48 protein-coding genes (2 of these 48 running past the window's edge) are annotated in these 57671 nt (G+C 72.2%); 23 read left to right on the top strand and 25 right to left on the bottom strand.

Features of this window, described 5'->3' with window-relative positions; genetic code table 11:
- Positions 1–682, top strand: the 3' portion of a protein-coding gene (locus tag KUM49_RS11770; RefSeq protein WP_217236811.1) for a DMT family transporter. 296 nt of this gene lie to the left of the window's left edge; only the last 682 of its 978 coding nucleotides appear in the window; the start codon falls outside the window, past its left edge; its stop codon occupies positions 680–682.
- Positions 652–1149: a YbaK/EbsC family protein gene (locus KUM49_RS11765; RefSeq protein WP_217236710.1), complete on the top strand. Its 498-nt coding sequence runs from the start codon at positions 652–654 to the stop codon at positions 1147–1149. Before KUM49_RS11770 ends, KUM49_RS11765 begins: the two co-directional genes overlap by 31 nt.
- Before the next feature lie 8 nt (positions 1150–1157).
- On the opposite strand, the gene KUM49_RS11760 is transcribed toward KUM49_RS11765, so the two are convergent.
- The 4 genes from KUM49_RS11760 to KUM49_RS11745 form a co-directional block, all read right to left on the bottom strand.
- Positions 1158–1880, bottom strand: a complete 723-nt coding sequence (locus KUM49_RS11760; protein ID WP_217236709.1) for a 3'-5' exonuclease — start codon at positions 1878–1880, stop codon at positions 1158–1160.
- 111 nt (positions 1881–1991) lie between these two features.
- Positions 1992–3233: an SAV2148 family HEPN domain-containing protein gene (locus tag KUM49_RS11755; protein ID WP_217236810.1), complete on the bottom strand. Its 1242-nt coding sequence runs from the start codon at positions 3231–3233 to the stop codon at positions 1992–1994.
- Positions 3234–3335: 102 nt separating this feature from the next.
- A complete protein-coding gene (locus KUM49_RS11750) occupies positions 3336–4652 on the bottom strand; it encodes a copper amine oxidase (protein ID WP_217236708.1) in 1317 nt (438 codons plus the stop codon).
- A gap of 117 nt (positions 4653–4769) precedes the next feature.
- Entirely contained in the window at positions 4770–5600 is an 831-nt protein-coding gene (locus KUM49_RS11745; RefSeq protein ID WP_217236707.1) for a Tat pathway signal sequence domain protein, read from the bottom strand.
- A gap of 193 nt (positions 5601–5793) precedes the next feature.
- On the opposite strand from KUM49_RS11745, the gene glgX reads away from it, so the two are divergent.
- From glgX to KUM49_RS11730, 3 genes are all read left to right on the top strand, one after another.
- Complete coding sequence (gene glgX, locus KUM49_RS11740) at positions 5794–7911, top strand: glycogen debranching protein GlgX (protein WP_217236706.1); 2118 nt, start codon at positions 5794–5796, stop codon at positions 7909–7911.
- A gap of 70 nt (positions 7912–7981) precedes the next feature.
- Positions 7982–10330: a malto-oligosyltrehalose synthase gene (gene treY / locus KUM49_RS11735; RefSeq protein ID WP_217236705.1), complete on the top strand. Its 2349-nt coding sequence runs from the start codon at positions 7982–7984 to the stop codon at positions 10328–10330.
- Between the two features lie 426 nt (positions 10331–10756).
- Complete coding sequence (locus KUM49_RS11730; RefSeq protein ID WP_217236704.1) at positions 10757–12007, top strand: M14 family zinc carboxypeptidase; 1251 nt, start codon at positions 10757–10759, stop codon at positions 12005–12007.
- Positions 12008–12036: 29 nt separating this feature from the next.
- Here KUM49_RS11730 and KUM49_RS11725 read toward each other — a convergent pair whose 3' ends face one another.
- The 3 genes from KUM49_RS11725 to KUM49_RS11715 form a co-directional block, all read right to left on the bottom strand.
- A complete protein-coding gene (locus KUM49_RS11725; protein WP_217236703.1) occupies positions 12037–12456 on the bottom strand; it encodes an SSI family serine proteinase inhibitor in 420 nt (139 codons plus the stop codon).
- Positions 12453–13817: a M14 family zinc carboxypeptidase gene (locus tag KUM49_RS11720; RefSeq protein ID WP_217236702.1), complete on the bottom strand. Its 1365-nt coding sequence runs from the start codon at positions 13815–13817 to the stop codon at positions 12453–12455. The genes KUM49_RS11725 and KUM49_RS11720 overlap by 4 nt, the downstream gene beginning before the upstream one ends.
- A 165-nt stretch (positions 13818–13982) precedes the next feature.
- Positions 13983–14534 (bottom strand): DUF1707 and FHA domain-containing protein, encoded by a 552-nt coding sequence (locus KUM49_RS11715; RefSeq protein ID WP_217236701.1) that lies wholly within the window; start codon positions 14532–14534, stop codon positions 13983–13985.
- 172 nt (positions 14535–14706) lie between these two features.
- On the opposite strand from KUM49_RS11715, the gene treZ reads away from it, so the two are divergent.
- Positions 14707–16452, top strand: a complete 1746-nt coding sequence (treZ, locus tag KUM49_RS11710; protein WP_217236700.1) for a malto-oligosyltrehalose trehalohydrolase — start codon at positions 14707–14709, stop codon at positions 16450–16452.
- Positions 16453–16527: 75 nt separating this feature from the next.
- Here treZ and KUM49_RS11705 read toward each other — a convergent pair whose 3' ends face one another.
- The 4 genes from KUM49_RS11705 to cyc2 all read right to left on the bottom strand — a co-directional run bounded on the left by KUM49_RS11705 (position 16528) and on the right by cyc2 (position 22816).
- Positions 16528–17466, bottom strand: coding sequence for an aminoglycoside phosphotransferase family protein (locus KUM49_RS11705; RefSeq protein ID WP_217236699.1), 939 nt, complete (start codon positions 17464–17466; stop codon positions 16528–16530).
- 72 nt (positions 17467–17538) lie between these two features.
- On the bottom strand, positions 17539–18666 hold the full coding sequence (locus KUM49_RS11700) for an aminopeptidase P family protein (RefSeq protein ID WP_217236698.1): 1128 nt from the start codon (positions 18664–18666) through the stop codon (positions 17539–17541).
- 523 nt (positions 18667–19189) lie between these two features.
- Positions 19190–19804 carry a PDZ domain-containing protein gene (locus KUM49_RS11695; protein WP_217236697.1) on the bottom strand — a complete coding sequence of 205 codons (615 nt, stop codon included), beginning with the start codon at positions 19802–19804 and terminating at the stop codon, positions 19190–19192.
- Between the two features lie 855 nt (positions 19805–20659).
- Entirely contained in the window at positions 20660–22816 is a 2157-nt protein-coding gene (cyc2, locus tag KUM49_RS11690; RefSeq protein WP_217236696.1) for a germacradienol/geosmin synthase Cyc2, read from the bottom strand.
- Positions 22817–23240: 424 nt separating this feature from the next.
- Here cyc2 and fxsT point away from each other — a divergent pair, with 424 nt between their 5' ends.
- Positions 23241–26507, top strand: a complete 3267-nt coding sequence (gene fxsT / locus KUM49_RS11685; protein WP_217236695.1) for an FxSxx-COOH system tetratricopeptide repeat protein — start codon at positions 23241–23243, stop codon at positions 26505–26507.
- Here the strand turns inward: fxsT and KUM49_RS11680 are convergent.
- The 5 genes from KUM49_RS11680 to KUM49_RS11660 form a co-directional block, all read right to left on the bottom strand.
- Entirely contained in the window at positions 26465–27217 is a 753-nt protein-coding gene (locus KUM49_RS11680; protein ID WP_217236694.1) for a class I SAM-dependent methyltransferase, read from the bottom strand. The two genes, fxsT and KUM49_RS11680, sit on opposite strands and share 43 nt — an antisense overlap.
- 73 nt (positions 27218–27290) lie before the next feature.
- Positions 27291–28463: a damage-control phosphatase ARMT1 family protein gene (locus tag KUM49_RS11675; protein ID WP_217236693.1), complete on the bottom strand. Its 1173-nt coding sequence runs from the start codon at positions 28461–28463 to the stop codon at positions 27291–27293.
- Positions 28464–28499: 36 nt separating this feature from the next.
- Positions 28500–29147 carry a ScbR family autoregulator-binding transcription factor gene (locus KUM49_RS11670; RefSeq protein WP_217236692.1) on the bottom strand — a complete coding sequence of 216 codons (648 nt, stop codon included), beginning with the start codon at positions 29145–29147 and terminating at the stop codon, positions 28500–28502.
- Between the two features lie 402 nt (positions 29148–29549).
- Positions 29550–30227 carry a ScbR family autoregulator-binding transcription factor gene (locus KUM49_RS11665; protein ID WP_217236691.1) on the bottom strand — a complete coding sequence of 226 codons (678 nt, stop codon included), beginning with the start codon at positions 30225–30227 and terminating at the stop codon, positions 29550–29552.
- Between the two features lie 300 nt (positions 30228–30527).
- Positions 30528–32327 carry a S8 family serine peptidase gene (locus KUM49_RS11660; protein WP_217236690.1) on the bottom strand — a complete coding sequence of 600 codons (1800 nt, stop codon included), beginning with the start codon at positions 32325–32327 and terminating at the stop codon, positions 30528–30530.
- Positions 32328–32808: 481 nt separating this feature from the next.
- Here KUM49_RS11660 and KUM49_RS11655 point away from each other — a divergent pair, with 481 nt between their 5' ends.
- Positions 32809–33771 (top strand): lytic polysaccharide monooxygenase, encoded by a 963-nt coding sequence (locus KUM49_RS11655; protein ID WP_217236689.1) that lies wholly within the window; start codon positions 32809–32811, stop codon positions 33769–33771.
- A 60-nt stretch (positions 33772–33831) separates the two neighbouring features.
- Here the strand turns inward: KUM49_RS11655 and KUM49_RS11650 are convergent, their stop codons facing one another.
- Entirely contained in the window at positions 33832–34485 is a 654-nt protein-coding gene (locus KUM49_RS11650) for a Tat pathway signal sequence domain protein (RefSeq protein WP_217236688.1), read from the bottom strand.
- 511 nt (positions 34486–34996) lie between these two features.
- On the opposite strand from KUM49_RS11650, the gene KUM49_RS11645 reads away from it, so the two are divergent.
- The 8 genes from KUM49_RS11645 to KUM49_RS11610 all read left to right on the top strand — a co-directional run bounded on the left by KUM49_RS11645 (position 34997) and on the right by KUM49_RS11610 (position 42136).
- Complete coding sequence (locus tag KUM49_RS11645; protein WP_217236687.1) at positions 34997–35656, top strand: DUF6230 family protein; 660 nt, start codon at positions 34997–34999, stop codon at positions 35654–35656.
- Positions 35656–36090, top strand: a complete 435-nt coding sequence (locus KUM49_RS11640; protein WP_217236686.1) for a DUF6114 domain-containing protein — start codon at positions 35656–35658, stop codon at positions 36088–36090. Before KUM49_RS11645 ends, KUM49_RS11640 begins: the two co-directional genes overlap by 1 nt.
- A gap of 78 nt (positions 36091–36168) precedes the next feature.
- Entirely contained in the window at positions 36169–36990 is an 822-nt protein-coding gene (locus KUM49_RS11635) for an SAM-dependent methyltransferase (RefSeq protein WP_217236685.1), read from the top strand.
- 270 nt (positions 36991–37260) lie between these two features.
- Complete coding sequence (locus KUM49_RS11630) at positions 37261–38274, top strand: substrate-binding domain-containing protein (RefSeq protein WP_217236684.1); 1014 nt, start codon at positions 37261–37263, stop codon at positions 38272–38274.
- A 78-nt stretch (positions 38275–38352) separates the two neighbouring features.
- A complete protein-coding gene (locus KUM49_RS11625) occupies positions 38353–40701 on the top strand; it encodes a nitrate- and nitrite sensing domain-containing protein (RefSeq protein ID WP_217236683.1) in 2349 nt (782 codons plus the stop codon).
- A gap of 11 nt (positions 40702–40712) precedes the next feature.
- The gene (locus tag KUM49_RS11620) at positions 40713–41144 is read left to right on the top strand and encodes a roadblock/LC7 domain-containing protein (RefSeq protein ID WP_217236682.1); all 432 of its coding nucleotides are present in this window, start codon (positions 40713–40715) and stop codon (positions 41142–41144) included.
- Between the two features lies 1 nt (position 41145).
- Entirely contained in the window at positions 41146–41508 is a 363-nt protein-coding gene (locus tag KUM49_RS11615) for a DUF742 domain-containing protein (RefSeq protein ID WP_217236681.1), read from the top strand.
- Positions 41495–42136 (top strand): ATP/GTP-binding protein, encoded by a 642-nt coding sequence (locus KUM49_RS11610; RefSeq protein WP_217236680.1) that lies wholly within the window; start codon positions 41495–41497, stop codon positions 42134–42136. Before KUM49_RS11615 ends, KUM49_RS11610 begins: the two co-directional genes overlap by 14 nt.
- Here KUM49_RS11610 and KUM49_RS11605 read toward each other — a convergent pair.
- Both KUM49_RS11605 and KUM49_RS11600 read right to left on the bottom strand, forming a co-directional pair.
- Complete coding sequence (locus KUM49_RS11605) at positions 42117–43625, bottom strand: M81 family metallopeptidase (RefSeq protein WP_217236679.1); 1509 nt, start codon at positions 43623–43625, stop codon at positions 42117–42119. The genes KUM49_RS11610 and KUM49_RS11605 overlap by 20 nt on opposite strands.
- Before the next feature lie 271 nt (positions 43626–43896).
- Positions 43897–44853: an ABC transporter substrate-binding protein gene (locus KUM49_RS11600; RefSeq protein WP_217236678.1), complete on the bottom strand. Its 957-nt coding sequence runs from the start codon at positions 44851–44853 to the stop codon at positions 43897–43899.
- Positions 44854–45235: 382 nt separating this feature from the next.
- On the opposite strand from KUM49_RS11600, the gene KUM49_RS11595 reads away from it, so the two are divergent.
- The 4 genes from KUM49_RS11595 to KUM49_RS11580 are packed head-to-tail and all read left to right on the top strand — an operon-like array spanning position 45236 to position 49573.
- Entirely contained in the window at positions 45236–48028 is a 2793-nt protein-coding gene (locus KUM49_RS11595) for an ATP-binding protein (RefSeq protein ID WP_308406602.1), read from the top strand.
- Positions 48025–48501, top strand: a complete 477-nt coding sequence (locus tag KUM49_RS11590; RefSeq protein WP_053752455.1) for a roadblock/LC7 domain-containing protein — start codon at positions 48025–48027, stop codon at positions 48499–48501. The genes KUM49_RS11595 and KUM49_RS11590 overlap by 4 nt, the downstream gene beginning before the upstream one ends.
- Positions 48502–48537: 36 nt before the next feature.
- Positions 48538–48984, top strand: coding sequence for a DUF742 domain-containing protein (locus KUM49_RS11585; protein WP_217236677.1), 447 nt, complete (start codon positions 48538–48540; stop codon positions 48982–48984).
- On the top strand, positions 48971–49573 hold the full coding sequence (locus tag KUM49_RS11580; protein ID WP_217236676.1) for an ATP/GTP-binding protein: 603 nt from the start codon (positions 48971–48973) through the stop codon (positions 49571–49573). The genes KUM49_RS11585 and KUM49_RS11580 overlap by 14 nt, the downstream gene beginning before the upstream one ends.
- A 63-nt stretch (positions 49574–49636) precedes the next feature.
- Here the strand turns inward: KUM49_RS11580 and KUM49_RS11575 are convergent, their stop codons facing one another.
- The 6 genes from KUM49_RS11575 to KUM49_RS11550 form a co-directional block, all read right to left on the bottom strand.
- Positions 49637–50305 (bottom strand): ABC transporter permease, encoded by a 669-nt coding sequence (locus KUM49_RS11575; RefSeq protein ID WP_217236675.1) that lies wholly within the window; start codon positions 50303–50305, stop codon positions 49637–49639.
- Positions 50302–51009 carry an ABC transporter permease gene (locus KUM49_RS11570; protein WP_217236674.1) on the bottom strand — a complete coding sequence of 236 codons (708 nt, stop codon included), beginning with the start codon at positions 51007–51009 and terminating at the stop codon, positions 50302–50304. Before KUM49_RS11570 ends, KUM49_RS11575 begins: the two co-directional genes overlap by 4 nt.
- On the bottom strand, positions 51006–52172 hold the full coding sequence (locus KUM49_RS11565; RefSeq protein WP_217236673.1) for an ABC transporter ATP-binding protein: 1167 nt from the start codon (positions 52170–52172) through the stop codon (positions 51006–51008). The genes KUM49_RS11570 and KUM49_RS11565 overlap by 4 nt, the downstream gene beginning before the upstream one ends.
- 210 nt (positions 52173–52382) lie before the next feature.
- A complete protein-coding gene (locus tag KUM49_RS11560; protein WP_217236672.1) occupies positions 52383–53123 on the bottom strand; it encodes an FAD:protein FMN transferase in 741 nt (246 codons plus the stop codon).
- A 5-nt stretch (positions 53124–53128) separates the two neighbouring features.
- Positions 53129–53533: an FMN-binding protein gene (locus tag KUM49_RS11555; protein WP_217236671.1), complete on the bottom strand. Its 405-nt coding sequence runs from the start codon at positions 53531–53533 to the stop codon at positions 53129–53131.
- A gap of 10 nt (positions 53534–53543) precedes the next feature.
- Positions 53544–54884 (bottom strand): ferredoxin reductase family protein, encoded by a 1341-nt coding sequence (locus KUM49_RS11550; RefSeq protein WP_308406601.1) that lies wholly within the window; start codon positions 54882–54884, stop codon positions 53544–53546.
- Between the two features lie 149 nt (positions 54885–55033).
- Between KUM49_RS11550 and KUM49_RS11545 the strand changes: the two genes are divergently transcribed.
- The 3 genes in view from KUM49_RS11545 to KUM49_RS11535 are tightly spaced (at most 53 nt apart) and all read left to right on the top strand, a layout consistent with a single transcriptional unit that may run on beyond the window.
- Positions 55034–55723, top strand: a complete 690-nt coding sequence (locus tag KUM49_RS11545) for a response regulator transcription factor (RefSeq protein WP_217236670.1) — start codon at positions 55034–55036, stop codon at positions 55721–55723.
- On the top strand, positions 55720–57177 hold the full coding sequence (locus KUM49_RS11540; RefSeq protein WP_217236669.1) for a cell wall metabolism sensor histidine kinase WalK: 1458 nt from the start codon (positions 55720–55722) through the stop codon (positions 57175–57177). Before KUM49_RS11545 ends, KUM49_RS11540 begins: the two co-directional genes overlap by 4 nt.
- A gap of 53 nt (positions 57178–57230) precedes the next feature.
- A protein-coding gene (locus KUM49_RS11535; RefSeq protein ID WP_217236668.1) for an NAD(P)-dependent oxidoreductase crosses the window boundary here: on the top strand, positions 57231–57671 show its 5' end (the start). Its footprint extends 570 nt past the window's final position; the window shows 441 of its 1011 coding nt (coding positions 1–441); its start codon is at positions 57231–57233; its stop codon lies beyond the right edge, outside the window.

Here is a 57671-nt window from a genome sequence, read left to right as displayed (position 1 = left end):
CGCGGGGCTGATCATCAGCCTGACCATCGTCCTCACCCCTTTCCTCGACCGCACGGGCCACCGGGGCGGTCTGCCTCCCGCCTTCTACGTCGCGGCCGGCGTGTGCGTCCTGGCCGTCGGGCTCCTCATGTCCGGCAACGGCTTCCACGCGCCCCGCCTCGGCGACCTGCTGATGCTGGCCGCGGCGTTCGTCCGGGCGGCGCACGTGGCGCTCGTGGGCCGGCTCACCGCGGGCCGCGCGATACGTCCCCTGCACCTGACCACGGTGCAGACCCTCGTCGGCTCGGCCCTGTTCCTGGCACCGGCCGCGCGCGAACTGCCGGCACTGGCCCGCACCGACGCCGCGACCTGGACGCAGCTGGTCTATCTCGCCCTGTTCTGCAGTGTGTTCGCCTTCCTCGCCCAGACCTGGGCGGTCCAGCGCACCTCCGCCAGCCGGGCCAGCCTTCTGCTGGGCACCGAGCCGATCTGGGCCGCCGCGGTGGGCATCGCCCTCGCGGGGGAGCACTTCACGCCGGTGACCGGCCTCGGTGCGGCCCTGATGGTCGCCGGCACCTACTGGGGGCAGGCCGTGGAACGCCACCACCGGACGACGACACAGAAGGCCTCCGCGCCCGCGGCCACCTCCTCCCCGACCGCAAAGGAACCCCCATGTCCGGCCACGACACTTACGAGCACCTGATCTCCCTGCTCGACACCGCCTCCGTCGACCACCACGTCATCGACCACGAGCCCGAGGGCACCACCGACAAGGTCTGCGCGCTGCGCGGACACCCCGCCTCCCAGGCCGCGAAGTGCATCGTGTTGCGGGTCAAGGTGGACCGGCGCACCACCCGCCACGTCCTCGCGGTCGTCCCCGGAGACCGCCGGGTGGATCTGGGCGCCGTCCGCGTGCTGTTCGACGCCCGGTATGTCGGTTTCAGCGATGCGGAGACGGCCGAGCGGCTGGCCCGCGCGGTGCCCGGCACGGTCCTCCCCTTCAGCTTCGATCCCGACCTCGAAGTCATCGCCGACCCGGACGTGGTGGCACAGCCCAGGCTGTACTTCAACGCGGCCCGGCTGGACCGGTCCCTGGTCGTCTCGGGTGCCGACTACGAGCGGGTCGCCCGGCCCCGGGTGGAGCGCATCGCGGGCCCCGTCGAGGCGTGACGCCCGGGTCAGACCGGCTCGTCCGCGAGTTCCCGCAGCGGCCAGGTGCCGTCCACCACCGCGTCCGTCTCGCCCTTGCGGCGCAGGAAACTCTGGAAGTCCGCCGCCCACTCGGCGTACCACTCGATCTGGCGGCGGTGCAGTTCCGCCGGACCGAGGCCCGCGACCTTGGGGTGGCGGCCGGCTATCGCGCATGCCAGCCGGGCCGCGGCGAGGGCGTCGGCCGAGGCGTCGTGGGCGGCGTCGAGCCGGACGCCGTACTCCGTGCAGACCGCTTCGAGGTTGCGTTTGCCTCGGCGGTAGCGGTCGGCCCAGCGGTCGATGGTGTACGGGTCGACGACCGGGGCCGGGTCGACGCCGCCGAGGCGGTCCCGCAGGGACGGCAGGCCGTGCCTGCGCAGTTCCGCGGAGAGCAGGGTCAGGTCGAAGGCCGCGTTGTAGGCGACGACCGGTACGCCCGTCTTCCAGTACGCCACGAGGACGTCGGCGACCGTGTCCGCGACCTGGTCGGCCGGGCGGCCCTCGGCACTCGCGCGCTCATTGCTGATGCCGTGCACGGCCACCGCGTCCGCCGGGATCTCCACGCCCGGATCCGCCAGCCACTCCCGGCGCCCGAGGGGCTGCCCGTCCCTGACCTCGATCACGGCCGCCGTGACGATGCGCGCCTCGCGCGGATCGGTTCCCGTGGTCTCCAGGTCGAAGCCGATCAGCAGCTCCCGGTGCCAGCCCATGGGTGGTCCCCCCTTCTTGGTGGTGCTTTCCCCCAGTGGTCTCCACGATCCCATGGGCCACTGACAATCCGAGGACCGCATTCCGCTTACGGGCTTGCGCGGGGGGACAGTTCAGGACACCGGCCGTGAATCCGCCCAGGCCACCTCGAACTCCTCGCGATAGGTCGGGAAGAGACCGGCCTCGTCGGCTTCGCCCGACCTGACCAGCTTGCTCCCGCCGCGCAGGACCAGCACCGGCGCCTCCATGCCCCGCGAGCGCCGCAGATAGGACTGCACCACGGCGATGCCGTCCGCGCCGTCACCGTCGACGAGGTACGCCGTGAAGCGGGGCGTCTCGTCGTAGACCTGGATCTCGAAGGCCCCGGGGTCGCGCAGTTTGGAGCGCACCCGGCGCATGTGCAGGATGTTCATCTCGACCGCGCGGCTCATCTCGCCCCGTTTGATGCCGAGTTCGCGCTCGCGCCGCTTGACCGCGCTGGAGGCCGGGTTGAGGAACAGCAGCCGTACCCGGCAGCCGGACTCGGCCAGGCGCACCAGGCGGCGGCCGGAGAAGTTCTGCACGAGCAGGTTGAGGCCGATGCCGACGGCGTCGAGCCGGCGGGCGCTGCCGAAGATGTCCTCGGCGGGGAACTGGCGCATCAGCCGCACCCGGTCGGAGTGCACGGCGACCACGTCCCCGTACCGGTCGCCGACGAGGTCCTCGACCGCGTCGACGGGGAGCCGGCGGGCGGAGGGCACGTCGCCGGCCGTGCCGAGTATCTCCAGGAGCCGGGCGGAGGCCCGCTCGGCCTGGCCCAGGACGGCCTCGGACAGGGCTCTGTTGCGTGAGACGACGTTCCGGGTGACCTCGAGCTCGTCCAGGGCGAGTTCGACGTCCCGGCGCTCGTCGAAGTACGGCTCGAAGCACGGCCAGTGCTGCACCATCAGCTCCCGCAGCTGCGGGAGGGTGAGGAAGCTGAGGACGTTGTCGTCGGCCGGGTCGAGCAGGTAGCCCTTGCGGCGGCTGACTTCGCGTACGGCGACCGCGCGCTGCACCCACTCCTGGCCGGCGGGTCCGGCCGCGGCGACCACCCACTCGTCGCCGTGGACGGGTTCGTAGATGGGGCGCAGCACGGCGGCCACGACGGCCCGCAGCCGCTGTTCGACGAGGTTCAGCCAGATGTAGGCCCGACCGGCACGCTGGGCGCGGGTACGGACCTCGCGCCAGGCGTCGGCGTCCCAGTCCAGCTCCGGCCCGATGGTGGCACCCGCGTCCATCGGCCGTGCCAGGGACACCGTGCCGGGCGGGGCGTCTGCGGAGTTCCCCTCGTGACCCTCGTCACCAGGGGGCAACTCCAGCCCTCCCGAGCCCACCCGCGCACCGCCTTCCGCTCCCCCGAGCACTCCCCGTGCCAACGATCAAGGAAGGGTACTCCGGGAGCGGTCGGCGGTGCAGCCGGATGGACAGGTCGTTTCTCAACTACCGTCCGTCGGAGCCCCGTTCTCCCCGGCGAGGGCGGGCGGAGTGAGCGGATTCATAGCGGTGACGTCACGTGGGGCGATGGAGAAGCCCTGCCAGTGGACCGGCATGGGCTGCTGGTCCTCGTCCCGGGCTATGTGGTGGAAGCCGACGTTCACCCAGGTCACGGGGTGGGTGAGGGTCTGCCCGCTCACCCACTTGTCGACGGACTTGGGATGGGTCCGGGGGCAGCGCGGGTTGTTGCTGGCGAACAGCTCGCACTTGTTGTACTGGGTGAAGTAGACGTCGTGCTGGGTGAAACCGCGGCCCGGGTAGCGGGTGGTGGGGCCGGGGACGATCTCGTACGACCGCGCGTGCCCGTCCTTGTTCTTTCCGGTCGCGCTGACCATGCGCCACCAGCGATAGGCCTTGGCGTCGCCGGCGCGTTCCTTGGTGACCTTGGTGCGGGTGGTCTTGGTCGTCGGGGTCAGCCGGCCGCGGGTGGTGACGGCCGAGTCGAACTGCTCGACCCGGTTCTTGGTGGAGCCGTCGAGGGCGAAGTCGAGCCGCCAGAACGCGTTGTGGCTGTGGCTGGTGGCCTTGCCCTTGGCACCCTTGCCGATGGGCCAGCCGCGCCCGTCGCCCGCGTCGTAGTCGACCGGGGAGAGGCTGCCGGTCGCGCCGACGTTCATGTTGACGGTGCCGTCGTCCTGGAAGCGCCACTCGGTCATGTACTCGTACCAGCCGACCTGGTTGACCGTGTAGACGAGCAGGTCCTTGCCCTGGGCCTGGTAGACCTTGTTCCCGGTGTCGCCCTGCATGCGGTAGGCGTGGCCGCGGGAGCGCGTGGTGGTGCACAGGCCCTTGACGTTCGGGTTCTCGCCCGGGTACTGGTCCGGGATCTTGACGGTCTTGATGGTGCCGCCGGGACACTCGGCCGCCGCCAGCGGCATCAGGTCCTTGGCGAAGTCCTGGCCCGTGAGGTCGTCGTACTCCTCCTTCCCGTCGTCGTACGGGACGTGGATCTGGCCGAGCCGGGCACTGTTGAGGACCTTGATCGGCTTGGGCTCGCCCTTGGGCTGGTAGGAGACGTCGTCCAGGATGAGGCCGGCCATGCCGTCGTAGCGCCAGCACATCCGCCAGGTCGTTCCGGTGGAGAGCTTCCGCTCGATGCGGTAGGCGGCGCTGCAGTCGGCGGCCGCCGCCGCGGCGGCCGCTCCCGGCTGGGCGGCGGCCGGTCCCGCACCGGTGGTCAGGCCGGCGGCCAGCGCGGCCACGGCGAGGCCGAGGGCGGCCGGCCGCTTGCGGGCACGGCTGATGGTGTTCACGCGCATGAAGGAAGTGACTCCCTTGCAGGAGATGCAGGTACGGAAGGTGGACGAAGGCCGGACAAAACCGGTCGAAGGCCGGATGGCGGTCGAAGACCGGTCGAAGACCGGTCGAAGACCGGCTCAGCGGTCGAGCTCGGCGACCTTGCGGGCGCTCAGGTCGATCACCAGGGACCTGGTGTCGATCCACGGCCCGTTCTTGACCTTCAGGAACAACCGCACGCAGCGGTGCTCACCGCACGTGTCCAGTGCGGCGGGCTGGGCACCCGGCGTGGCCCGGTAGACGCCACCGCTCAGCTTCAGCTGGTCGGGGGAGGTGAGCTCCTTGCCGGTGGCGTCCTGGTAGTCGGCCTTGAGACCGGCGCCCAGCGGGTCGCCGATCAGGAGGTTCGCCGCCTCGATGCTCTCGGCCCGGCTCGGCGGCGGCTGCACACCCTGCTGCTCGGTGGTCCGGACGACCTTGCCGGCATCGAGGTCGACGGTGCGGGTGACGAGGGTGTCGTCCCGGTAGTCGTAGAACGTCACGTCGGCGCGCCGGGGCGCGTTCGTGGCGTCGGTCTCGTCCGCTTCCGGTTCGGCGAGGTCGACGGTGAGGCGCTGCGGGCCGCGCTCGCCCCCGACGTCCTCGCTCGCGTTGAACATCTGCCGGCTCACGGCTATCTGCTCGACCCGCTCGATCTCGTCGCCCGTCAGCGGATCACTTCCCCTGCCCTTCTCGCCCTCGGCCGGGGCCTGCTCGACCACGCCGGGCGCGACGGCCGCGCCCTGCTCCTGGCCCTCGTCCCGGCCCTGTCCCGCTTGCTGTGTGGACTGGCTGCCCGCCCGTCCACCACCCGTTTCGTCCGCCCCCGCCGATCCCGGCAGGGTGATGGCGACCATCGCGGCGGTCGAGGCCACCGCGATGGCCGTACCGGCCACCACCTTGCCGAGATGACGATGCACTGCGTCGCGCACGTCTTCCCCCTGCTCCCCCAAGATCCCGGGAGTGCGAATTTGCCCCACTGGTTCGGCATACCGGCCGCATGAGGCGGGGTATGCACTGGTCGCTCGGTAAGAGGGAGCCACGTCATAGGTGGTTCCACTAGTTTCGTGGACACTCGGGGCCAAGGCGCCCCAGCGGCGCAGGACACCTGGAAGAGTCGTATCCATGCAGGTCTGGCCTGGAGAGGCATATCCGCTCGGCGCCACGTACGACGGCGCCGGCACCAACTTCGCGGTCTTCTCGGAGGCCGCGGACCGAGTAGAGCTGTGTCTGCTGCACGACGACGGCTCGGAGACGGCGGTGGAACTGCGGGAGAGCGACGCGTTCGTCCGGCACGCCTACCTGCCCGGCATCATGCCGGGACAGCGGTACGGCTTCCGTGCGCACGGGCCGTACTCCCCCGAGCGCGGTCTGCGCTGCAACTCGTCGAAGCTGCTGCTCGACCCGTACGCGCGGGCGATCAGCGGCTCGATCCACTGGGGCGAGGAGGTGTACGGCTACCACTTCGACGCGCCCGAGCGGCGCAACGACCTGGACTCGGCGCCGCACACGATGACGTCCGTCGTGGTCAACCCGTACTTCGACTGGGGCGACGACCGGCGGCCGCGCACCGAGTACCACCACACGGTGATCTACGAGGCCCACGTCAAGGGCCTCACGATGCGGCACCCGGGGCTCCCGGAGGAGCTGCGCGGCACCTACGCCGCCCTCGCGCACCCGGCGATCATCGAGCACCTCACCGAGCTGGGCGTCACCGCACTGGAGCTGATGCCCGTACACCAGTTCGTGAACGACCACCGGCTGGTCGACATGGGCCTGAACAATTACTGGGGCTACAACACCATCGGCTTCTTCGCCCCGCACAACGCGTACGCCTCCTGGGGCGACCGCGGCCAGCAGGTCCTGGAGTTCAAATCGGCCGTGCGGGCGCTGCACGAGGCCGGCATCGAGGTCATCCTGGACGTGGTCTACAACCACACCGCCGAGGGCAACCACCTGGGTCCGACGCTGTCCTTCAAGGGCCTCGACAACCCGCAGTACTACCGGCTGACGGACGACCCGCGCTACTACATGGACACCACGGGCACCGGGAACTCGCTGCTCATGCGGTCCCCGCACGTCCTGCAGCTGATCATGGACTCGCTGCGGTACTGGGTGACCGAGATGCACGTCGACGGATTCCGCTTCGACCTCGCGGCCACCCTGGCTCGGCAGTTCCACGAGGTGGACCGGCTGTCGTCGTTCTTCGACCTGGTGCAGCAGGACCCGGTGGTCTCCCAGGTGAAGTTGATCGCCGAGCCCTGGGACGTCGGCGAGGGCGGCTACCAGGTGGGCAACTTCCCGCCGCTGTGGACCGAGTGGAACGGCATGTACCGCGACACCGTACGGGACCTGTGGCGCGGCGAGCCGCGCACCCTCGCGGAGTTCGCGTCCCGGCTCACCGGCTCCTCCGACCTGTACCAGGACGACGGGCGGCGCCCGCTCGCCTCGATCAACTTCGTGACCTGCCACGACGGCTTCACCCTGAACGACCTGGTCTCGTACAACGAGAAACGCAACCACGCCAACGGCGAGGACAACCGGGACGGCGAGAGCCACAACCGGTCCTGGAACTGCGGGGCGGAGGGCGAGAGCGACGACCCGGCCGTGCTGGAGCTGCGGGCGAGGCAGAGGCGGAACTTCATCGCCACGCTGATGCTGTCCCAGGGCGTCCCGATGATCAGCCACGGCGACGAGGTCGCGCGCACCCAGCGCGGCAACAACAACGCGTACTGCCAGGACAGCGAGCTGGCCTGGGTCCGGTGGCCGGAAGCCGGGGGGCCCGAGAGTGAGCTGCTGGACTTCACGCGCGCGATCGTGCGGCTGCGCAAGGAGCATCCCGTCTTCCGCCGACGGCGCTTCTTCCACGGGCGGCCCGTGGAGGGCACGCACGACGAGCTGTCGGACATCGCCTGGTTCACCCCCGAGGGCAAGGAGATGACCCAGCGGGACTGGGACCGCTCGCAGGCGTCGGCGCTCACGGTGTTCCTGAACGGCAACGCGATCTCGGAGCCCGGCGCGCGCGGGGAGCGGATCACCGACGACTCGTTCCTGCTGATGTTCAACGCCTCGCCGAAGACCCTCGACTTCGTGGTGCCGGTCAACCACGGCCGGCAGTGGCAGGTACTCGTCGACACCGCCCGCACGGACGGGGTACCGCCCGGCACGGTGGCGAAGGTGCAGGCCGGCGACCGGCTCACCCTGGTGGACCGGAGCATGACGGTGCTGCAGCGGCCGGTCTAGCCGGTCGCGCGCGACGGCATATGGAGGGAGTGATGACACGAACGGCCGCCAGGCGGGTACGTAGCTCTGCATGACACCTGAGCGATCTGACCCGGCGGTGCCGTCGGCCACCTACCGGCTGCAGCTGCAGCCCGCCTTCCCGTTCTCGGCCGCGGCGGCGGCCGTGCCGTACCTGGCATCGCTCGGCGTCTCGCACCTGCACCTGTCGCCGGTCCTGGAGGCCGTCCCCGGCTCGGCGCACGGCTACGACGTCGTGGACCACGCGCGCGTACGCGAGGAACTGGGCGGCGAGGCGGGGCTGCGGGCACTGGCGCGCACCGCGCGGGAGCACGGGCTCGGCCTGGTGGTGGACCTGGTGCCCAACCACATGGCCATGGCACCCCGGCACAACCACGCCCTGTGGGAGGTCCTCAAGGAGGGCCCCAAGTCGCCGTACGCGCGCTGGTTCGACATCGACTGGGAGGCGCAGGACGGGCAGGTGCTGCTGCCGGTGCTCGGGCACCCGCTCGGCACGGAGATCGAACACCTGCGGGTCGACGGGAGCCTGCTGCGCTACTACGACCACGTGTTCCCGCTGCGCGAGGGCACCGAGGAACTGCCGCTGCCGCAGCTGCTGGACGCGCAGTGGTACCGGCCGGTGTGGTGGCGCCTGGCCCGTACGGAGCTCAATTACCGTCGGTTCTTCAGCATTTCGGAGCTCATCGGGGTGCGGGTCGAGGACCCGGAGGTGTTCGAGGCCACGCATGCCAAGATCCTTGAGCTGCTCCACGAGGGCGTGATCGACGGCCTGCGCATCGACCACCCCGACGGCCTGGCCGACCCCGAGGCCTACCTCCTGCGGCTGCACGAGGCGACCGGCGGCCGCTGGACGGTCGTGGAGAAGATCCTCGCGGACGGGGAGCCCTTGCCGGCCTCCTGGCCCGTAGCGGGCACCACGGGCTACGACGCCCTGCGGCACGTCGACGGTCTCTTCGCGGACCCGGCGGGGGCCGGGGAACTCCTCGGGCAGTACCGGCGGTTCGCGGCCCCGCAGACGGACCGGGGCGGGGACTGGGACGCGACCGTGCGGCGGGCGGCGTACAAGGTGCTCACGCACGAGCTGGCGGCGGAGACGGACCGGCTGACCCGGGCGGCGAGCCGCCTGTGCGCCCTGTCGCCCGAGCCGGCGCTGCGTGACCGGGCACCCTGGGCGCTGCGCACCGCGCTCCAGGAGCTCCTGGTCCGACTGGAGGTCTACCGGCCGTACGCCTCCGGGGACGCGGCCCGGGTCGTCACCGAGGAGGCCGCGGCCGAGGCCCGGCTCGCCTTCGTCGTCCCCGAGGAGGCCGCCGCGGTCGACGTCGTACGCGACCTGGTGCTCGGGCGTTACGGCGACGGTCCCGGGCACGTGGAGTTCCGGACCCGGTTCGCGCAGACCTCGTCGGCGCTGCGCGCCAAGTCCGTGGAGGACACGGCGTTCTACCGCTACGTGCCGCTGCTGTCGGCGACCGAGGTGGGCGGGAATCCGGGGAGCCCGGCCGTGTCCCCGGAGGACTTCCACGCCTACTGCGCGCGCGTGCAGCGCGACTGGCCGGCGTCCGGGACGGTCGTGTCGACCCACGACACCAAGCGCAGCGCCGACGTGCGGGCGGCGCTGGCGGTGCTCACCGAGTGCCCGCAGCGCTGGGCCGACGTGCTGGCCGAGGTCACCCGCACCGGGGAGGGCGTGCCGGACGCGCAGCTGGCCTGGGCGGCCTGGGAGACGGTGTTCGGGCTGGGCCCCGCGGCCCCGGAGCGGGTCCAGGAGGCCCTGCTGAAGCACGTGCGCGAGGCCGGTCTGTACACGAGCTGGACAGAGCAGGAGCCCCCGTACGAGGAGGCGGTGGCGGCGTTCGTCGCGGCGGGGCCCTGCGGGACGCCGGGCGAGCACGTGAACGCCTTCCGGAGCCTGCTGGAGCCCCACATCCTGGCCAACCTGCTCGGCACCGCCCTGGTCCACCTGACGATGCCGGGTGTGCCGGACATCTACCAGGGCACGGAGAGCGAGTACCGCGCCCTGGTCGACCCGGACAACCGCCGGCCCGTGCGGTTCCCCCCGGAGCATCCCGGTGCCAAGGACGCGCTGACGCGCGCGGCGCTGGGTCTGCGCGCCCGACGGCCCGACGTGTTCGGCGACGCGGCGACATACACGCCCCTGACCGCCGAGGGCCCGGCGGCGGCCCACTGCGTGGCGTTCACGCGCTCGGGAGAGGTCCTCACGGCCGTGACCCGGTTGTCGCTGCGGCTGGCGGAGGCGGGCGGCTGGCGGGACACCGTGCTGCCGCTTCCGGCGGGCCGGTGGGCCGACGTCCTGACACCGGGACGGGAGTTCACGGGGCACGCGCGCGTGGCGGAGCTTGTGGAGGGTCTGCCGGTGGCGCTGCTGGAGCGGGTGGGCTGAGGCGGACCGGCGGTGTGCCGCGGTGGCCTCTCGCCCGGCGTGCGCCACTCGCCGCGCGCCGCGGCCCCCGTCCTCGCGACCGGCGTGCACCCGCGCGCGCTCCCGGGGCGCGTGCCGGGGGGCCGGCGCGTGGTGGTGGCCGCGGGGTGCTGGAGCCGAGGGGGCTCGACGAGGGCGTACGCGTGCGTGGGCACGCGGCGGCCGGTGGGTGCTGCCGGCGTCGGCCGGTGTGTGGACCGTGACGGCGGTGCGTGCGTGGCCCGCCGCCCCGGCGGGCCGGGTGTGCGTAAGGCTCCGGCACGTACGGCTCTGCCCGTCTGCGGGCAATGCTTCCGGGCGCCCCCTGGAGCCTCCCCCCAGGCCTACTTGACACGTCAATGACAGCGTGGGCTACTGCGATGGCGAAGCCGGGCGGATGTGACGGGGGTGAGTCTCCTGCCGGAGCTGCGCTACCCCACGGTGACCGAAGTGGTCGCGTCCGCTCGGGCGCTGGCCGCCCACCGGCCCGGCGTGTGCGCCCTGAGGCAGGTGGGCGTCTCCCGGGCGGGCAGACCCCTGCTACTGCTCTCCGTAGGGCACGCCCGCCGTGCCGTGCTGGTGGTCGCGGGCGCCCACGCCAACGAACCGACCGGCGGCGCCACGCTCCTCGCGGTCGCCGAACGGGTGCTGGGGGAACGGGGGTTGCGCGACGGCACGTCCTGGCACTTCCTGCTGTGCGCCGATCCCGACGGGGCGAGCCTCCATGTCACCCCGGCGCCGCGCAGCCTGCTCGACTACCACCTCGGGTTCTTCCGGCCCGCTGGACCGGAACAGCCGGAGTGGTCACCCTCGGTGCTGCCTCCCGACCGGCTGCCGCCGGAGACGCGCGCTCTGACCGGAGTCATCGACGAGCTGCGTCCCTATCTCCAGGTGACCCTGCACGGGACGGATCTGGGCGGCAGCTGGGTGCAGTTGACGAAGGACGTCCCGGGCCTGGCCGAGCCGTTCGCCAAGTCCGCGGCGGAGCTGCACATCCCGGTGGAGACGGGTGCCTCGGACGCGGCGGGCTGGCCCGCCTCGGGTCCCGGCGTGCACGTCATGCCCGCGCCGGGCGCGGGCGCCGCCTACCCGAGCATGCCGGACGACGCCCGGCACAGCACCTGGTACCACACCCACCGGTACGGCGGTCTGACCGCGATCGTCGAGGTGCCGATGTGGGCGAGCGACCTGGTGGACGACCCGGCGCCGCACCCGGCACCGGCCGCGGCGATGCGGCAGCTGGCGGGACGGCTGCTGCGGGACTCGCTGGAGGTGGAGCGGGTGCTCGCCGACGCGCTGCCGCGGCTGCGGGGCGCCGACGGGCCCCTGCTGCGGGCCGCCAGGTGGGGGCTGGAGCTGGTACCGGGGCTGGCCGCGGACCTGATCCACACTCCGCCCGCGGACAACACCAGGGCGTACGTGGGCAGTGTGGACGCCTTCGCGCGCCGGGTGCCGCTGCGGGCCGCGGCCATGCTGCTGCGGGTCCTGCGGGAGACCGACGACCGTGCGGCACCGCGTCTCGAACCACTGGTGGCGACCTGGAGCCATGCCTTCGCAGAACGCTTCCGGGCTCGCTGGGTGCCCCTGGAGCATCAGATCGAGCACCAGTCCCGCACGGTCGTCGCGGCGGCGCTGCACGCCCGCGACCGGGTGGCGTGAGACTGCCGTCATGCGTCAGGCGTCAACCGTCAGCCGTCAAGCGCGAAGATCGCCCCCGTGCGCGCCTGCAACACACAGGTGTTCGAGAAGGTCTCCCGGTACTCGACGGGCCGTCCGTGCCACTCCCCGCGCGCGTGGGCGGTCACCGGCGCGTAGATCATGGAGCAGTACGTCTCCCGGGTGGGGACGGCGCCGATGTCGCCGTCGGCGGCCGCGAGTTGCGCGCAGGCCTCGGCGGCGCGCCCGTGGCCCTGCGGCGGGTCGCAGAGCAGGAGGGTGCCGCGGGTGTCGCTGGAGCGGGTGTCGCCCGTGGTGAGCGTGACGAAGAGCCAGTCGCCCCCCGCGGACTGCCGGGGCGCTGCCTGCGCCGGGGCCGCGGTGGCGAGGAGGAGGGTGGCCGCCGCGAGCAGGCCGCCCCGTACCGCTGTCGCTGTGGTGGTGTACGTCATTCCTGGTGCATCGGCACGGCGGCCTCGGAACCCCAGCCCGACTCACCCGAACGGGAGCGGGCGGGCGCGTACCGTCCGGCGAGCTCGAAGGCGGCGAGGACGACCCGCGACTGGTACTCCACCTGGCGTGCGACGGGGATCCAGCGCGCCCCGCAGTCGTCGCGATAGTCGGCACACCACTCGTCGACCAGCCGGTCCAGCTCCGGCAGCGCACCGGCCGGGTCGATGCCGGAGCGTCTCACGAGCTGGTGCAGCAGCCCCGCCGTCCGCAGAGCGAGGCGTCGTCCGGCGATGCGCAGGGCCGTCAGGTGGGCGGTGCTGAGGGGCGGCAGCGGGCGCTCGCCCACGGCGACGTCCGGGTCCCAAGCGTCGGCGAGGCCGGGGCAGACCAGTAAATAGTCCTCGACCGGGGCGAGCAGGTGGGCCGCGTCCGGTGCGGCGGCCAGGTGGGGCCGGATCCGGGCGAGGATCCGCTCCAGAAGGTCAGCGTCGTGGCGCAGGGTGTGACTCACGGTGCGCAGCACCGCAGCGGCGTCGGCGGGCGTCGCGTCGTCCGCCACGGCGGCCACGCCCCACATGGGCGCCTCCACGACGGCGGTCACGGTGCCGTGCCGGTGCGGGTGGAACCAGGTGGACTCGACGGCGGCCTCGGTGATCGCCGCGGCCAGGTCGGTCGGTCTGGGCGGCGGTATCCGGTAGACGGCGGGCCCGAGGTTCGGCCAGTACAGGGTGTCGTACGGGCCCAGCTCGCGCGGTATGCCGAGGCGGGCCGCGGTGTGCGCGACGCGCTGCGCGAGGCCGGGCAGGTCGCGGGTGAGCTCGACGAAGCCGCCGCCGACGTCGACGCCGTGCAGGGAGCACTGGAAGAAGGGCCGCAGTTCGTCCTGGAGGTCGAGCAGGGCCCGGGTTTCGGGCAGTACGGCGCCGGCCGCGCCGTCGGGCAGCCATTCGGGCTGTTCCAGGAAGCCGGGCCGGAAGAAGTTCCGGAAGTAGTGGCCGAGCGTGTATGGGCCGCGCAGCCAGCGTTCGTTGCGGCGCAGGCCGTCCGGGTCGAGGCAGAGCAGCAGGTTCCAGGTGGCGTCGGCGCCCACGGTGAGCGTGGGATCGGCGAGGGCACGCTCGGCCAGCCGCAGGACGGTGGCGCCGCCCACGGGCTCGTTGGCGTGCGGGCCCGCCACGACGAGGGCCTGGCGGCTGCCGTGACCGACGGAGAGCAGCCACATGGGGGTGCCCGCGCGCGAGGTGCCCGCCCGGCGCAGTCGGGCGTCCTCGGGGTGGCGGGCGACGAGGGCGGCCGCCCGGGCGCCGAGTTCGTCGACGGTCGGGTAGCGGAGGAGTGGCGGCAGGGCGCACCTCCACAAGGTGGTGCCGTCGGTTCACCTGATGTACATGGTGTACGCACAGTCAGTCACGAGTTGACGGGTACGTCAACACCACGAAGGGCAAAGGGACTTGAGACAACACAGTGGGTAAAGCGTGGGCCAGAACCAAGCCTTGATTCCGTGGACTCCGTGGAATCAGTGGACTCAGTGGGTCGAGAGGCGGAACGCCATCCGTCCGAACCCGACCTGGTCGCCCTCGCGGACCACGGCGGCGCCGATGACCCGTCGCCCGTTCACGGTCGTGCCGTTGGTCGAGCCGAGGTCGCGCAGCACCCACATGCCGCCCTGCCGGCCGAGTTCGGCGTGCACCCGGGACACCGTCTCGTGGGTCAGACGCAGCCCGTTCGCCGGGTCGCGGCCGATCCGCAGCGCGTGGCCGTTGCCGGGATGGGGCAGCAGCAGCTTGGGCAGCCGCTCGGCCTGCCAGGCCCTGCGCAGCCGTACGGTGAATCCCGAGACCGCCTCGACGGTGCCGAACACCATGCGGGAGAGGCGGCTCTCGGTGGGCAGGTCGGCGGTGAGCACCGCGAGCTCGTCGGAGCGGCGGGCCGAGAGCGCCAGTTCCATCCGCCGGACGAACGTGTCGTGCGAGAGCCGTCCCATCGCGACGCCGTCACGGAGCACCTGCAGCGCCTTGTCGCGCTCCGCGTCGGACAACCGCGCGGGGTACGTGTTGAACTCGAAGGACGACGTCACGTTCGTGATTGTCGGCCAGTGAACGCCGGGTGTCCAGAAAACCCGGAAACGGCCGCCACTCCACGCCCACCTGGCGACACCTGCCGCAATGGGACGGATTCACCGGCACATTGATCGCGTTTGAAGCACGATGGACGGGCTACATCACTGAGCAGACGAAGGGGAACCGTCCGTGCAGTTCGAGGTGTGGGCACCGCAGGCCGATCGTGTGACGCTCCATTGCGACGGCGCCACGCGCGCGATGGAGCGCGATCCGGCGCGCGCCGGCTGGTGGCGGGGAGATACGGAAGCGCGGGACGGCACGCGGTACGGCTTCGCCGTGGACGACGGCCCCGTGCTGCCCGATCCGCGGTCGCGCCGGCAGCCCGACGGTCCGGACGGGCTGAGCGCGGTCGTCGAGCACGACCGGTACACGTGGCGCGCCCGGTGGCCGGGCCGGCCGCTGCCGGGCGCGGCGCTGTACGAGCTGCACGTGGGCACGTACACGCGCGAGGGCACCCTGGACGCGGCGGCCGAGCGGCTCGGGCACCTCGTCGAACTGGGCGTCACGCACGTCGAGTTGATGCCCCTGTGTCCCTTCCCCGGGCGGCACGGGTGGGGGTACGAGGGGGTCTCGCTGTGGGCCGTGCACGAGCCGTACGGCGGCCCCGAGGCGCTGAAACGCTTCGTCGACCGGGCGCACGAGCTCGGTCTGGGCGTCGTCCTGGACGTGGTGCACAACCACCTGGGGCCCTCCGGCAACTACCTCCCCGCCTTCGGCCCGTACTTCACGGACACCCACCACACGCCCTGGGGTTCCGCGGTGAACCTGGACGCGCCCGGTTCGGACGAGGTGCGGACGTACCTGCTGGACAGCGCGCTGGCGTGGCTGCGTGACTACCGGATCGACGGGCTGCGCCTGGACGCGGTGCACGCGCTGGCCGACACGCGCGCGTGCCACTTCCTGGAGGAACTGTCGACGGCCGTGGACGGCCTCGCCGACGACCTGGGCCGGCCCCTGTTCCTGATCGCGGAGTCCGACCTGAACGATCCGCGGCTCGTCACCCCCCGCGCGGCGGGCGGGCTCGGGCTGCACGCGCAGTGGAACGACGACTTCCACCACGCTCTGCACGCCGCGCTGACCGGCGAGTCCCAGGGCTACTACGCCGACTTCGCGCGCGCCCCGCTCGCGGCGGTGGCCAAGACCCTCACCGGCGGCTACTTCCACGACGGCACGTACTCGAGTTTCCGGGACCGCCGCCACGGGCGCCCCCTGGACCGCAACCGTGTGCCGGCGCACCGGCTCCTCGGCTACACCCAGACCCACGACCAGGTGGGCAACCGCGCCCAGGGCGACCGCCTGGCCGCCTCCCTCTCCCCCGGCCTGCTGGCCTGCGCGGCGACGCTGACGCTCACCTCCCCCTTCACGCCGATGCTGTTCATGGGCGAGGAGTGGGCGGCGGGCACGCCCTGGCAGTTCTTCACCGACCACACCGATCCCGAGCTCGCCGAGGCCGTACGCAAGGGGAGGCGGCGGGAGTTCGCCCCGCACGGCTGGGCCGAGGAGGACGTCCCCGACCCGCAGGACCCCGCGACCCGTGACCGCTCCTGCCTCGACTGGTCCGAGCCCGAAAGCGAGCCCCACGCGCGCGTGCTGGCCTGGTACCGCCGGCTCATCGCCCTGCGGCACGAGCAGGCGGACCTCACGGATCCGGATCTGGCCGACACGAAGGTGGCGTACGACGAGGAGAGCCGCTGGCTCGCCTTCCGGCGCGGTGACATCCGGGTGGCCGTGAACCTGGCCCAGGAGCCGGCGGCGATCCCCCTGGGCTCCCGCCCCGCGCAGGTCCTCGCCGCCTGGGAGCCCGTCGAGGCGCCGGGCCCGGACGGGGCGCTGCGTGTGCCCGGCGAGTCCTGCGTGGTGCTCCTGCAGGACTGAGTCCGTCCGGCTCGTCGCCCCTCGGCGGCGGCCCGGAAGGCGTCACCGGCCCGGAACCCGGACATCCCGGTACCGCTACTCGTCCGTCTCCTCGTCCCGCAGTTCCGTCACCCGTTCCAGCAGGATCGCCTCCCAGGCCCGCCGCAGCCGGGTCCTCAGGAGGGGCAGGGGGGTGTCGTCGCGGCCCTGGAGGCGGGCGGCGAGGTGGACGACCGTGTCGCAGCGGGCCAGCCAGAGGCCGCGCAGACAGGGGCGGGCGCCGTAGCCGGCGAGGGTGGCGGCGCGGACGGCGGCCGGGGAGCCGACGGCGCGGGCGAGGCCGGCGATGTCCTCGGCGGGGTCCCCGATGACCGCGTCGGTCCAGTCCAGGACCCCGCGCACCCGGCCGTCGGCGCTGACCACCAGGCGGTCGCCGGTGAGGCCGTGGTGGACGAGGACCGCGCTGCCGGACTGGGCGGCGAGCTGGACCGCGGCCGGGGCCGTGAGCTGCTGGAGGCTGGCGGGGTCGAACTCGTCGGCGGCGGCGAGACGCGCGGCGGCGCGCTCGGCCTCCCGGCGCAGGCCCTCCAGGGACCGCGGGCCCGTGCGCGGCACCCCGAGCGCTTCCGCCTGGCGGACCGGCACCTCGCGCAGGCCGGTGAGCAGCCCGGCCAGGTCGGCCTCGCCCACGGCGGACACGTCGTGCTCCTCCCCCGAGCCGCCGGGCACCTTGGTGTCCAGCGTGTACGTCAGCCCGGGCGCCCACTCGCCGTGCGCCACGCTCACCGGCACCGCTACCGGCAGGTGGGGGCGGACGAGGTCGCGCAGGCGCAGTTCGCGGCGGCGGCGGACCGCGGCCTCGCGGTCGGGGGCCAGGCGCAGCACATGGCGTGTGCCGACCCACCAGGTGGCGGGCTCGCCGCCCTCGGCGACGGGCCGGACGTCGGGGCCGGCGGCGTTGGCCGCGCTCTCCTTGAGGAGCGTACGGACCAGCCGGCGGACGGTGTCCGCGGTGGGTGTCGGTGCCTGGGTCATGGTCGCGCCGTTGTCGTTCCTGAGGACGTAGGGGCTCCTGCTCCTGCCGGTGTCACCGCTGCTGCGTCTGCGTCAGTCCACTGTCACCATCTCGCGGGTCGTGTCGTTGAGGCGGCGGCCGCCGTCCCCGGTGACCGTGACGATGTCCTCGATGCGTACCCCGAACCGGCCCGGCAGATAGATCCCGGGTTCCACGGAGAAGCACATTCCTGGCACGAGGGGCTGTTCCTCGCCCTCGATCATGTACGGCGGCTCGTGCGTGGTGACGCCGATGCCGTGGCCGGTGCGGTGGATGAAGTACTCGCCGTACCCGGCGTCGGCGATGACCGCGCGGGCGGCCCGGTCGACCTCCTGGCAGGCGATGCCGGGCCGTACCGCCGCGAAGCCCGCCTCCTGGGCCTCGCGCACGAGGTCGTGCACCCGTCGCTCCTCGTCGGTGGGTTCGCCGACGTGGACCGTGCGGGAGGTGTCGGATCCGTAGCCGTCCTTGAGGCCGCCGAAGTCCAGGACGACCATGTCGCCGTGCTCGACGACCCGGTCGCCCACCTCGTGGTGCGGGTTGGCGCCGTTCGGGCCGGAGGCGACGATGGTGAAGTCGACCTGCTCGTGCCCGTGTGCCCGCAGCAGCCGGGCGAGGTCCGCGGCGATCTCGGACTCCCTTCGGCCCGCGAAGGGAACGTTCCGGATCTCCTCGAACGTGGCGTCCGCGGCCGCGCCCGCGGCCGCCATCAGCTCCAGCTCCGCCGCGTCCTTGACGGCGCGCAGCATCGGCAGGGCCTCGGTGAGGGACGCGTAGGACGTGCCGGGCAGGGCCCTCTGCAGTCCCAGGAGGTGCATCGCCCAGGCGTTGTCGCTGACGCCGAAGCGGCCGGAGGCGTCGAGGAGGGCGGCGGTGACGGCGTAGGGGTCCTTGCCGTCGGTCCAGTCCCGCAGGGTCATGGCGGACGCGCCCGCCGCCTTCGCCGCGTCCGGGGCCTCCAGGGCGGGGACGACGAGGACGGGGTCCTGTTCCGGGGCGAGGACCAGGAGGGTGAGCCGTTCGGTGGTCGCGGGGGGCGCGTAGCCGGTGAGCCACACCAGGTCCGGTCCCGGTGCCACCAGCAGCGCGGCCAGCCCGGCGTCGGCGGCCGCCCTCGCCGCCCGCTCCATACGGGCCCTGTAGTCGTCGGCGGTGAAGGGCGCGGCCGTACTGCCGGTCATCCGGGCCTCCCGGGGCAGGTGAAGGGACTACGGGCAGCATCCTGCCCGGACAGCGGGGGCAGCGCGAGCCGGTTGCCAGGTCTTTCGGTCGCGCCGCCGCACACCTCGGCTGACGTCAGGGCGTTGCGCCACCAGGAAAGCCAACGCTCGGACCCCTCATTCCATCAAGCGCACATCAGGCGTACTCGCCCACATCAGCGCTCTGCACCTGGACGACCCTGCTCGCCCTCCACCACCCGCCGGTCGCGCTGCACCACCCTGCCCACTGCCTGAAGGGCGGGGGGAGGTGCCCCCCAGCCCGACGCCTACCGGCTGCCCCGGCCCGGCCGGGCCGGGCCGGCGGCGCTGCTGGAGCCTCGGCCCGAGATCGACGGACTGATCACCCCTCGCGCGCACATACCCGCCGCCGCGTTCGCCGGGCGGCCGCTGGTCGTCGGAGGGCGAGCAGGTCGCGGACCGGGACGCGCGCCGGCCTTTCCTGTGCGGGACGGCGAGCGGCGGCTGACGAGTCACTCGCGGGGGGTCACGTGACCACGCCGGGGCGGACCGTCAACTGCTGGTAGCCGCCACTGCGGTGCCGCACCGTCAGCACGACCGCCTTGCCGGGACGCGCTTGGGCGACCGCTCGGGCGAGGTCGGCCGCCGAGTCGACCCGGGTGCGGCCGAACACGAGGAGCAGGTCGCCGCGGACCAGGCCCGCCGTGTACCCCGGGCCGGGGACATGGACGCCGACGACCAGGGCGCCCGCCTTCTCGGCGTCCACGACCTCCAGGCCGAGGGTCGCGCGGACCGGCGCCGGAGAGGCGGTCGTGGGCGGCGCGGAAGAGCCGGGGTGCGCGGAGGCCGACATGCTCCCCCGGACGCCCGGCGCTCCGGCTCCCGGTCCCGCCTGCCCCTGTTGCCCGGCCTGCCGCTGGAGGTCGGCGAGCTTGCTCATGCCGATCACGGTGGCGCCGACCGTGCCGAGGCCGATCCCGGACAGCACCAGGACCGTGCCGGCGAACACGCCGAACAGCAGGGTCCGCAGCCGCCGGCCGCGCCGGCGCACGGCGTGCGGGCGCCTGGCAGGACCGGACCTGGTGTCGCCGCCGGGTTTCCGGCCGGGCATCGGCTTGGGTCGCAACGCAGTCTGTTCCATCGATCGCCTCCGGATGTCGATCTACCCGGCACACCGGCGCCCGACAAGCCACGAACGAGTGAGACTGCCCCCCGGTCAGGAGCGGGAAGGTACTCCCGCCCGCCCACACCAGCTCCGTCCGGCGCACGACCCGCGGCTCGGTGACCGGGACGGCGACCGCGCCCGGCGCCCCGATCGCCGCCGGCCGGGGCAGCAGGGTCGGGCCGTGACCCGCCGCGGACGGGGCGGTCAGGGCACGCACGGTCGGTGCCCTCGTAGCGCAGGGCGGGACGGAAGGCGTGGCCGCCGTCTGCCGCACGGGGCTGGGCGAGGGGCCGGCCCCTGCCCTCGGTGCGCGTCCGGTGCGTCCGGCCGGCGCGCGTCGGCGAGGTCCGTGAGGCGCAGCCCGGTGCGCCGGGTCAGGGGACGGGTGTTCGGGGAGCGGGACGCACCCGGGCTCCTCGCCGACGCCGTCGTGGTCAGCGGGGCCACCTCGGGCAGCCGCAGCGGATCGCCGGGCGCGGCCGGGCCGTCGAACAGGCCCAGGCCGGCCGTGCCGGTGGCGACGGCCGCCGGGATCCCATCGCGGGCCGGCACCCCTACCGGCACGCGAGCCGAGGGCGGTCGGTGCGACGGCGAGGGTCAGCCCGGGCTCGGGTGCGGCGGCCCTTCGTACGACGCGCTGCGCGAGCGCGGCCTGCGCCTCTCCGGGGACGACGAGGACGGCCACCTCCGGATCGCCGAACTCTCGCTGCCCGGCGGTTCTTCCTCGCCTCCCGCTTCCAGCCGGAGCTGTCCGGCGACGGCTCGCGCCGGCGCGAGCGGCGGTGGAGCACGCCGAGCGGGCCGCGGGACAGCCCGTGTGACCCCTGGACCTCAGCCGACTGGCACGGCGGGAGGCCGGTCCGGAAGAAAGCCGTGGGCCCGCCCGGCCAGCCAGTCGGCCTTGTAGCGGTCGACCTCGCGATGCCAGTTCAGGATGCCCGCCATCCAGTTCTGCAGGTCGAGCACGTAACCCTCCATGACCTCGCGTGCCTCGGCCGAGAGCGCGAAGTCGTCGTACACGATGGGCAGTTCGTGTGCGGCGACGTGCTCGAACTGCTGCATGCGCTGGGTCATCAGGTCGTGGACGACGGCGAGCGCGGCCGGGTAGTCGCAGCCGAAGAAGTTCTGCACGACGAGGATCGCGTTGTGGATCTCGCCCTCGTACTCGATCTCCTTCTGGTACGAGAAGACGTCGTTCAGGAGGCACGCGTAGTCGACGGCGGCGTTCTCCAGCGAGCGGACCGGCCCGGTGCGGTAGACCTCCGGCGGGACGGCGGGGCCGTGGCCCATCCGGCACAGGCTCATGGTGAGGTCCGAGCCGAAGGTGGCGCGGCGCATCTCCAGGTAGTCGACGGGGTCGGGGACGCGGTTCTGGATCTGGTTGGACACCTCCCAGACCCAGCTCTCGGTCATCACGTTCACCGCGTCCTTCAGGCCGCGCCGCTGGTCGGGCGTCATCTCGGCCGTCGTCCGCGCCCACAGGTCGACCAGTCCGCGCTCCATGGCGTTGAGCGGGACGGCGATCTCCTCCCCGTCGACGGACATGCAGTCCGACAGTCGCTGGGTGGTCACCCGGGCGGTGGCCAGGTCGCGGCGGTGGCCGAAGACGAGCGGGTAGTAGTCGTCGCCGTACGTCCCCCAGGCGAGCCACTGCGAGCTGAGGTCGAGGGCCTCGGGCGTCGCGTCCGGGTCGATGCCCGCAGCACACAGCGGAAGGTCGTACGCGGCGAGCTTGTCCTCGTCCCAGACGCCCTCCTGGAGGATGCCCATGGCGTTCACCCAGTCGGTGAGGCGGTGGCGGGCGCCCTCCAGATGCGGGCTGAGTTCGAGCGGGAAGGGCATGTAGAAGTCGGGCAGCAGGGAGGGGCCGACCTTCTGGAACGGCACGTGCGTGTAGGCGCGCAGGCGTTCCGCGCCGGCCGACGCGAGCAGCGCGCGGACGTCGGCGGCGGAGGTGCCGGGGCCGGTCAGGCCCTGCCAGGGGGCGGTGGACCGCGCGCGTGCGTTCATGTACCGGCTGGAGCGCATGTGCCACTCGTGGCCGCCGGACTGCCAGTCCTGCAGGCCCTGCGTGTACTTGGCCACGGCGGCGACCTCGGCCGGGGCGAGGCCCTTCTCCAGGGCCAGTGCGGGCACTTCGGTGAAGGCGGTGTGCTCGAACTGGTGGAGCCGCGAGGTGAGGATGTCGTTGACGGTCTCGGCTGCCTCCTGGGTGGTGCAGCCGAAGAAGGTCTCCAGGACGAGCACGCCGTTGCTGAGCTCGCCCTCGTCCTCGACCTCCCGCTGGTAGGAGAACAGGTCGTTGCGCAGGTGGACGCCGTCGGAGAAGGTCTCCATCAGCACCCTGAGCGGCCTCGACTCCGCGACGGCCGGGGGCACTTCGGCGGTCGCGTACTCCACGAGTCCGGCCGACCAGGGGGCGCCGCCCACCTTGCGGCGCATCTCGATGTACTCGACGGGGTTGGCGATCCGCCCCTCGTTGATGTTGGACAGCTCCCACAGCGACTCGTTGAGCAGGTGCTCGGTGGCCACGGCGAAACGGCGGCGCCAGTCCGCGGACATCGACGGCACGGTGCGCGCCCACAGGTCGGCGAGGCCCGCCTCGACCGGGTTCTGCGGCTCGGGCATCGGCGTCGACAGGTCCATCGGCATGAACAGCGGCAGCCGGTCCAGGTAGGCCTTGCCGCCGGCCCGGTCCTGGGTGCGCTTGAAGATCTCCAGGAAGTGGTCGTCGAAGAAGAAGACCCACACGTACCAGTCGGTGATCAGCGAGAGCGCGGGGCCGTCGCAGTCGGGGTGGGTGTAGGCGCAGAGCAGGCCGTAGTCGTGCGCGTCGAGGTCGGCCTGCTCCCAGACTCCGGACCCCTCCAGCATGCCCATGTCCCGCGCCCACCGGGTCGAATGGGCGCGGGCCTCGTCGACGTGGGGGTTCAGCCGCGCGGGATACGGCATGTAGAAGTGCGGGAGTTCGAAAGGCTGCTGCGTCATGGCCGGGCCCTACCCAGGGCCCTGTCGGGGCATCCGGAGGGCCGGGGATGATCACACCATCGTGTGAATCTGGCCGTCAGTCCTTGGAGAACCGGCCCTCGCTCCTCGGGAAAAGTGCCCTCACTCCTCGGCGGAGTGGGAAACGACCTCGCCGGCGACCCAGGCGAGCGCGTGTGCGCATGTCGAGGGCTCCCTCGCTCGGTGTCACCGCAGACAACACCGCGGCCACCGTCGCTCATCCCGCACTTTCGGACGTCGCCTGCGCTTTCAAATCCCCTTCCGTGCACGGGACATGAGACCCTGAAGTCGCGAGAGGGGTTCGGACGTAGCCGTCGAGGTGTGTGCCGACAGGGGGTCCTCGATGTTCGGGGCAGAGTTGTTCACCCAGACCGCTGCCGCCGCCGCGGGCACGATGGTCGCTCTGATGACCACGGACGCTTGGCAGGCGGCCCGGCAGAGGATCGCACGGATCCTGGGGCGCGAGGAAGTGGCGGAGCTGGACCGGGCGCGGGCCGCGCTCGATGCCGCACCGCCGGGCCGGCAGGAGATCATCCTGCGCGAACAGCGGGAGCGGTGGGACGCCACGCTGCGCACGCTGCTCGCCAGGAACCCGGAGCTGTCCGGCCAACTGACCGCGTTCGTGGAGGAGTTCTCCGGCGCGGGTCGGCCGATCGTCATCCATGCCCCGCACGCCCAGTTCGGGCTCCCCGCGGCGGCACCCGAGTCGCCCGCCCCGGGCGCGCTGACCGTCGCCCCGCCGCTGGGCCGGCTCGACCGCCGGGTGCGCGGGCGGGAGCCGCTGCTCGACGCGCTCAAGCAGCTGGTGGGCAAGCCCACTTCGGGCGTGCGGGTGCTGCACGGGTTGGGCGGTGGCGGCAAGACCACGGTCGCGCTGGAGATCGCCGCGTACGCCTCCGCGCTGGGCGTGGACGTGTGGTGGGTGACCGCGTCCAACCCGGCCGCGCTGAGCGCCGGGATGCGCGAGGTGGTGGCCGCGCTGGGCACGCCCGCCGATCTCATCGACCGGGCCTGGTCGGGGCGTTCCAGCGCCACCGACCTGCTGTGGCGGCGGCTGTGCGACCGGACGGAGCCGTGGCTGCTCGTCGTGGACAACGCCGACGAACCCGAACACCTCGCCCCGCAGGGGCGGTTGGCGGAGGGCACGGGCTGGATCCGGCCGGCCGCCGAACTGCCCGGCCTGGTCCTCATCACCAGCCGGGACGGCAGCCCGGCGACCTGGGGCCCCTGGGCGACCCTGCACCCGGTGGACGCGCTGGCCGGCGCCGACGCCACCGACGTACTGTGCGACCTCGCCGGGGAGCGGGCCGGGTCGCGCGAGGAGGCGGAGCTGCTGGCGCAACGGCTCGGCGGGCTGCCGCTGGCGCTGCGCATCGCGGGCTCCTACCTCGCGGCGGCGTCCGCGTTCCCGGCCTGGCCGGGCACCAGCGCCGTGCGGAGGTACACCGACTACCACGCGGCCCTCGACGAACGCTTCACCGAGCTCCTCGACGAGGACCCGCCCGGCCAGCCCGGCGGCACCAACACCGCGACGGTCAGCCGTACTTGGGAGCTCTCCCTGGATCTGCTGGAGCGGCGCGGCATCGTGCAGGCCCGTCCGCTGATGCGCCTGCTGTGCTGCCTGGGCGACGCGCCCGTGCCCCTGGTCGGGCTGCTGCGCCCGGACCGGCTCGCCGAGTCGGCGCTGCTGCCCGGCATCACCCCGCAGGAGCTCTACACCGCGCTCACCTCGCTCGCCGACTTCGGCCTGGTCGAGCTGCACACCCCGCGCGGCGGCGACGAGCACGCGCGCAGCCTGCTGCTGCACCCGCTCGTCCGGGACGCCGGCCGCCGTCAGCGGGACCTCGCCGAACACCTCCAGGAGTACGGCGCGGTGGTCGCCGACCTGGTCGTCGCGGCCACCTGCGACCTCAGCGAGGACGACCCGCGCGACTGGCCGCTCTGGCGGCTGCTGCTCCCGCACTGCGACGCGCCGCTCGCCCTGATCGGCGATCCGTACGAGGCCGACGACGAGCTGGTCTCCAAGGCGCTGCGCGCTGCGGCGGCCGGGGCGCGGCATCTGTTCCGGCGGGGCTGGCTCGACCGGGCCGAGGCGGTCCTCGACGCCTGCGAGCCGGTCGTCCTCGCCTGCGGGCCCCGTGACCCGGACGCGCTGGAAGTACGGTCCGCCGCCGCCCACCTGCTGCAGTTGCGCGGTCGGCTCTCCGCCGCCGAGTCCCTGGTCCGTACCGTCCTGGAGGACACCCGCGCCCTTTTCGGCGACGCGGCGGGCGAGACCGCCGACGCCCGCTACGCGCTCGCGGAGCTGCTGGGCGACCGGGGCCGGCCCGCCGAGGCGGAGGCCGAGTACCGCACGGTGTACGCGAGCCGGCGCGCCCTGCTCGGCGAGCGGGACCCGCAGACGCTCGCGGCCCGCAAGGGCGTGGCCCGGATGTCCCGGCAGCGCGGGCTGCTCGCGGAGGCCGAGGAGGAGCACCGTCTGGTGCTCGACGCCTACCGCGAGGCGCTCGGCGACCGCCACCCCGACACCCTGGCGAGCCGCCACGACGTGGCGCAGGTGCTGCACGAGCGGGGGATGTTCCGGCAGGCCGAGCTGGAGCTGCGGGAGACCCTGGAGGTGTGCGCGGAGGTCCTCGGCGAGCGCAATCCCGGCACCCTCGCCGTCCGCCACGACCTCGCCGACGTGCTGCGTGACCGCGGTCTGCTGGCCGAGGCGGAGCGCCAGTTCCGTACGGTGCTGGAGCTGCGCGGCGACTCCTACGGCGAGGACCATCCGGACACGGTCGCCGCCCGGCACGGCCTGGCCACCGTCCTGCGCGACCGGGGCTGGCCGGGCGACGCGGAGAGCGAGTTCCGGGAGGTCTTCGAGGTGCGCCGCAGGCTGCTCGGCGACATGCACCCGCACACCCTGGTGGTCCGCCACAACCTCGCCGACCTGCTGATGGAACGCGGCCAACTGGAGGCGGCGGAGACGGAGTTCCGCGAAGTGTACGAGGCCCGGCGGACGGTGCTCGGCGAACAGCACCTGCTCACCCTCTCCGTACGGCACGGCGCCGCCCACGTCCTGCACCTGCGCGGGCGCACCGACCGCGCCGAGACCGAGTACCGCACCGTGCTCGCCGACTGCGTCGACACCCTCGGCCCCCGCCACCCGGGCACCCTCGCCGTCCGCCACAACCTGGCCGACCTGCTGACGGACCGGGGCCGGCTGGAGGCGGCCGAGGCGGAGTTCCGGGAGGTGTACGAGGCCCGGCGGACGGTGCTCGGCGAGCAGCACCTGCTGACGTTGTCCGTACGGCACGGCGCGGCCCACGTCCTGCATCTGCGCGGGCGCGTCGAGCAGGCGGAGGCGGAGTACCGGACGGTGCTGACGGATTGCGTGGAGACGCTGGGGCGGCGCCATCCGGGGACGTTGGCGGTACGGCACAACCTGGCCGACCTGCTGCGTGGCAAGGGTGAACTAGCCGCCGCGCAGGACGAGTTCAGCGAGGTCCGGGAGGCGTGCGAGGAGGTGCTGGGGCTGCGGCACCCGCGGACCCGGGCGGCACGGGAGGCGCTGGATGTCGTGGCCCGGCTACGGGCCGGGGATCGGGGGACGACGGACGAGGACCCATCGGCCCGCCCCGGGGCTCACGCGCCCAGCGACCCCGACTCGGCCGCCGCCGGCTCGTAGCCGGGGAAGCGGGCCGGGATCTGCCCGAGGTCCCAGAGCGCGAGCGTCTTGTCGTCGTAGAAGTCGTCGGACTCGTCGTCGCCGATCACCCGCAGCGGCTCGGGCAGCCCGAAGGGGGCGAGCCGCAGGTTGATCGGTCGCCACCAGCCGGTGAGGATGTCCGTGTTGGCCGGGGTCCGGGAGAAGGTCGTGGTGAGCAGGTAGCGCGAGCCGCTTTCCCGGAAGCGGGTCAGCGCCTCCACCACGTGCTGGTAGGAGAAGTGCACGAGAGCGTCCCGGCACAGGATGAGGTCGACGCGCGGCACCGGCTGGGCGGTGAAGTCGAGAAGCTGGAAGTCCCGGCCGGGCGCGCGGAAGCGGGCACGGTTGCTCTCGACGAGTTCCGCGACGACGTCCCCGCCGAGGTAGCCGGCGCCGTGCAGATCGACGTGCCGCATCCAGTTGAAGTCGCCGCAGGGTGCGTCCAGCACCGAGCGCACACCCAGCTCCCGGACCAGCTCGCCGATCTGGGCCATGACCCGCTTCATGCGCTGCAGTTCGGAGCCGGGTCCGGAGCGGGTCTCGTCGGAGCCCCAGCGGTTGGTGCGGTAGATGTCCGTGAACACGTCGTGCAGGTCGGCCTCGTCCCGGGCGTCGGTGACCTCGACGTACCGCCGTGCGTCCACGTCGTAGACGGGCTCCCCTGGATTTCTCAGGTACCGCGGGGTCAAGGCCGTCCTCTTTCGCTGCCCGTCGGCGGGACGTATGGCAGCCCACCCGTACAACTCGGCAGCATAACGCTCCTCATGGCCTGACCTGGATCAGCGCATGGGTGCCGCCGGTGCGCCAGCGCTGCCCCTCGGCGGCGACCAGGGTCGCCTCGGTGTCCGCGTCGAGGCCGGTGATCACGTCGGACTTCAGGGTGCGCAAAGCCGCCACCCGGCCGGGGAAGTGGGCCGTGACGTCGGCGAAGGGGGTCGTCGGGGGCCACGTGCGGTCTCCGACCAGGCGGCGGTAGTTGAGGTCGCCCTTCACGACGGTCAGCGCGGCCCCGGTGAGCTCGGCGCGGAGGTCGTCGGGCATGTCCGCGTACGGCAGCGGGGCGCAGGAGAAGGGGTGGGCGCGGACCGTGAGGCGGCCGTCGGCCATGGCGGACCACAGCAGGCGTCCGTGCACGCCGGCCTGACCCGGTGCGGCCGCGAGCCGGCGCAGCGCGTCCACCACGTCGGCGGTCGTGGCGTCGGAGACGTAGTAGGGGTACGGCTTGACGTGCAGGACGGCCCGCTCGATGCGGCCGTGGGCGAGGAGGTGGGCGATGAGCAGCAGGTCGGGGATCAGTTCACGGCCCGCGTTGTCGGCGATCAGGTACAGCGTGCCCGCGCCGGTGAGGAACGACCAGAGGGTGTCGCTGTCGTCGGCGACCAGGCCCGGGGCGGCGGCCCGGGCCTCCGCGGCGGCGTCGGAGAGACGGAAGCCGAGGTCGGCGCGGTTGCCCCACAGCGAGCCGTGCAGCAGAGCCGTGGCCTGTTCGTCCTCGGGCCGGTCCGTGAGGTCGTCGAGGGCCGCCAGTTCGTCGTCGGTCTCCGGGGAGTGGAGCTCGGCGAGCTTGGAGGGACGGAAGGGGTCGATGCCCTGCCAGGCGCCGGGGCCGAAGTAGCCGACGGCGTCGAGGAGCCGACGGTAGAAGTGGCTTTCGGACCACAGCCAGGGCACGTCGAACCAGGAACGGCCGGCGTACGTGTCGATGCCCCAGGTCTTCCACCGGTCCCGGTCGTGCGCGTCGGCGGGGAGCGCTTCGATGACACCCTCGGCGCAGCTCGCGAGCAGTTCGTCGAGGGCACGGTGCTGCTCGGGACCGTACGGGAACGCCTCACGCACCTGACGGACGATGGCCGGATGCCGCTCCGCGAGCACACTGCGCGGGAAGGAACCGGGTGCGTTGCCGAGGATCACGGGCGACAGCGGAGAGTCGGGCATGCGCCTCACGCTACCGGGCGGCTCCGGCTTCTCCCGTCAGACCGCCCTCACCTCCCGCTCCAGCTGCGTGACCAGCGTCAGATAGCGGGCGCGGCGGGGTACCGGGACCAGGCCCCGGATCAGGAGGTGCCACATCTCGGCGAGTCTGCGGGGCTGACGGGTCACGGGTTCGAGGTGGCGGCTGACCACGCGGGTGCCGACGAAGGAGCAGACGAGGGAGTGGGCCGCGGCGTCGACGTCGGTGTCCGGGTGGAGGTCGGACTCACGGACCGCGCTGAGGAGTTTGCGGGAGGCGATGTCCAGCCACTCGGTGAAGGGGTGCCGCAGCGGGGCGCGCACCTCCACTCCCCCGGTGGCGAGGCGGAGGCCGGCCCGGGGGATCGGGTCCTCGACGGACAGGTGCGCGATGCCGAACGTGAGGCGCATCAGGGCTTCGAGTGAGGTGGAACTGCGGGCTTCCATCTCGTTCGCCAGTCCGCGCGAGGCATGGGACTGCAGCTCCATGATCGCGTGCGCCAGGTCTTCCTTCGCCGCGAAGTGGAAGTAGAGGGCACCCTTGGTGACTTGGGCGTGCTCGACGATGTCGCTCAGGCTGGTCGATTCGTAGCCGTGCCGGTCGAACAGGTCGGCTGCGGCCGTGATGATCGTCGCGCGGGTCTGCTCGGCGCGTAACTGCCTCGGCATCGACTGCACACTCCTGGTGGAAAAGAACGGTCTGCGCCGTTTGTTTCTTCCCCCGCCATACGATAACTCACCCCGCCGCACAGCCCCGACCGGTTTTTCCGATCAGGGGACGCGCCTCCTCTCCGTCGCCCCCTACGGCCTCTACCTCCGCCTTCGACGGGCCAACCCCCTGCGGAAGAGGAGGAGTCGACCCATTCGTCACGCGGTGTGGCGATGCGGTGACCGTCGTGTGGGCGTGCCGTCGGTGAGGGCGCCGCTCATCGGCGCGGTGACTCTCCCGGTGGTGTGACGGGCCGGCAGGTCCTCGTGGGTGCGGTGCGCCTGCTCCGGGCGGGTACTCGGCGGCCGGTGACCGGCCGCAACCGCCCCCGCAGGGGGAGTTCGAGCGGTTCCTTGCCTGCCCTACCGCTGGGAGTCCGCCTCCGGGGCGACTTCGCGCGCCGCCTCGGCCGCGGTCCGGGCATCGGCGAAGGCGCGCTCGCCGCGTGCCGGCGAGGTGTCCACCTGTCCCAGCAGACCGGGGACGGCGATGCTCGGCAGCACGAGGTCGTAGAGCAGCGAAACCCGCTCGGCGAAGTCGGCCATGTCCGTCGTGGCCTGGGACATCAACTGGATACCGGTGAACGCGGCGACCATCGTCTCGGCGGTTCTCACCGGATCCACGTGCGGCAGCACTTCACCCTTCTCCTTGGCGACGGCCAGCCGGTCGGCCGTCACCGCCGACCATTCCTGCCAGGGCCGGCCGAAGAAGCGCTGCGCGCTCTGGTCGGCCGCGAGCCGGGCGGCACCGCGAAGCAGTGGTTCGCGCGGCAGCCGGTAGGCCAGGATGAGGCCCATGTCGACGAACGACTGGACCTTGATCGGCTGTTCCGTGGGCAGTTCGGTCACGGCGTGTTCGAGCACACCGTGCGCCAGGTCCTCCTTGGACGGGAAGTGGAAGTACAGCGCTCCCTTGGTGACCTCGGCACGCTCAAGGATCTCCACGATGGTGGCCGATTCGTAACCCCGCTCGGCGAAGACCGCCGCCGCGGCCTCGAGTACCGCGTTGCGAGTCCGGATCGCGCGTTCCTGTCGTGCCATGCGTGGTCTCCTGCCGAGTGCCAAGATGTCTGGCAAACCCTGTTTCAAACCGGTTGGGCCGTATGATACGGCACGGTTGACGACCGTTACCAGCCATGGATCACGCGAAAACGCGCTGTTTCCCGGGTTTTCTCGAAGAAAACAACCGCGTGTCCCGTATGTGCGGCGTCAGCCCCGCACTGCCGGGTGGCGGCGGCGTCGTTCACGCCGCGCTCGCACGGGCGGGCCGGCCTGTGCTCCATCCGCACCGGCCGGCCCGCCTGTTGTCTGTCCGTCCTGCTGTCTGTCACGCCTGACGGCTCAGAAGGTGAGCTTCCAGCCGTTGAGCGTGCCCGTGTCCTGCGCCGCGGTGTCCTGGACGCGCAGCTTCCAGGTGCCGTTGGCCGTCTCCGAGGAGGCGTTCACGGTGTAGGTGGTGGCGACGTTGTCCGCGGAGTCCGAGGAGCTCGCGGCCTTCAGGCGGTATGCCGTGCCGTCCGGTGCGACCAGGTCGAGGACGAGGTCACCGCGGTAGGTGTGGGTGATGTCGACACCGACCGGGAGGGCGGAGGGGGCGCTGCCGCTGCGGCCGCTGACCGCGATGGAGGACTCGACCGCCGAGCCGTTGTCCGGGATGGCGACGGCGGTGGTGCTGGAGAAGGTCGTCCCCGTGCTCGTACCGCCGCTGACGGCCGCCACGGTCTTGGCCGCGTCCGCGAGACCGGCGCCGCAGCCGCCCGAGCAGGCGCCCGGCAGGGCACGGGCGTTGTTCTTGATGGCCGTCTCGATCTGCGCCGGGGTCAGCGCCGAGTTGGCCGACTTCAGCAGCGCGATCAGGCCCGCGATGTGCGGGGTGGCCATGCTGGTGCCCTGGTAGTAGGCGTACGACTCCGAGGACGGCGTGCTCGCACCGGAGTTGAGCGTGGACAGGATGCCGTTGGCGGTCCCGGTGCTGGTCTGGCCGCCGGGCGCCGAGATGTCCACGAGGGCGCCGTAGTTGGAGTACGAGGCCTTGGCGCCGGTGCGGTTGGTCGCGGCGACCGAGATCACGTTGTTGCAGTTGCCCGGCGAGTGCGCCGACACGTTGTCGTTCTCGTTGCCCGCGGCGACGGCGATGGTCGTACCGCGGTTCACCGCGGCGTTGATGGCGCTCTGGGTCGCGCTGGTGCACGCCCCGTCGCCGCCCAGGCTCATGTTGATGACCTTGGCGACGTTGGTGTTGGCGGGGACACCGGAGACGGTGCCGCCGGACGCCCAGGTGATGGCGTCGATGATGTCGGAGTCGTAGCCGCCGCACTTGCCGAGCACGCGCACCGGGGAGATCTTCGCGCCGTACGCGATGCCCGCGACACCCTTGCTGTTGTTCGTGACCGCGGCGATGGTGCCGGCGACGTGCGTGCCGTGCCAGGAGGAGCTGCTGGCCGGGATGCCCGAGCCGCACTCGTTGGCGGCGTAGTAGTCGCCCGGGTCGGCCGGGTTGCTGTCACGGCCGTTGCCGTCCACCGAGACGGCGGTGTCGGCGATGAAGTCGTAGCCGGCGACGATGTTCGCGGCGAGGTCGGTGTGGGCGACGTAGCCGGTGTCGATGACGGCGACGGTGACGCCGGTGCCGGTCGTGGTGTTCCAGGCGCCGGGCACGTTCATGCCGGCCGTGGACTCGAAGAGGTCCCACTGCTTGGCGTACTCGGTGTCGTTCGGGTCGGCCTTCGCGGTGTTCAGGCGGTCCGGTACGACGTAGGCGACCTGCGGGTCGGCCTCGAACTCGGCGACGACGTCGGCGACGTCGGCCCGGGTGAGGTCGGCGCCCAGGTCGACCAGGGCGGCTCCGGTGCCGAGGCGGCGCTGGAAGTCGAGGTCCTCGCCGGCCTCCTTGCCCTTGGCCGCGGCGTCGGCCTCGGCGGCCTTGTTCGACTTGGCCTCGGCGGCGCCGGACGTGTAGCCGACGATCAGGCGCTCGGCCGCCGTGCCGGGGGCGGCCTCGGTCAGCGCGGCCGGGACGGCCAACTCCTGGGAGGCGGGTTCCTGGGCGACGGCGACCGTGGTGGTGGCGGCCGTCAGGAGGGCGGCGGAGACCGCGGCGACGGATATCAGCTTCCGTCTGGAGGAGAGAGAGGTACGCAAGGGCTTGCCTTTCGTGGCCGTACTCGGGGCAGCGCGGAGTGGCGGTCGAATCGCTTCGTCGGTGAAGCGGCGGGGGGTGAAGCCGAGTGGGGGGTGAGGCTGAAGGGCGCGACGCTGAAGGGCGTGGCGCTGTGGGGGGTGACGCTGTGGGGGGAAGCGGACGCCGTGGGGCGGTGACGCTGTGGGGTGAGGCGAAAGGGCGCGCGGTGGCCGACCAGGCGCGGGGCCGGCCCGTTCGGGGTCACCTGTGGGGCGGCTGTGCCCGAACGATAGGCAAAGGAACGGTCACGGGGATACAGGGGAAACCCTTGATCCGGCCGGGAACCCACCCTCGACACCGGGCGGTTGACCGGGAACGGTCTGCTTTGCGCCGGTTGGCGGCCCCGTGAACGCGCCGGGCCCGTTGCCCGTACTCCTGGGGAGCACACCGTTCACCGCACGCGAGCAGTTCGATCCCGTTCAGGCCGAGGAGACGTTCCGGATGTCCCGGACCACCGCACACCGCACCGCCGCCCTGGCGGCCTCCCTCACGAGCTCGCTGCTGCTGGGCGTGTGGGCGGCGGCGCCCGCGCAGGCGCACGGTGCCCCGACCGATCCGGTCAGCCGGGTCTTCGCCTGCTCCCCCGACGGCGGCAGCGCGTCCGGGTCGGCAGCCTGCCGGGCGGCCGTCGCCGCCAACGGCACGTCCTTCACGGCGTGGGACAACCTGCGCGTCGCGAACGTGAACGGCCGGGACCGGCAGACCATCCCCGACGGCGAGCTGTGCAGCGGCGGCCTGCCCGCCTACCAGGGCCTGGACCTCGCCCGCTCCGACTGGCCCTCGACCCGGATGACCCCCGGGGCGACGCTGACCATGCGGTACGTCTCGACCATCCCGCACACCGGCACCTTCCGGCTCTATCTGACGAAGCCGGGCTACGACCCGGCAAAGCCGCTGACCTGGTCCGACCTGCCGGAGCGGCCGTTCGCGCAAGTGACGGACCCGGCACTGACGGACGGCGCGTACCGGTTCAGGGCGACGCTTCCGGCCGACCGGACGGGACGGCAGGTGCTGTTCACGATCTGGCAGAACAGCAGCACGCCGGACACGTACTACTCCTGCTCGGACGTGGTGTTCCCCGCGGCGAAGAGCGCGGGGGCCGCGGCGAGTTCCCCGTCGCCCACGGCGGACCGCGGCGACGCGGACCGGGACCGTACGAGCGCGACTGCCTCGGTGACCCCGACGCCCGCCAAGAAGAGCACCCCGCAGGCCGCCCCGCCCGCTACGGCGAGCCGGACGGCCGGCACCGACGCCGCGGCCGGCGCCGCCCCCGACAGCACGCCGGTGGCGGCCACCGGGGACTCCGGCTCCGGCCCGTCCGCGCCGACACTGGCGGGCGGCGCCGCCGCGATGCTGGTGCTCGTCGGGGGCGCCGCCCTGGCGCTGCGTCTGCGTCGACGCTGAGCACCGTGTCTGCTTTTCCGGTGCTGGACTCCTCTGTCCCCAACCCTCTTGCTACGAGGGTCAGTTGACGTATACCAGGGCGTCCCCGTCGGTCACCGGGGCGTACTTCGCGGTGAAGTAGCCGTTGGCGAAGCAGAGCGAGGAGCCGGACGTCTTCGTGAACTGCTGGTTGACGAAGGCGATGCTGTTGTCGGCGTTGTCGGCCGTGCCGACCAGGGCGGGCGTCTGGTAGACGCAGTTGATGCTGCCCAGCAGGGTGCGCAGCACGACCGTGGTCTGGATGGCGGAGCCGCTCGCCGCGGTGACCGTGACGGTTCCGTCGGAGGTCACGGAGGTGGTGTACGGCAGGTTGTTGACCGTGATGCTGGTGACGCCGAGCACGCCGATGACGTTGGCGGTGCAGGAGCCGCTGGCGAAGGTGTGCGCGTCGAGGGACTCGGTGGCCGTGCCGGGCGCGGCCGGGTTGTCGGTGACGGTGGCGGTGAACTGCGAGGACGTGCACGAGATGCCGCTGGTGCCGGTCGCGCTGGAGTAGAGCGTGGCCGCGGTGCCGGTGGCCAGCGGCGCGGTGAGAACGTCGCCGACCGCGGCGGCGGTGCCGCCGAGGCCGCCGGTGGTGAGGACCGCGCCGTCGGCCGCCGCGGCGGGCGAGAGAGCGGGGAGGGTGAAGGCGGCGACGGCGGCGGTGAGGGCGAGGAGGGATCGCGTACGCATGCGGGTGCCTCTTTCTGGGGGTGGGGGCAAGGGCGACCGGCACGGCCCAGGGAGAAGCGGCCGTGCGGGTGCCTTGGAGGGGACGTGCTCGTACCGGGTCGGACTCGGGGTCGAGCGCGGGGATGCACTCGGGTTGCACTCGGAGGTGCACGCGGGCAGTGAAGTGCCCTACTGGACAGAACGTCCGGGAAGCGGCTGGATCCGGCGCCACGGATCTGGGGGAAGCCAGGGAGAGTTGTAGACCCGCCGATCCGCCAACGTCAAGGATTTGTACGGGAGTTGGCACTGCGGAACACAGGCGGCACACAATCACCACACTTTTCTCGCAACATGCTTGACCCCCTGATGTAACCCCCGGTAACTTCCTCGACGGCTACTGACGCGTAACCAGAGAAAGCCCTTGCATCCGCCGGGAGTCGCGAGGGACGTGCGCCCAGTTCCGCTGTCCGCGCCAGGACAACGTGTGCCACTGAACCCCAACCGCATTGACTATGCCCACGGGAGCAGAACCATGGCCTCGTCCTCTCCAGCAGTCCCCGAAGCCTCACCAGCGGTCCCCGAAGCCTCCGAACCCCCCGCGAGACGCGGGCGGGTCCGGGCCAGACGGGCCGCGATCATGGCCGTACCGGCCGCCGCGGTCGCCGCAGGGCTCGCGATCCTGACGGCCGAAGGGGCGCTGGGCGTGCAGTTCGCCATCTCCGGCATGCCCTTCACGGTCACCGCCACCGAACTCAACGGCACCGGATTCGAGCAGTTCGGCGGCCTGGACCAGATGGCACCGGGCAGCCCCAACGAGGGCGACACCGGCGGCCAGGTGCTGGTCATCACGTCCGCGATCAAGAAGGCGACGCTCACGAAGCTGTGCCAGAGCGTCGACCTGGGCGGCACCAACCTGCTCATCACCGCCGGAGGCGGGAAGGACAAGGTCGAGGCGACCGACCTGACCACCGACTCGACCGAGCTGTCCGGCGACGCCTCCTTCGAGAACATCGAGATCGGCAATGACGCCAGCACCCTCACCAAGGCCGGCGTGAAGGGCCCGATCGGTGTGTTCAGCCAACAGGCCGACACCGTGCGCATCGCCAATCTGCGGCAGACCAACTACGCCACCACGGCCGCGGTCTTCAAGCTGCCGGGCCTGAAGCTCGGCTTCAGCAGCAAGGGCTGCTGATGTCGGAGCGGCCACGTCAGGGCATGCGGTCCGCCTTCCGGCGCTGGCGGGCCGTCCGTCCGTTCTGGGGCGGGCTGCTGCTCGCCCTGGGCGGAGCGGAGATCCTGCTCACCGTGAAGGCGTCGCTCGAGGTCATGCTGCACGCCGGCGCACAGGCTCTGGCGGGCTACCTCCTGCCGGCCCTGATGCTGGTGCTCGGGCTGCTGATCCTCTTCAACCCCGTGCAGCGGCTCTTCTACGCGATCACCGGTGTCCTGCTGTCCCTGGGCACCTGGGCCACCTCGAACCTGGGCGGCTTCTTCATCGGCCTCCTGCTGGGCGTCGTGGGCAGCTGCCTGACCTTCGGCTGGCTTCCCGACCAGGAGCCGCGCCCAAGTCGACGGCAGCGGCGCCGCGAGAGGGGCGAGACGAAGGCGGTCCAGCAGGCCGCGTAGGCACCGGACCGGAGGAACCCCCTCTCCCTGCTCAACTGTGTGTGATTAGAAGCGAGTTGAGTATGGGAAGGGAGGTGCATGGAGCGAGACATCGACACCGGGAGCGCGCACTCCGCGCGGATCTACGACTACATCATCGGCGGCAAGGACCACTACCCGGCGGACCGCGAGGCAGGCGACGCCATGTGCCGGGAGTGGCCCGCGCTGCCGGTCCACATGCGGGCCAACCGCGACTTCATGAACCGGGCGGTGCGGCATCTGGCCGAGGAGGCGGGGATACGCCAGTTCCTCGACGTCGGCACGGGCATCCCGACCTCCCCCAACATCCACGAGATCGCCCAGTCGGTGTCCCCGGACGCCCGGGTCGTCTACGTCGACAACGACCCCCTCGTCCTCGCGCTCTCCCAGGACCTGCTGAACGGCACGCCCGCCGGGAGGACGGCGTACGTCGAGGCGGACATGCGGGACCCGGCGAGCATCCTGGACGCCGCCGAACTGCGCGCGACCCTCGACCTGACGCGGCCGGTGGCCCTGACGGTCATCGCGATCGTCCACTTCATGATGGACGAGGACGACGCCGTGGGCATCGTCCGCCGCCTCCTCGACCCGCTGCCCTCCGGGAGTTTCCTGGCGATGTCCATCGGCACCGCCGAGTTCGCACCGGACGAGGTGGGCCGCGTCGCCCGGGAGTACGCGGCGCGGGGCATGCCGATGCGGCTGCGCACCTTCGCCGAGGCCGAGGAGTTCTTCACGGGACTGGAACTCGTCGAACCGGGGATCGTCCAGGTCCACAAGTGGCGTCCGGACGGCACTGGCACCGGCACCGGCACCGGCACTGGCACCGAGGTGATCCGGGACGAGGACATCGCGATGTACGGGGTGGTGGCGCGCAAGCCGTGACTGGGGCGCCGCGGCGCCTTCGGATGCGTTGCCCGGGGGGCGGCGGGTGCCCGTCCCGCCACCTCGCGGGCACCGCCGTCGGCCCTCCCGCCAGCGGCGGGACCATCACGATGCGGCACCGACAACTCACTGCGAGCGGTCGATCACTTGACTACCGGCGGTCACACACGGTTGGCTCCGAGCCAGTGAAAGTTCAACCGGCCGGCGCACCTGCGATTCGGCCTCACTTTCGTGTTCCACTTGCTCGGCCGCACAGCGAGGTGCTCCCTCATGAACAATCCTCCCCCACCTCAGGCCTCCTCCGCTCCCGTCCGTGGGGCCGCGGTGGCCGCCGCGGTCTGTCTGCTCCTCGCCGGCTGTTCCGGTTCCGGCGGTGCCCGGCTCGACGCGGACGCCAACGCGGCGGGCAAGGCGGGCTCCGGCCGGCTCAAGGTCGCCCTGATCACCCACGGCGGCAAGGGGGACGACTTCTGGGAGCTGGTGCAGAAGGGCGCCCGGGTCGCGGCCGCCAAGGACGGCATCGAGCTGACGTACGCGAACGACTCCGACCCCGACGGGCAGGCGGAGCTGGTGCGGGACGCGATCCGCGACAAGGTCGACGGCATCGCGGTGACCCTGGCCAAACCGCAGGCGATGAAGGGGCCGGTCGCCGAGGCCAAGGCGGCGGGCATCCCCGTGGTCGGTCTCAACTCCGGCATCGACGCCTGGCGGTCCGCCGGCCTGCTGCAGTACTTCGGCCAGGACGAGGGCGTCGCGGGCCGGGCCGTCGGGGACAAGCTGGACGGCCTCAAGGCCGCACACGCCCTGTGCGTCATCCACGAACGCGGCAACGTCGCCCTGGAGGCGCGCTGCGCCGGCGTGAAGAAGACGTTCACCGGCGAGACCGAGATGCTCTACGTCGACGGCACCGACATGGCCGCGGTGAACGCCTCCATCACGGCCAGACTCCGCCAGGATCCCAGCATCGACGAAGTCGTCACGATGGGCGCGCAGTTCGCGCTGGCCGCGGTCGAGTCGGTGAAGACGGCGGGCAACGGCGCCCGGGTCGCCACCTTCGACCTCGACAAGGACCTGGTCAAGGCCGTGCGGGACGGGGACGTACAGTTCGCGGTGGACCAGCAGCCGTATCTGCAGGGCTACCTCGCTGTGGACTCCGTGTGGCTGTACAAGACCAACGGCAACCTGAGTGGCGGTGGTGTGGCTCCCGTACTGACCGGTCCGGCCTTCGTCACCAAAACGAACGTCGCCTCGGTCGCGCGGTTCGCCGCGGCCGGAACCCGCTGACCGGACCGGGCGACCGCAGGCCTCGGCCGCTCACCCCTCCCCCTCCCTCACCTCCCCGCCGATCGCCCAAGGACGGCCATGTCTAGACGGACAGGTGCCCGACGCCGCCGCCTCGGTTCCATACGTCTCTCCCTCATCCTTCTCGCCCTGGTCCCGAGCGTCACCCTCGCCGCCATGTGGGCGCTGACGACGACGCAGATGTTCTCGGAGGGCCTTCGGCTGCGCTCGCAGACGGCCCTGAGCAGGTCGACAGGCGCCATGGGCACCGAGGCCACGCTCGCGCTGCAACAGGAACGCGGCCTGTCGGCCGCCTGGCTGGCCTCACAGCCCGGCGCCCGGGCCGCGTTGGAACGGGCGCGCACGGAGACCGACGCAGCGGTCGCCAAGCTCGCCGGCCACACGGACCAGCTCGAGCGGGCCCCGGCCCGGATAGCGGACCGGTTGTACTCGGTGGTCGGGTCGGTGGGCAGCCTGGAGTACTACCGGAGTCAGATCGACGACCCGAGTGACATCACCGCCGAGCAGGCGCTGGACCAGTACACCTCGATCATCGACGACCAGATCCACGCCTTCCAGGAGCTCTCCCAGGTCGACGACGGCGACCTCACCTCACAGGCCGGTCCGCTGGTCTCGCTGGAGCACGCGGCGGAGCTGGTCTCCCAGGAGGACGCGCTGCTCACACTGGCCTGGCCGGCCGGCTACCTCGACGAGAAGCGCTGGACGGTGTTCGCCGAGGCGGTGAGCTCACGCCGCTGGATCGTCGAGGACGAGATCATCCCGTCGCTGCGCGGCAGCACGAAGACGCAGACCGAGCGCATCCTGCAGAGCCCGGAGTGGCAGACCCTGCAGACCGTCGAGGACAAGGTGCTCGCGGCCCGGCCGTCCGGCGACGCCCGCAGGATCAGCCTGCCCGCCGATGTGCGCAAGCAGTGGACCACCGCGCTGCAGAAGGTCTCCGACGAGTACGGCCTCCTGATCCAGCAGCAGACGTCCGGACTGCTCGCCCGCAGCTCCGAGAAGGCCGACGACCTGCTCCTGACGGCCGCCTCCCTCAGCGCGGGCGGGCTGGTCGCCCTGCTGCTGTGCGCCGGCATGTCCTGGCGGATCACCCGCTCCCTGTCCCGGCGGCTGCACGGCCTCAGGCAGGCCACGCTCAGTCTGGCCGAGGACCGGCTGCCCGACGTGGTCCGCCGGCTGGACAAGGGCGAGACGGTCGACGTGGACCTGGCGGCGCCCCCGCTGGACTACGGCTCGGACGAACTGGGGCAGGTGGCGCAGGCCTTCAACACCGCGCAGCGCACGGCGGTGGTGACCGCCGTCGAACTCGCCGACACCCGTCGCGGCTTCCAGAAGGTGATCCTGGGCATCGCCCGGCAGAGCCAGAACCTGGTCAACCTCCAGCTCAGCCAGCTGGACGCGCTGGAACGCGAGCACCAGGACCCCGACGTCCTCAAGGGTCTGTACGAACTGGACTCCATGGCGAGCCAGTTGCGCCGCTACGAGGAGAACCTCGTCATCATCAGCGGTGAGCAGCCGCGGCGCAGCTGGACCGAACCGGTCGCGCTGATCGACATCCTGCGCAGCGCGGTCGGCGAGGTCGCCGAGTACCGGCGGGTGGAGGTGCACACCGACGAGGAGGTGTGCCTGGCTCCGCCCGCGGTGGCGGACGTGATCCATCTGCTGGCCGAGCTCATCGACAACGCCACCGTGTACTCCCCCGCGCCCAGCCCCGTCGGGGTGCGGGCCGCGATGGTGGCGAAGGGGCTGGTCGTGGAGGTCGAGGACCGGGGCCTGGGCATGTCCGAGGACGACTACGCCTCACTCAACGCCCAGTTGGCGGGGCCGTCGAAGTTCGACGTGGTGGCCCTGGCCGACGACCTGAGGCTCGGCATGTTCGTGATCTCCCGGCTCGCCAACCGGCACGGCATCGCCGTGACGCTGCGCTCCTCGCCGTACGGCGGGACCACGGCGATCGTGCTGATCCCGCACGAGATCGTGGTGCGGGAGGACGCCGACGCGGGCCCGGACGACATGGCGGACGCGGAGGCCGTACCGGACGCCGAGCTGGTGCAGGTCGGGTCCACGGCCCGGTCGGCCCGGCCTCTCCTGGCCGCACGCACCGTCCCCGTCCCCGCCGCCGTGCCCGCGCCCGCCGCTCGTGCCTCCCGGCCCGACGGACTCACCCCGCTGCCCCGCCGGGTGCCGCAGACGAACCTGGTCGACGAACTCCGCGAGGACTCTGCGCCCGCCGTGGAGGACGACCTCGAGGACTTCACCGCGGAGCGAGCCGCCTCCTCGCTCGCCGGTTTCCAGCGCGGAACGCTCCGCGCCAGGGACGACGACGAACACAAGCCGCACGACGAGCAGGTGCCGGACGGCGACGACGCGCCGGCCGTCACCCCGACTCCGCACACCGACCGCTCATGAAGGACACCGCCATGACACGCCCCACCCCCGCGACCGACACCGCACTGGACCAGTTGCTCACCGGCCTCGTGGACCGGGTCGCCGACGTGAACCACGCCGTGGTGCTCTCCGAGGACGGACTCGTCGTCAGCAGGTCCACCGGGTTCGTGCGCGACGACGCCGAACGGCTGGCGGCGACCGCGTCCGGTCTGATGAGCCTCAGCAAGGGCGTCAGCATGGACTTCCGGGGTGGTCCGGTGCGCCAGGCACTCATCGAGATGGCCAACAGCTACCTGATACTGACCGCGGCCGGCCCCGGCGCCCACCTGGTCGTACTGACCGGGCCGAAGGCGGACGTCGGTGTGGTGGCGTACCAGATGAACATGCTGGTGAAGAAGATCGGCGAGCACCTCGGGGCGGCGCCGCGGGCGCATGTGGGCCCAGCGACCGCCACCGGCGAGTGAGGTGAGCGGAAGCGACGCGGCGGGCCGGCTGGTACGGCCCTTCGCCCTGACCGGCGGCCGGACCCGGCCCAGCCGCGCCGACTTCACCCTCATCACGACGGTGACCGCGGTGAACCCGCCGCCGGAGCGGGCCCCCCGGCCGCAGCCCGAGCAGGCGCGGATCCTGCGCCGGTGCGAGCGGCCGCTCGCCGTGGCGGAGCTCGCCGCCCGCTTGGACCTTCCGGTGAGCGTGGTCGTCATCATGCTCTGCGATCTGCTGGAGGCCGGCCTGATCACCGCCCATCCTCCGCACCCCGTCTCCCGCATCCCGGAACTGGACCTGGACCTGCTGCAGAAAGTGAGGGACGGCCTTGGCCGGCTCTGATCCCGCCGCCCGGGCGGCACCCGAGGCGACCGGCGCGTACGTCGCGCCCGTCGCACCCGACACCGTCAAGATACTGATCGCCGGAGGGTTCGGCGTCGGCAAGACAACGATGGTCGGTTCGGTCAGCGAGATCGTTCCGCTGCGCACCGAGGAACCCCTGACCGTGGCGGGCCTCGGCGTCGACGATCTCGCCGGCATCGAGGCGAAGGCGGCCACGACCGTGGCCCTGGACTTCGGCCGGATCACCATCAACGACCGGCTGGTGCTGTACCTCTTCGGCACCCCCGGGCAGCAGCGGTTCTGGTTCATGTGGAACGACCTGGCCGTCGGCGCGCTGGGCGCCGTGGTCCTGATCGACGTGCGCAGACCGGAGTCGAGCTTCGCCGCCGTGGACTTCTTCGAGCGGCGCGGCATCCCGTTCGTCGTCGGGGTCAACGGCTTCCACGGGAAGCACCCGTATCCGCCCGAGGAGATCCGGGAGTCCCTGGCGCTGCCGGAGCACGTTCCGGTGCTGCTGTGCGACGCGCGCGAGCGCGAGTCGAGCCGGGACCTGCTGATCGCGCTGCTGGACCTGCTGATCGCCGAGGCGGGCGGCGGTGGCGCTCAGCTCACTCGTCCGGGCCGGTGAGCTCCCTGTTCGAGGGTGCGATCAGCCGGGCCGTGAGGTCCGGGTCGGGCATCTCGGCGTCGAGGGGGAACAAGGGCCGGCGGATGCGGCGGTGGCCGAGCCGGGTCAGCTCCTGGTCGACGCCGCCCGGCGTGAGCGCCATCTTCCAGTCGGCGGCCATGGCGAACAGCTCGGGCTCCGGACAGCCGATCTTCACGATCACGATGTCGGCCGCCCTGGGGTCCAACTCCAGGTCGGTGAAGTCGTGTTCGTGGTGGTACGGCTTGCGCTGCCGGGTCAGGACCACGCGGACGCAGCCCACCCGCAGCACGACCTCGGTCTGCGCGTCCCGGTCGCCGTGCCGTACCGAGTGGACCACGCCGGTGAGGGTGAGCGGGCCGGCGTGGCGGTCGTCGACCTCGGCGCCCGCGGTGACCGTGACGGTCGCGCCGACGCCGGCCGCCACGGCGGTGTCGACGGCGCCGGGGCCCGGCAGTGAGGCGTAGATGACCGTGGGCCCCGACGGTTCCTTGAACTCGGGGCGGTCCAGGACCCGCTGGAGTCCCCACGTGACGTCCCCGGCGCCGCCCGCCGTCGGGTTGTCGCCGGTGTCGCTGACGAAGTAGGGGCGGGCCGTGGAGGCGAGGGCGGCGTCCAGGCACTCGTCCAGTGAGGCGGTCGGCGCGACGGAGTCGAAGGAGTGGCGGGCCTTCCAGAAACCGGCGGCCAACTGCTCCGCACCGACGGTGACGGCGTCCGGCGAGGGGCCCGTGACGACCACCGCGGCCCGGTTGCGCGGTTCGTCCGCCCAGGCGTAGCCGACCCAGATCGCCGCGTCCGTCACGCCGTCGGCCGCCTCCACCTCGTCCACGGCCGCGTACACGCTCTTCGCGGGTTCGGTCCGGGTCGAGGTCTGCTCGCCGGTCAGCAGCACCGGCACCGGGATCCAGGCCTTGGCGGGGCGGGGCGCACCGCTCGCCAGCAGGTCGACGAGGTTGCGGGCCGCGCGTTCCTCGGTGTCCATGGCGTCCTCGTGCGGGGCCATGCGGTGGCAGGTGATCAGGTCGCTCTGGTGGACGAGGTCGCGGGAGACGTTGCCGTGCAGGTCCATGGAGGTGGACACGAGGACGTGCGGGCCGACCACTTCCCGGATGCGGTGCAGGAGTTGGGCTTCGGCGTCGTCCAGTCCCTCCACGGTCATCGCGCCGTGGATGTCGTACCAGAGGCCGTCGATCGGCCCCAGCTCGCTCAGGCTGTTGAGGAGTTCGGCGGCCAGTTCCGCGTACGCGGTGGAGGTCACCGTGCCGCCGGGCAGGGCCTTGCCGACCAGGGCGCCGCGCCAGTCGGCTGCCGTGTGCAGGGGCTGCCCGGGCGCGAGGAAGGGGTAGCGGGTCAGGACGTCCGTGCCGCGCCGCGGATGGAAGGCGGGGGCCCTGGTGCGGGCCGGGGAGAAGGTCGAGGACTCGATGCCGAGTCCGGCGACGGCGATGACGGGACGGGCTTGCGGCATGAGAGCTCCCTACGTCGGCGGAAGGTCAAGCGTGACCGCCCGTGGCTCAGGAGTGGTTGCCGACAGGTGAGGAGTGATTGCCGGCAGGTGAAAGGTGCGCGCCGGTGACCGCCTCCAGCGCGCCCGCTGCAGTGCGAACTGCCCCGCGCCCGCCAGGCCGGCGTCGGCGCAGAGGCCGCGTGTCGTGCCGTCGAGGACGGCGCGGGTGCCCTCCGGGTCGGAGGGCACCCGCGGCGGCCTGGACGGCACGTCCGGGCGCGGGTGGGTGGCGTCAGTTGAGGCCGACCGACTTCAGCCAGGCCTTGGCGACGTCGAGCGGGTCCTTGCTCTCGAGCTGCACCTGGGTGTCCATGTCGAGGAGGGCCTTGGTGTCCAGCTTGGCCGAGACCTCGTTGAGGGCGGCCACGCCCTCCTGGGAGAGGCCGGACTTGTAGACCAGCGGGGTCACGTTCGCGAAGCCGAAGAGGTTCTTCGGGTCCTGCAGGACGACGAACTTCTCCTTGGTGATGGTCGGGTCCGTGGTGAAGATGTCCGCGGCCTGCACGGTGTTCTTCGTCAGCGCCGCCTGGGTCAGCGGACCGCCCGCGTCGAGCGCCTTGAACGACTTGAACTCCAGGCCGTACGCGGACTTCAGGCCGAGCAGACCCTGCTGCCGGGTCTGGAACTCGGGCGAGCCTCCGATGACCAGCTCCGGAGCGATGTCCTTGAGGTCCGCGAGGGTGGACTGGGCGGTCAGGTTGTACTTCTTCGCCGTCTCCGCGTTGATGCTGACGGAGTCCTTGTCCTCGGCGGGTGCCGAGTCCAGCAGCGTGAGCTTCGAGTCGAGCTTGGCCTTCGCGGCCGCGTTCACCGACTCGGCCGTCTTCTGTTCCGCCTTCGGGTCAAGGTAGGCCAGGAGCGAGCCGTTGTACTCCGGCAGGACCGTGATGGAGCCGTTCTTCAGCAGACCGTAGGTGGTCTCGCGACTGCCGATGTTGGGCTTGTAGGTGACCTTGATGCCCTTGGCCTTCAGCGCCTCGCCGTAGATGTCGGCGAGCAGGATGCTCTCGGCGAAGTTGTTGGAGCCGACGACGACGGTGCCGCCGTCCGCCTTGTCGCCGGCGAGCGGGTCCGACGTGTCGTCGGAGGAGGAGCATCCCGCGAGCAGGGCCGCGGCGGCGGCGAGCGCGACGGCGGCCACGCCGGGGTGTGTCCTGCGGAACCTGCTGTGTGCGGTGGTGGAAGTCACGATTCCCGTTCCGGACTCTGGATGGATGCTCGGAGATGGTTGCTCGCAAGCTCTTGCGCTGATCCAATCCAGCCGGTTCTTGGTCAGTCAAGTGCAGCATGGTCACCAATTGGCTTCAATGCGTTGCCCATTGTGAACACGGTATGAACGGGCCGGCACCGGACCCGCCGAAGCGGAGCGGGTCGTAATGGATTCTTGACTCAGGGTGGCACGAACCGGTGTCCCAAGAGGCTGTAGTCTCGCGGAAGTTGGCGCCGCTCACTGTGGCGTGCGGGGGCCGCACCGGTGTTGTTCCGCACCTTGACCGGGGCGTTCACACCGACGTGGGTGCCTCTGGCACACCGGACCGCAAGCGATCACAATCGGTCACGAAGGAGGCCTGGTGTCCACGAACGAGCCCCGGGGTGGCGTTCGGGGATTCGCCGACCGCTGGCCGTTCCGCCGCAAGCTCAACGTCCTCGTCGGCGTGCCGCTGGCCGTGGTCGCCGCACTGCTCGCCTACCTCATCGCCGACCAGGTGGACCAGGCACGGAACGCGAACGCCGCGGCCGAACTGGTCCGGAGCAGCACACAGGTCGCCGAGTTGGTGGACCGCGTGGAGCTGGAGCACCAGCAGGCCATCCTGCTGTCCGTGCGGCACGAGGCGGCGCCCGAGGGGGGCCGTCCCTCCGACGCCGACTACCGCAAGGCGCAGGCCGCGGTCGACTCCCAGGTGGAGAAGGTGCGCGACACCTTCGGCGGCCGACTGCCGGACACCGAGGCCCAGGCGCTGCGCGAGATCAACGGCCTGACCAGCCTCCGCGACACCGTCGAGCAGGGCTATCTGCCCGCCGACAACATCGACCCGGCCTACACCAACGCCTCCACGGGCCTGATCGACGGCCTCGGCCTGGACCACAACACGGCCCTCGCCGGCACCTTCACCGGCAACCTGCTGGACTCCCTGCTGCGCGCCGACGCCGCCCACAGCGCCTTCGAGACGGCCGTCTTCTCCGCGCGCACTGGTGACAGCAACGCCCAGATCGAGTTCATCGGCGCGGTCGGCTTCGAGAACGAGTACAACCACCAGGCCGACCGCTTCGCCCGGTTCGCCACCGAGGCCCAGGCGAACGAGCTGGGCGGGATCGAGCACAACTCCTCGCAGGCGACGATCGGCCGGCACTACGCCGAGCTGCAGATCGACCCCGGCAACCTCCAGGCCGGTACACCCGCGCAGATCCGCGAGGCCTTCACCGAGGCGCTCGGCTCCTATCGCGACTACCGGCTGCAGTCCGAGACCCGGCTGAAGATCACCGCGTCCCTCATCGACCAGATCGCCGACCGTGCCGACGCCGCCTCCAGCGAGGCCGCATGGCGCGCGGTCCTGCTGCTGGGGCTCGCGCTGTTCCTCTTCGCCGTGTGGATCACCTTCGCGGTGCTGGTGCGCCGCTCGGTGGTACGGCCGGTGCAGGCACTCACCGGTGCCGCCCGCGAGGTCGCCGACGTCGCCGGCCGCGAACTCGCCCGGGTCGCCGACGAGGACACCGAGGACGACGGGCCGGTCCGGCTGCGCGAGATCCCGGTCACCGCGAAGGACGAGATCGGCGACCTCGCCGACGCCTTCAACCACGTCCAGACCACCGCGTCCGCGCTGCTGGAACGCCAGGTGCTCAGCCGGCGCAACGTCGCCGAGATGTTCGGCAACGTCGGCCGCCGCGTCAGCAACCTGACCACCCGGCAGCTGGCGCTGATCGACGCGGTGGAACGCGGCGAGACCGACCCCGCCCTCCTCGAGCGGCTCTACAGCATCGACCACATCGCCGTCCGCCTGCGCCGCAACGCCGACAGCCTGATGCTCCTCGCCGGTATCCGCGAGACCGTCCTCGACTCCGGACCGCTCGCGCTGACCAACGTCGTACGGGCCGCGCTCGGTCAGATCGAGGGCTTCCGGCGGGTGCATCTGCACGCCGCGACCGAGGTCATGGTGGAGCCCGACATCATCGGCGACCTCACCCTGATGGTGGCCGAACTCGTCGAGAACGCCGTGTCGTTCTCGCCCGAAGGCAGCCCCGTCGAGGTGACCGTCCGCGACAGCGCCGAGGGCGCGCTGGTCGTCGTCTGCGACCACGGCCTCGGCATGAGCGCCGAGCGGCTCGACGAGGAGAACGCCCGCCTGATCCGCCGCGAACGCCTCGACCTCGTCCCCACGAAGGTGCTCGGCCTGTTCGTGGTGGGCACGCTGGCGCGCCGCTGGGAGGTGGACGTGATCCTGTCCCGCACGCCGGGGGGCGGCGTGACCGCCGAGGTGACCATTCCGTCGTCCCTGCTGCTGACGATGAGCCCGATGGCGATCACCACGGGTGTCTCCGGCGGTGCGGGAGCCTCCGGCGGTGCGACGCAGGGCGCGAGGCGCGCGTTGGCTTCCGGGTCCGCTGCGGAGTTGACGGCGGGCTCGGTTTCGACCTCAGGTGCGGGTGCGGGTGCGGCCGCAGGCTCCGGCTCGGAGTCGGAGGCTGGCTCGGGTTCGGGTCGGCTTTCGGCGACAGCGGCCGTGCCTGCCGGCGCGGCCGGTCGCGCGGGCCCGCCCGAAGCGGTCACGGGCGCCGGCTCCACGGCGGACCAGCCCGTACACACCGCCCGCACCGCTTCCCCGCACGGCACCGAGCCGGTCGACGGCGAGCCCGCCCCGCTCCCCCGCAGGGTGCCCCGGCGCGACCCCGCCCCGGCGGACACCTCGCCGGCCTCGGAGCGCAACGGCACGTCAGGCGCCCCTGGCCTCGACGGCGGGTCAGCCGTCCCCGGCCCGAAGGGCAAGGCCCCCGACGACTCCCAGCCCGCCGATGCCCCCTTCATCCCGAGGGCCCGCACCGAGGGGAGGGTCCCGGCCGGGACACCCACGCCCGCCACCGGCCCCGTCTCCGACGACGGTCCCGACGCCCGCCCGCTGCGACGCCGCGTCCGTGGCGCCACCCTCCGTACGACCTTCGGAGCCGACCCCGACCAGCAGACGTCCCGCCGGGACGCGCCCCGGGCCGCCGACGCGGACGCCGTCCGTGACGCGCTCGAGGAGTTCGAGGCGGCCGTGGAACGCGCCCACCGCGACAGCGGAAACGACACCGCCACCACCCCCTACCCAGCGACCCCACCCAACTCCCCGCACCATCACAACCACTCCCCGGAAGGAGCGGAGCAGTGAGCACGTCGACAGGTGACACTCCGACGGGAGGCACCACGCCGGCCGAACTCCAGGCCGCCGCAGCCGACTTCACGTGGCTGTTGAATCGTTTCGCGACGGAGACGGCGGGCGTCGTGGACGCCATCGCCGTGTCCTCCGACGGCCTGCTCATCGCCGTGTCCGAGCTGCGCGAGCATGCCGACTCCGAGCGCCTCGCGGCGATCGTCTCCGGCATCACCAGCCTGGCCGCCGGCGCCTCCGGCAACTACGGCCTGGGCGGCCTCAACAAGGTCATCATCGACCTGGAGGGCGGCCACGTGCTGGTCTCCGCGGTCGGCAGCGGCGCCGTCCTCGGCGTCGTCACCGACAAGGAGGCCAAGCTCGGCAACATCGCCTACGAGATGACGCTGTTCGCCAACCGTGCGGGCAGCGCGCTCAGTCCCCAGCTGGTGCTCGAACTGAAGAACAGCGTCGGCGCCGCGTCGAAGCGCTGACCGGGCGCCCGCCCGGCCGAGGAGGAAGAACGACCCATGGCGGACGGCCGCACTCCCAGCAGTGCCGGCGAGGACGGGAACACGCCGCCGGGCCCCGACCCGGGCGGCCCCGTCGCCGCCGTACGGCCGTTCCTGGTCACCGCCGGCCGGGTGGCACCCAGCGCCAACGGCCGGACGATGCCCGTCGAGACCCAGGTGGTGGCCACCGCCGAAGGGCTCGCCGAGCTCGACCGGCTCTCCTTCGAACAGCACGACATCGTCGCCGCCTGCCGCCGCCCGCAGTCCATCGCGGAGATCGCGGCCCGGCTGCGGCTGCACCTGAACGTGGTCCGCATCCTCTCCGAGGACCTGCGCGCGGCGGGGCAGCTGACCGTGCACGTGCCCGACTCCGGCGTCACCCACGACGCATCCGTCCTGCGAAGGGTTATCGATGGCCTCCGGGCCATCCCCGACTCCCGAGGGGTTCTCCGTGACACCGACTGAACCGGCCACCCGCCCCGGGGCCGCGCAGGCCCCGGCCGTACGGCCGCCGCTGCCGGTCAAGATGGTGATCGCGGGCGGCTTCGGGGTGGGCAAGACCACCGCCGTCGGCTCGATCTCCGAGATCGCGCCGCTGACCACCGAGGCCGCGATCACCGAGGTCGCGGCGGGCGTGGACGACCTCAGCCACACCCCGCGCAAGACCACCACCACGGTCGCGATGGACTTCGGCTGCATCACCATCGACCCGACCCTGAAGCTGTACCTGTTCGGCACGCCCGGCCAGGAGCGGTTCGGGTTCATGTGGGACGACCTCGTCGAGGGCGCGATCGGCGGGCTCGTCATCGTGGACACCCGCCGCCTCGACGACTGCTACGCGGCCGTCGACTACTTCGAGCACAAGCAGATCCCGTTCGCGGTGGCCGTCAACGCCTTCGACGGCAAGGTCGGGCACACGCTGGACGAGGTCCGCTGGGCGCTCGACGTCAACGACCGCGTCCCGGTCGTGGTGTTCGACGCCCGCGAGCGCGGCTCGGTGCGCGACGCGCTGCTCGTCGTACTGGAACAGGCCCTGGCGCGCACCGAGGGCTGACACGTGACAGGGCCCGGGGCGGATCTCACCACCGCCCCGGGCCCTCGGCCGGCTGCTTCCGGGTCAGCCGCTTCGCCGTACCCCGCGCGACACCGCGGTCCGGTACACCGCCCAGAACACCGCGAGCGTGACCAGTGCCAGCCCGGCCACCAGCGTGGCGCCGCCCACGACCTTCTCGTAGTCGCGCTGGTAGAGGCCGTCGACGATGTACCGGCCGAGGCCGCCGAGCGAGACGTACGCGGCGATGGTGGCCGTGGAGACGATCTGGATGGCGGCGGAGCACAGGCCGCTGAGGATCAGCGGGAGCGCCGCCGGCAGTTCGACCTGGAACAGCACCTGGGCCTCGCTCATGCCCATGCCCCGGGCGGCGTCCACCGGCGACGGGTCGACGGAACGCATCGCCTCGTAGGTGGTGACGAGGATCGGCGGGACGGCGAGGACGACCAGCGGGATCATCACGTTCACCAGACCGAAACCCAGCAGCAGGGTCATCAGCACGAGCAGGCCGAAGGTGGGCAGGGCCCGCCCGGCGGTGGCGATCAGGGAGAGGGCGTTCCCGCCGCGCCCGTAGTGACCGGTGATCAGGCCGCCGGGCAGCCCGATCGCGGCGGCGAGGACGAGCGCCTCCAGGGTGTACTGGATGTGTTCGCCGACGCGCGTGGGGATACCGTCGTAGCCGGTCCAGTGGGCGCTGTCGCTGAAGAAGGCGTTGATGAAGTTGAGCAAATTCACCGGGCTGCGTCCTCCAGGGCGAGGGCGGCCGGGTCGGGCCGGTCGGCCTTGGGTTTCGTGTGCGCCCGGCGCGGCATCCACGGCGTCAGCAGGAGGCGCAGGGCCACCAGGAGGCCGTCGGCGAGGATCGCCAGGGCGGCCATGGTGAGCACGGCGTTCACCGCGAGTTCGGGCCGGTTGTAGATGGTGGCGTCGTTGAGCAGGTTACCGAGGGCGCCCTGGTTGCCGATGAGGGTACCGACGCTGACGAGACTGATGCTCGACACGGTCGCCACCCGCAGCCCGGCGGTGATCGCGGGCACCGCGATCGGCAACTGGACCTGGATGTAGCGGCGTACGGGCCCGAAGCCCATGGCGGTCGCGGCGGCCAGGGTCTCCTGCGGCACCGAGCGGACGCCGTCGACGATCGACGGGACCAGGACGACGAGGCTGTAGACGGTGAGCGGGATCATCACCGTGAGCTCGGTCTGTCCGGTGTAGTCGATGAGGAGCACGAAGAAGGCGAGCGAGGGGATGGCGTACAGCACGGTCGTGATCCACAGCACCGGCGGGTACAGCCAGCGGAAGCGCACGCACAGTTGGGCGAGCGGCAGCGAGATCACCAGCCCGGCCAGCACCGGCAGCAGGGCCTCGCGCAGGTGCAGGCCGACGAGGCCGAGCCAGCTGTGCTGGAGGTCGCTGGGGATGTCGAAGAAGCCGTTCACGGCGCGATCCGTGCGGCCTTGGTGACCGTCGAGGCGGCGGAACTCCCGCCGTTCGTACGGCCTTCCGCGTGGGCGCCGCGGATCGCCTCGCCGATGGCCTGCTGGGAGACGACTCCGGCTGCCCGGCCCTCGCCGTCCACGGCGACGGCCCAGCCGGTGGGCGAGAGCACCGCGCAGTCGAGGGCGGCCCGCAACGAGTCCTTGCCGGCCACGAACGGCCGCCCGTACGGCAGGAGTTCCGCCGCCTCGACGGCGCCGGCGGTCAGGTCCCGCGGCTCGCTCCAGCCGAGGGGCCTGCCGTCCAGGTCGGTGACGAGGAGGTAGGGGGTGTCGGCCGCGCTGCGGGCGGCGATCTGCTCGGCGGTGGCGTCGATCGCGACGATCGGCGCGGTCAGCAGGTCGAGTCCTGTGGAGGAGAAGAAGGACAGCCGCCGGATGCCGCGGTCCGCGCCGAGGAAGTCCTCGACGAAGGCGTCGGCGGGGCTGGACAGCAGCTCGGCGGGCGGCGCGAACTGGGCCAGCTTGCCGCCGGTGCGCATCACGGCGACCATCGTGCCGATCTTGACGGCCTCGTCGATGTCGTGGGTGACGAAGACGATGGTCTTGCCCAACTCCTCCTGGAGGCGCAGGAGTTCGTCCTGAAGCCCTTTGCGGACGACGGGGTCGACGGCGGAGAACGGCTCGTCCATGAGCAGCACCGGCGGGTCGGCGGCGAGCGCCCGGGCCACACCGACGCGCTGCTGCTGTCCGCCGGACAGCTGGTAGGGGTACCGCTTGGCGAGCCCGGCGTCCAGACCGACGCGCTCCATCAGCTCACGCGCCCGCGCCCGGGCCTTGTCCTTGCCCCAGCCGAGCATGCGGGGCACGGTGGCGATGTTGTCGACGATCGTGCGGTGCTGGAAGAGCCCGGCGTTCTGGATGACGTAACCCATGGACCGGCGGAGCGTGTTGACGGGCTGCTGCAGGATGTCCTTGCCGTCGAGGAGGATGGTGCCCTCGCTGGGCTCGACCATCCGGTTGATCATGCGCAGGGTCGTCGTCTTCCCGCAGCCCGAGGGTCCGACGAGGACGGTGATCGAGCGGTCGGGTATCTCCAACGAGAGCCGGTCGACCGCCACCGTGCCGTCCGGGTACCGCTTGGTGACTGAATCTATCCGTATCAAAACGCCGAATACCCCTCGGGTTTGGCAGAAGCTGCCCGTTTTCGGTCACGCTCGTGCAGGCCGTTGCGGGGAGAGTCTAGACCTCGTGTGTTGCGGGCCCTTGTCGGACGAGTGGCCGGTTCTCCCGGGTGGCGGGCCGGAAGGGCCCGCCTGCTCCGGCGGTGGGGCGTCGTTTCGTTCCGGCGGTCCGTCCAGCATCGCGGCCGGGCGTCATGCGGCCGCCGCGTCCTCCCCCGCGACGGGGAACCCCGGCGTCCGAAGGACCCGCCGCTCGGCGTCCACGGCCAACACCTCGCACCCGGGCTGCCCGGCGGCCCACTCGACGCCCTCGGCGCCCATCGCGAAGGCCGCCGTGGCGACCGAGTCCGCCTCGGTGAGGGTCGGGGCGACGACGGTCAGGCTGAGCAGACCGGTCGCCGGGCGGCCGGTGCGGCCGTCGATGATGTGGTCGCCGCGCTCGTAGCGGGCGGAGGTGGCGACCGCGCCGTCGGTGACCTCCAGGACGGTGCACAGCTTGTCGGCGTGTTCGGGGTGCCGTACGCCCACGCGCCAGGGACCGCCGGCGGCGACCACGTCACCGCCCGCGTTGAGGCAGAAGCGCGTCGCCCCGGCCGCCGTCAGCAGTTCCGCCGCCCGCTGCACCGACCAGCCCTTGACCACCGCGCAGGGGTCGAGGCCGCGGCCGGGCAGCCGTACGTCGAAGGCGCCGCCGGTGGCGGCCCGGTAGTGCTCGCACAGGTCGAGGACCTCGCGCAGGTCCGCGCTGAGATCTCCCGGCGACAGCTCGCCGCGGTCGAGGCGCGACACCTCGCTGTCGGGCCTGAACGGACTGAACCGGACGTCGACCTCGTGCAGCCACGCGAACACCGCGTCCGCGGCCGATTCGGGGATGTGCTCGTCGTCGACCCGCAGTGAGACCGGGAAGCCCATGACGTGTTCGACGCGGTGCATGACGGTCAGCCCTTCGCGTCGATCGCGGCCTGGAGGGACTCCCGGTAGCCGTCGCTGGTGATGGTCGCGCCGGACACCGTGTCGACGTCCGCGCTCTGCGCCTGAAGCGTCTGGGCGATCAGCTTCGGCACCGCCGCCGTGGTCTGCGGGTGGTTCGGCTGCTGAAGCATCCTCACGGAGCTGATCTCGTCGCCCTCGAAGGTCACCTCCACCTGCACGGGGCCCTTCTCCGTCGTCACGGTCGGGCCCGCGACGACGTGGGAGGAGGATCCCGAGGTCCCGGACGAGGGGGACGAAGACGGGGCGGGCGTGATGACCTGGACGGTGGACGTGTCGGCCGACGGTTGGTAGAGCCAGACGGGGACCAGGCCCGCGATGCTCAGAACCACGACAGGGATTGCTCGTTTCACGGTGTCTTCCTCATCCCGCCAGGCTGAAGCGCTCGAAGTGGATCTGCGGCTTGGGCACGTCCAGCTCGCGCAGGCTGCCCAGCACCGCGTTCATCATCGGCGGCGGCCCGCACAGGAAGACGTCCCGGTCGGCGATGTCCGGCACCAGCCGGGCCAGCTCGCCGGGCGCCAGCCTGTCCGGGACGGCGGGGCCGGTCACCAGGTGCAGTTCGCAGCCCTTGGCGTCCGCGAGGTCGCGCAGCTCGTCGTAGAGGACCGCGTCCCGGTCGGTGGCGACGCGGTAGATGACGACAGCGTGGCCCTGCAGTTCCTCCAGGAGGGCGCGGATGGGCGTGACGCCGACGCCGCCGGCGATGAGCACGGACTCGGGGCGGGTGCGGTGCAGAGCGGTGAAGGCGCCGTAGGGGCCCTCGGCGAAGACGCGCGTGCCGACCTTGACGTGCCGCAGGGAGGCGCTGCCGGCGCCCGCGGCCTTGGCGGTCAGGCGCAGGGTGCGGCCGTCGGGCGCGGCCGACAGGGAGAAGGGGTTGGCCTGCCACCAGCGGTCCCGGGTCATGAAGCGCCACAGGAAGAACTGGCCGGCCCGGGCGGGCATGCGGTCGAGGTCGCGGCCGGTCATGTAGACCGAGACGACGTTGTCGGACTCGGGGACGACCGCGGTGACGCGCAGCTGGTGGCGCCAGTTGCGCCACAGCGGCAGCACCAGGCGGCCGAGGAACACCGAGGTGAGCGCGACGCCCCACACGCCGTACCAGTACGTCGTGGCGGCGGACGACGAGGTGAAGCTGGTGCCGACCGCTACCTGGTGGGTGAAGGCCAGCACCACGGCGACGTAGGTGTACAGGTGGATGAAGTGCCAGGTCTCGTACGCGAGGCGGCGCCGGGCGTAGCGGCCCGAGACGGCGCCCACCACGATGATGATCGCCATCGCGACGACCGCGCGGAGCACGCCCTCGACGGTCTCGGCGAGGTCGACCAGCTGGCTGACCGGGTCCATGCCGGAGGACTCGGCGTAGCCGAAGCTGATGAAGACGACGTGCGCGAGCAGTGTGAAGAGGATGCCGAAGCCGGTCCAGCGGTGCCAGGAGGTGAGCCGGTCCATCCCGATGCGGCGGTCGAGCCAGGGCAGCCGGGCCACCAGCACCAGCTGGAAGGCCATCAGGAGCGCACCGTACAGACCCGCCAGCCGGCCCAGCACGATGAGGGCGTTCGACGCGAAGCCGGCCTCGGTGAAGAAGTAGGTCACCACGGCCGCGTTCGCGGCCAGCACGGCGTACAGGCCCGTGCGGGCCACCACCCTGGGTCGTTTTATCACCGTGGGGGGCGCGGGGGGCGATTGGACGGCAGTCACTCGGCGAGCTCCTTGATCGGGGCTGGGGTACCGAGCTTCCCCGCAGGGAGCTGTCGGTTTACTGTCGTACGACTTTCAAGTGCTTATCGATGTGGCCACGACGGACACCGGCGCTCCGGCACGGGGGTCCGGTGACGCAGTATGGGCGGGTGGACAAAGTACGACTCCTCGTCGTGGACGACGACCCGCCGATCGCCGACCTCGTGGCGACGGTCGCCCGCTACGAGGGATGGGACGCGGTCACCGCGAACTCGGGTGAGGAGGCGCTGAGCCGCGCCGCCGAGTTCCATCCGGACATCGTGGTGCTCGACCTCATGCTGCCCGACATCGACGGCTTCGGCGTGCTGGACCGGCTGCGGCGCTCCGGGACGATGGTGCCGGTGGTGTTCCTCACCGCCCGGGACGCGGTCGCCGACCGGGTGGCGGGCCTGACCCGGGGCGGGGACGACTACCTGGTCAAGCCGTTCGCGGTGGAGGAGCTGATGGCCCGGCTGCGGACGGTGCTGCGGCGCAGTGCCGGGCCCGGGTTCCAGCGCTCCGTGCTGCGGGTGGCGGATCTGACGATGGACGAGGACACCCGTGAGGTGCGGCGCGACGAGCAACTGCTGACGCTCACGCCGACCGAGTACGAGGTGTTGCGCTATCTGATGCGCAAGTCGCCGACCGTGCTGACCAAGGCGCAGATCCTGGACCACGTGTGGGAGTACGGCTTCGGCGGCCGCTCGAACGTCGTGGAGCTGGTCGTCAGCCGGCTGCGCCGCAAACTCGACGCGACGGGCGAGCCGCTGATCCACACCGTCCGGGGCTTCGGCTACGTGGTCCGGCAGGCCGCGGAGTGAAGGGTGTCCTCCGGCGCTTTCGCCACGTCTATCGCAGGCTGCGCCTGGGCACCCGGCTGGCGCTGGGCCTCGGTGCGCTGTCCCTGGTGGTCTTCGCCGTCGTGGGCTACGCCCTGACGATGTACATGCGGGACTACCTGGACAGCCAGCTGGGCTACCAGCTGAAGGTCGTCCAGACCGTGCAGTCCAAGGACGCCGCGGCCAACGGCACGGTGACGCAGAAGCCGTACTGGGGCTGGTTCACCGCGGTGTACGACGTGTCGGACAAGGCGGCGGTCCTGCGTCAGCCCGCCGACATCCCGCACGACACCCGCCCGCTCACCACCCTCGCCGAGAGCATGGCGCACTCCGACACCGAGCTGATGAGCACCGTGAACATCGACGGGGAGGGCCTGTACCGGCTGCGGGCCTGCGAGGTCGAGCCCGGGGTGGTGCTGGTCAGTGCCGCTCCCATGGCGGAGATCGAGGACACCGTGGACCGGCTGATCACCGTGCAGGTGATCGCGTTCGCCCTGGCGGTGCTGGCGCTGGTGGTGCTCGGCCGGAAGCTGCTGCGGCGCGGACTGCAGCCGCTGAGCGACATGGCCTCCACCGCGCACGGCATCACCTCGCACGACCTGACCGAGTCGGCGGCCCGGCTGCCGCTGCGCGCGGACGGCCGCGACGGCGGCCCGGAGGTGGACGAGCTGCGCACGGCGTTCAACACGATGCTGGAGCACATCGACGACTCCCTCGCGGTCCGTGCGGAGGCCGAGCAGCGGCTGCGCCGCTTCGTCGCGGACGCCTCGCACGAGCTGCGGACCCCGCTGATGTCCGTACGGGGCTATGCGGACCTCTTCCAGTACGCCGCCGCCAACGCCCCCGGGGAACGCGACAAACACCTGGCCCGGCTGCGCGCCGAGGCCGCGCGGATGGGCTTCCTCCTCGACGACCTGCTGCTGCTCGCCCGCCTCGACGCGGCGGATGTGGAGACCCCGCTGCGCCCCCTGGAGGCCGACCTGGTGGAGCTCGTCGATCACGCGGCCGACGCCTTCCAGGCGAGCCACCCCGACCATCCGCTGACGGTGACGGCCGACCCCGAGACGCTGACACTGCGCGTGGACCCGCAGCGCATCCGCCAGGTCCTGGACAACCTGCTCACCAACGCGGCCGTGCACACCCCGGCGGGCACCGAGGTGTCCGTGACGGTCTCCGCCGAGCCCGGCCGGGCGCTGGTGCGGGTCGCGGACGCGGGCCCCGGCATCCCGCCCGACGACCGCGCCCGGGTCTTCGACCGCTTCTACCGCGTCGACAAGGCCCGCAGCCGCGACCGCGGCGGCAGTGGTCTGGGCCTCGCGGTCGCCCGCTCCCTGGTCGCGGCGCACGGCGGCACGATCGAGCTGAGCAGCGAGCCGGGGAGGACGGTCTTCACGATGGCGCTCCCGCTGGGCCCCCCGGGTCTTACGAAGCCGTGACGTACCGGGCGCGGCCGGGCCGTACGGGCCGCCCGCGGTCCTAGCGTGGCCGCATGCGTGTACTGGTCACCGGCGGTGCCGGGTTCATCGGGTCCCATGTCGTCGAGGCCCTGCGGGCTCGCGGGCACGAGCCCCTTGTCTACGACGTCCGCGCCGACCCGGCCTCGGACGTCCGCAACCCCGACACCGTCAGCCGCGCTCTGACCGGCGTCGACGCCGTCTGCCACCAGGCAGCGATGGTCGGTCTGGGCGCCGGCTTCTCCGACGCGGCGGAGTACGTCTCCCGCAACGACCTCGGTACGGCCGTGCTGCTCACCGCCATGGCCGACGCGGGCGTACGCCGGCTGGTGCTCGCCGGGTCGATGGTGGTGTACGGCGAGGGCCGCTACACCTGTGTCCGGCACGGGGTGGTCCGGCCCGGGCCGCGTGCCGTCACCGACCTGGACGCCGGGCGCTTCGAGCCCCTGTGCCCGGTGTGCGGGGCGCAGCTGTCG

Origin of the sequence: Streptomyces sp. AC555_RSS877 (genome assembly GCF_019049245.1) — a bacterium.
Taxonomy (GTDB): Bacteria; Actinomycetota; Actinomycetes; order Streptomycetales; family Streptomycetaceae; genus Streptomyces.
Note: the sequence above shows the minus strand (reverse complement) of the source record. Positions and strands in the feature narration are given on the sequence as shown.

Coding starts and splice junctions, on each gene's coding strand:
- KUM49_RS11765 (WP_217236710.1), top strand. CDS start 652: ATGTCCGGCCACGACACTTACGAGCACCTGATCTCCCTGCTCGACACC.
- KUM49_RS11760 (WP_217236709.1), bottom strand. CDS start 1,880: ATGGGCTGGCACCGGGAGCTGCTGATCGGCTTCGACCTGGAGACCACG.
- KUM49_RS11750 (WP_217236708.1), bottom strand. CDS start 4,652: ATGCGCGTGAACACCATCAGCCGTGCCCGCAAGCGGCCGGCCGCCCTC.
- glgX (WP_217236706.1), top strand. CDS start 5,794: ATGCAGGTCTGGCCTGGAGAGGCATATCCGCTCGGCGCCACGTACGAC.
- treY (WP_217236705.1), top strand. CDS start 7,982: ATGACACCTGAGCGATCTGACCCGGCGGTGCCGTCGGCCACCTACCGG.
- KUM49_RS11725 (WP_217236703.1), bottom strand. CDS start 12,456: ATGACGTACACCACCACAGCGACAGCGGTACGGGGCGGCCTGCTCGCG.
- KUM49_RS11705 (WP_217236699.1), bottom strand. CDS start 17,466: ATGACCCAGGCACCGACACCCACCGCGGACACCGTCCGCCGGCTGGTC.
- KUM49_RS11700 (WP_217236698.1), bottom strand. CDS start 18,666: ATGACCGGCAGTACGGCCGCGCCCTTCACCGCCGACGACTACAGGGCC.
- KUM49_RS11695 (WP_217236697.1), bottom strand. CDS start 19,804: ATGGAACAGACTGCGTTGCGACCCAAGCCGATGCCCGGCCGGAAACCC.
- cyc2 (WP_217236696.1), bottom strand. CDS start 22,816: ATGACGCAGCAGCCTTTCGAACTCCCGCACTTCTACATGCCGTATCCC.
- fxsT (WP_217236695.1), top strand. CDS start 23,241: ATGACCACGGACGCTTGGCAGGCGGCCCGGCAGAGGATCGCACGGATC.
- KUM49_RS11675 (WP_217236693.1), bottom strand. CDS start 28,463: ATGCCCGACTCTCCGCTGTCGCCCGTGATCCTCGGCAACGCACCCGGT.
- KUM49_RS11670 (WP_217236692.1), bottom strand. CDS start 29,147: ATGCCGAGGCAGTTACGCGCCGAGCAGACCCGCGCGACGATCATCACG.
- KUM49_RS11665 (WP_217236691.1), bottom strand. CDS start 30,227: ATGGCACGACAGGAACGCGCGATCCGGACTCGCAACGCGGTACTCGAG.
- KUM49_RS11655 (WP_217236689.1), top strand. CDS start 32,809: ATGTCCCGGACCACCGCACACCGCACCGCCGCCCTGGCGGCCTCCCTC.
- KUM49_RS11650 (WP_217236688.1), bottom strand. CDS start 34,485: ATGCGTACGCGATCCCTCCTCGCCCTCACCGCCGCCGTCGCCGCCTTC.
- KUM49_RS11645 (WP_217236687.1), top strand. CDS start 34,997: ATGGCCTCGTCCTCTCCAGCAGTCCCCGAAGCCTCACCAGCGGTCCCC.
- KUM49_RS11640 (WP_217236686.1), top strand. CDS start 35,656: ATGTCGGAGCGGCCACGTCAGGGCATGCGGTCCGCCTTCCGGCGCTGG.
- KUM49_RS11635 (WP_217236685.1), top strand. CDS start 36,169: ATGGAGCGAGACATCGACACCGGGAGCGCGCACTCCGCGCGGATCTAC.
- KUM49_RS11630 (WP_217236684.1), top strand. CDS start 37,261: ATGAACAATCCTCCCCCACCTCAGGCCTCCTCCGCTCCCGTCCGTGGG.
- KUM49_RS11625 (WP_217236683.1), top strand. CDS start 38,353: ATGTCTAGACGGACAGGTGCCCGACGCCGCCGCCTCGGTTCCATACGT.
- KUM49_RS11620 (WP_217236682.1), top strand. CDS start 40,713: ATGACACGCCCCACCCCCGCGACCGACACCGCACTGGACCAGTTGCTC.
- KUM49_RS11605 (WP_217236679.1), bottom strand. CDS start 43,625: ATGCCGCAAGCCCGTCCCGTCATCGCCGTCGCCGGACTCGGCATCGAG.
- KUM49_RS11585 (WP_217236677.1), top strand. CDS start 48,538: ATGGCGGACGGCCGCACTCCCAGCAGTGCCGGCGAGGACGGGAACACG.
- KUM49_RS11560 (WP_217236672.1), bottom strand. CDS start 53,123: ATGCACCGCGTCGAACACGTCATGGGCTTCCCGGTCTCACTGCGGGTC.